Origin of the sequence: Rothia mucilaginosa (assembly GCF_001061665.1) — a bacterium.
Classification (GTDB): domain Bacteria; phylum Actinomycetota; class Actinomycetes; order Actinomycetales; family Micrococcaceae; genus Rothia; species Rothia mucilaginosa_A.
Genome location: NZ_JVSP01000002.1, coordinates 1 through 42,363, shown reverse-complemented (window position 1 = coordinate 42,363; position 42,363 = coordinate 1). Strand labels below are relative to the sequence as shown.

Genomic DNA, 42,363 nt, shown 5'->3' with positions numbered 1-42,363 from the left:
GGGCCGCCACGCATATTCTATATTGGCTATATAATCCCGTCAGGCATGTTAAGCCGGGGTGGATTCCGCATCCGCTGCTTCGGGAGCCACAGCGTCCAAAGGTTCAACGTTACGCGGCTTCGTGAAACGCTGCAACAGATACTGCATCGTGTAATTACCGAGCGCCACACCCGAGGCCATCGCCACCGCAATCGAGGCCGCCGTAATCATGTTCTGCATACCCAGAATCACGTCGGTCTCAACCGTCAGCAGGTACATGCCGCGGAAGAACGACAGACCCGGCAGCAGGAACGTAATTGCGGGAATCGAAAAGATGGCCTGCGGCACGTGCAGTCGGTACGCAAAATACGTACTCAACGCACCAATCACAACCGCCGCACACGCCGTCGGACCGCGACCCGTGCTCGGGCCGGCCAGAATATCATAGCTGTAATAAGCCGCCAGACCACAGGTGGTGATGAGCATCAGCCACCCAACCTTCACCAGCTTCGTCTGCAGGGTAATCGCGAAGGTCGCCGTCGCAATCAGGAAGAAAAACGACGCAACGAGCGGGGTCGTCGGTTGGAAGCGCAGCTGCTCAATATCCAGGGTCGGGCCATTGAAAATATTAATAGCACTCACAGCCGTCGCGATGCCGACCACCAGGCCCAAGAAGCTCATGCCCGTCGACACGAAGCGGCCCGCAGCCGTCACCGGGAAACCGTTAATCGCGTCCTGCACGGCACCCACCAGGCGGGGGGTTGGCAAAAACATAATCATGCCCGCTGCAACCACCAGGGGTGCCGAAATCGGTTCCCCCGGACGCTGCAGAATCGAACCATCGCCACCCAGCCAAATCGCCAGGAAGGTCATCAGGCCCGCGCTGGCTGCCATGCGGAAGAACGCCGGGATACCGATTGAGCTTAGCCACTGAATCAGCAAGTACACCGGAATAAAGATGATGGCCGCGCTCAGAGCCGTGGAGAAGCTCGCACCCAGCGCCGCGGTCAGCGTCGCGGCGCAGGCCAGGTTTGCCAGCCACACGACCAGCGGCGGGAAGGGCTTGGGTCGGTGCGTAATCTGGCTCAGCTTTAGGTCGGCAATCTCAAGGGTCATGCCGCCTCGCGTAATTTTGTAAATCAGGCCGTACACCTCGGAGAGCGCCTCATAGTTCTCCGTAGAAGAACGCACCACGCGCACAAGCGTGTGGGTAAAGCGCTCGTCCGCGTTCGCGTTGCGCTTGGCAATGCGGGACTCCATGTAGATATCCGGGTCCGAGGTGTAGTTGATGGTCACCGACTGGTTGGTAATATCAACGTCCACCGAATCCAGCCCGTACGCGGAAGAGACCGCGATGATGGCCGAGTCCACGTCCATAGCGTCGGCACCGTAGTGGAACATCGCCTCCGCCAAACGCAGGGTGAAGTTCAGGGTATCGCGGGCGTATTCCTTCTCGCGACGGAAGGCCTCACGGCGCTCGTGCTCCTGAGTACGAATGGTCGGCACGAACTGCCGCTGGGCGATGCGAGCGGCACCGCGCGGTGCGCCGGGAGCCGCCTCCTCGGTACGCACAAAAGAACGTAGGTGGCGCGTACCCCAGCGACCGCCGGTACCGCGGCCTCGCGCTCCTCGTACGTTCCGGCCCACGAGGGGCACGGCGGTCGTCGCCACCGAGACGGGGCCGGTCTTGGGCACCGCGGCAGAGGCCGTATCGAGGCCGTAACGCTGCGCGGCCTGGGAGTTCGGAACCTGAGGAATCATGCCGGTCATGGGAACCGGCTGGGAGGGGCGCGTCAGAGCCGCCTCAGTCACCACGTTGCTGGCAGTTACGGGATGCGCTTCGCCGCGGTATGCGTCCAGTTCATCCTCGGGGGTGAGGGACGGGTCAATGAGGGTACGGGCACCGTGGTCGAGCTCGGCAGGCTCCTCCTGCGGGGCGGATACCTCGTCCGGGACGGTAGGAATACCAACCTGCGCGGCTACGTCGTGCAGAACATCGCTCACGGCGTGCGCCTGCACGGTCCCCGTCTCTTCGGAGGTGTTCTGCTGCGCCAGAACGCGGCGCAGGCGCTCGTCAGCAACCTGATCGAGGGAGACCAGGGGAAACCCGCCCTTGCCTGCGACGTAACCCGCTGTGACCGCGGGGACGGCCTCTTCCGAGGCGCTATTCCGGGTGTTATCCGGCTCTCCCGGCTGAGCCTGCGCCTCGCCTGCATGCGACGCGTTCCGCGCTCCGGCTCGTACCTCCGAAGGCGCGGGAGTATTCCTCGATTCTGCCAATGTCCCCTCCCGTTTAGACAGTGCCCCTATAGTCTAACAAGGGAGCGACGCAAGGGGTACACCCTCGTGAGCAGGTCCCGAAATCAAATTCTCCATCCCTGCGCCCGGCCCGTTTTCTTCGGCTGTTCGCGGTCTGCCTCCCCTCGGTGAAGAACGCGGGCAACAAAATATCCCGCCACCTCAGTGACGGGATATTTACGCATTGTGTGCTCGTTTCCGCACCCGTGGGCGACGGAATACGGCAACCCGGCCGGGGCCGAGGTTAATTACTCAGCGTCGTGGTCGGTCTCGAGGATCTTAACCAGCGAGTCCAGAGCCTCTTCAGCACCCTCACCCTCAGCACGAAGAACGACAACATCGCCGTGCTTTGCGCCCAGGGACATCAGGGACAGGATGGATGCTGCATCCATAGCCTCATCGGCGGGCTCGCCCTTAGCTGCGATGGTGACCTCGACGGGGAGGTCGCCAGCTGCCTCAGCGAAAATTGCTGCCGGACGTGCGTGCAGGCCGACACGGCTTGCGATAGTGGCTTCGCGCTCTGCCATTATGTTTCTCCTTTGATTCAGGAACCGAAATAATCTCGGAACCTATTCTAGATGAACGGGGCGCGTTAGGACCCGCCCTTACCCTATAAATTGTACCGGTTAGCCCTGCGCTAACAAACATAAAAATGCCGGGTGCAGAAATAATCTCTGCACCCGGCATTGTAGGTGTGTCGGCTCATGGGCCGAGCGGTTCAGCGACCATCCGACGGTGAGGAAGCCGCGAACCCTAGCGACTCTTGATTAGAGGCCCAGCTCGTCCAGAATCGGCAGAGCCTTGCGTGCGCTCTCCTTCGCCTCGGCAGAGGAAATCTGCTGCAGGGCGATAGCGGCAATCTGCTGTGCCTTCTCCTTGGTGACGGACTTCAGCACGGCGGCCACGGCGGGGATAGCGCCGGCGTTCATGGACAGGGTATCAACGCCCAGACCAATCAGAACAACAGCCAGAGCCGGGTCGGCCGCAGCCTCACCACAGACGCTCACGTACTTCTTCTTGCCGGCGGTGACCGATGCACGCTGAGCACCCTCAACGGTCATCTTGATCATCTTCAGCACTGCGGGCTGCCAGGGGTTGTTCAGGTGAGCCAGATCGCCCAGCAGGCGGTCAGCCGCCATGGTGTACTGGGTCAGGTCGTTGGTACCGATGGACACGAAGTCCACCTCGCCCAGGATTGCCTCGGCGTTCATCACGGCTGCGGGGGTCTCAACCATCACACCGTGAACGGGCAGGCCAATCTCCTTGAGCATGTTCGCGAAGTTGCGAGCCTCGGAGGTGGTCGAAATCATCGGGGCCATAACCCAAATGTCGGCGTCGGAATCCTCCGAAGCGGCCTTGATAGCCTGCAGCTGGCGGGTCAGAACGCCCGGCACGGTCCAGTCGGTACGGAAACCGCGGACACCCAGTGCGGGGTTCTCCTCGGGGTTCACGTTCAGGAACGGCAGGGGCTTGTCGGCGCCGGCGTCCAGGGTACGAACCACGATGTGCTTGCCGGGGAATGCGTCAAACACGGACTTGTAGGTCTTAGCCTGAGTCTCGATGGAGGGCTCAGCGTCGTGGCCCAGGAAGCCGAACTCGGTGCGGAGCAGGCCAACACCCTCAGCCTTCAGGCTTGCAGCCTTTTCAGCGGACTTGCCGTCACCAACGTTTGCGTACAGCGGAACGCGAGTGCCGTCAGCCAGCACGCCCTGGCCGTCAAAGTCAGCGACGGGCTTACGGTTTGCGTACTTGATTGCTGCTTCGCGGTCAGCGTCGGTGGGCTCGGTGTCAACGATGCCTTCGTTGGAGTCCACGTAGACGATGGTGCCGTCAGCAATCTCGGTCACGCCCTTGGCCGCCACAATAGCGGGCAGGCCCAGGCCGCGAGCCAGAATAGCGGTGTGTGCCTGGGGGCCACCGTCAGAGGTAATCAGGGCGATAACCTTCTCGGGGTCCAGGGTTGCGGTGTCGGCCGGTGCCAGGTCGATCGCGGCCAGGATGAACGGCTCATCAGAAACGGGGATGCCGGGAGCCTGCTGACCGGTCAGCTCAGCAACAATGCGGGCACGAACGTCGTGGATGTCGGTCACGCGCTCAGCCATGTAGCCGCCCAGGGCAGCCATCTGGTCAGCGAAGGAGGTTGCCGCCTCCCAAATAGCGCGCTCGGGGGCCATCTCCTGGGTCTCGACCAGCTTGATAGCACTCTTGATGAGTGCACGGTCGGTAGCCATCTGAGAGGTGGACTTCAGAACAGCCTTACCGTCACGGCTAGCGTGCTCTGCACGAGCCAGCAGGTCTTCCTTAACGCGGACCGAAGCGTCCTTGATGCGCTGCGCTGCAGCCTCGGCGGTCTCACCGCTCAGACGCAGGCCGTCCTTGGGCTCTTCAATGGGCTTGGGCATCTGAAGAACCGGGCCAATCACGCGACCGGCGTAGACGCCGACGCCCTTGTAGGTAGTCATGGGATTCATATCCTATCTGTGGGTTCTCTACAGTGTAACGCGTTCTATTCGCGCTGTCCTCTGTAGTTGCGAGTCAATCAGAAGATGAGGTCTACGGTTTAGGCGGATGCCTTGGAACGGGCACCCATGGACTTCAGCACAACGTACACCAGAGCCGATAGCACGGTACCGGCCAGCACGGCCACGAAGAACATCAGCGGGTTCTGCGCCAGACCAATAATCCAGATACCGCCGTGCGGTGCCGGAGAGGCCACGTGAGCGCTCATCGAGATGGCACCGGCGAGGGCACCACCCACAATGGTTGAGGGGATGACACGGGCTGGATCAGCCGAGGCGAAGGGAATAGCACCCTCGGAGATGAAGGATGCACCCAGCAGCCAGGCGGCCTTGCCGTTCTCGCGCTCGGCCTCGCTGAAGAGCTTGGGGCGCAGGGTGGTGGCCAGGGCCATGGCCAGCGGCGGGACCATACCCGAGATGATGACGGCGGCCATGATTTCCTGGTTCACGGTCGCACCCGAGGACAGGCCGGCGGTTGCGAAGAGGTAAGCAGCCTTGTTGATGGGGCCACCCAGGTCAGAAGCCATCATGGCACCCAGGATCAGGCCCAGCAGCAGAGCGGAACCGCCAGACATGGAGGTCAGCCAATTCTGCAGGGTGGTCATAACCCAAGCCAGGGGCGCACCGAGCAGCAGGTACATTGCCAGGCCGGTCACCAGCGAAGTCACGAGCGGAGTGATGACCACGGGCATCATGGAACCCAACCAGCGGGGCAGCTTCAGGGTGCCCAGGGCGTACGCAATCAGACCGGCGAGGATACCGCCGACGATACCGCCGAGGAAGCCCGCGTTCACCGCAAGAGCCACCGAACCGGCAATGAAGCCCGGAGCAATACCGGGACGCTGAGCCAGACCGTACGCAATGTACGCGGCAAGAGCCGGAACCATCAGGCTCAGACCGAAACCACCGATGGTCTGCAGCACGGCACCCAGGTACAGGGTCCAGTGCACGTCACCCAGGTTGAACAGGGTTGCCGAACCCAGAATTGCCTTGGTGTCCACGTCGCCAAGGTTCGGCATGGTGATGGCCTCGAAGACGAAGCCGAGGGCCACCAGAATACCGCCGGCGGCGACGAACGGAATCATGTAGGAGATACCGGTCATCACGGCCTTGTAGATGCGCGAGCCCCAGGCACCCTCGGAAGCGCCGGCGCTGTCATCGGAGGTGGATGCGGCGGCGGCCACGCGGGCACCGTTCGGGTTCTCGGCCTCGGCCAAGGCCTCAGCGATCATTTCCTTCGGCTCGTCGATACCGCGCTTGACGGGGGACTCCACGAAGGGCTTACCGGCGAAGCGGTTGCGGTCACGCACGTTCACCGACACGGCAAAAATCACGGCGTCGGCGGCGTCAATATCGGACTGGCTCAGGGTTTCGTTGCCCGAGGAGCCCTGGGTCTCAACCTTCAGGTCGTAGCCGAGTTCCTCGGCGGCGTACTTGAGGGCGTCGGCGGCCATGTAGGTGTGGGCGATACCGGTGGGGCACGCGGTCACCGCGACAATCTTCTTCACGGCCGGCGCGCTTTCAGAAGCCTTCGGGGCTTCCTTCTCGGCAGCGGCGGGGGCGGCGTGCGCAGCCTCGGCGGGCTTAGCCTCCGCCTTCTTCTCGCCCACGCCCAGCGCACCGTTCACCAGGTCCACGACCTCATCGGCAGACGAAGCCTCACGCAGGGCGGCGGTGAAGCTCTTCTTCATGAGGGAGCGTGCCAGGGTCGACAGCAGCTTCAGGTGGGCCTGGTCGGCACCGTCGGGTGCAGCGATGAAGAAAATCAGGTCGGCGGGGCCGTCCTTAGCGCCGAACGAAACGGCGGGGTTGGGGCGTGCCATGGCCAGGGTCGGCTCGGTGACAGCGGCGCTGCGGCAGTGCGGGATGGCAATGCCGCCGGGAATACCGGTGTCGGTCTTGGACTCGCGAGCCTCGGCAGCCGCGTAGAGCTGCTCGAAGTCGGTCGCGCGGCCGGCCTTGACGACAGCTTCGGCAAGCTTGGCGATGACGTCGAATCGGGTGTCGCCGAGATTCTCGTCCAGTAGGACGAGATCCGCGGTGATCAGATCGGACATGTTCTCTCCTCGGGTTGGAGTGGAGGCGGGATGCTCCGGCGGGAACGCCCTCCTCCTGTGTTTTAAGTGTGTGCAGAGCCTTGGACAAATATTCTCAAATTAGAATATTTACGTCGGTGGTGCTTCGCTCCTCATCAGAGCTGAATCTGACGGACAGTAACCTTCTCGGGGGTGGTCTGATCCAGCGAGGGCATACGGGTACCGGGCAGGGCCGCTGCGGCAGAACCGTGGGCCACCGCCTGAACCAGGCAACCGGGCGCATCCGCACCGCGAGTGTGCGCAATCAAGAAGCCCGAGAGCGAAGAGTCACCGGCACCCACAGTGCTACGCACCTGAATCGGCTCGTGCACGGCGTGCCAGATACCTTCCTCGGTCACGAGCACCGCGCCGCCGCCGCCCAGGGTGGCCAACACGTACTCGATGCCGTCGCCAAGCAGCTTCTGAGCGGTGCGGGCGGTCAGCTCGGGGCTGGCCTCCAGCTCCTCCCAATTATCGCTACCGGTCAGCTGGGCTAGCTCCTCGGAGTTGGGCTTAATCAGCGTGGGCTTGTGCTCACCCGCAACGGTCGCAATCAGCGGCGCCTCAGAAGTATCAATAGCAATCTTGCCCGTGTAACCGGAGGCGCGTAGGGCCGCCACCAGCTCGGAGTAATAGGCGGGCTCCAGACCCGGCGGAAGAGAGCCAGCCAGGACCACCCATTCGGCTCCCTTGGAACGCTCAACCACCAGGGCGTCCAGCTTCTCGCGCAGCTGCGCATCAAAGTGGGTGCCGGGAGCATTCAGCTTGGTGGTGGTACCATCGGGGTCCACCACGGTGATGTTCGAGCGAATCGGCTCACCGGTCGGCAGGTTCGCAAACTCGACATCCACCGCAGACAGAGCGGTCAGCACCGGGTCGGTGGACTCGCCGGGCACAATAGCCACGGTCGGAACACCGGAAACCTGCAGCGCGCGAGAAATATTCACGCCCTTGCCGCCCGGATCCTGTACGGCACCGACAGCACGCTGCACGGCGCCGTGGGCCAGGGGCGCGCCGAGCTCAATCGTGCGGTCCAGGCTGGGGTTGGCGGTCAGAGTAATAATCATTAGGCAATCACAATCTCAACATTGGCGGCCTCGAGCGCCTGGCGAAGGGCGCCCTCGGGCTCGCGATCGGTAATGAGGGTGTCAATATCCTCAAATCCAGCGAAGCGGACCAGGGACTCCTGGCCAAACTTCGCGGAGTCACAGAGCAGGACCACGCGACGGGCGGACTTGCAGATTGCAGTCTTAACGATTGCCTCGTTCATGCCGGGAGTGGAGATGCCAAAGTGCGGCTCGATGCCGTTGGCACCGATAAACGCAATATCGGGGCGCATCGTGCCGAAGTGCTCGGCCGCGCGGGCGCCGACGGCGGCCCAGGTCATCTTACGCAGCTGACCGCCCACCAGCTCGAGGGTTACGCCCTCGGCCTCGGCGAGCTTAACTGCAATATGCAGTGCGTGGGTGATGATGATGCGGTCGTTGCCGGTCTTAAGGCTGAAGTTCTCGGCGCCGATGTGGTCGGCGAGAATCTCGATGGTGGAACCCGCGTCCAGCACGATGGAACCCGACTCAGAATCGCGTAGCATCTGGTACGCCTTGGTAGCGATGCGACGCTTCTCCGGGGTGTTCATGCCCTGGCGGGAGGAAATAGACGATTCCAGAGAGGTGGACTGCTCGATGGTCACCGCGCCACCGTGGACGCGGCGAAGCTTGCCGGCCTCTTCCAGGGCGGCAAGGTCACGGCGCACGGTCTCCATGGTCACATCGTATCGGCGCGCAAGGTCTGCGCCGTTCACGCGGCGTGCGGAGGCAACGAGCTTTGCAATTTCGGCACGGCGTTCTTCTGCGAACATAAATTCGGTGTTCTTTCGGTAGTGGGTAGGAAATCTGTGCGTATCTATGGCGTGTTCTCAGTGTGGGTACGTTCCCGCGGGAAGCAAACGCAGTGCGCCCCAGAACATCCATTATCATACTTGATTTTATGTGGGTTTTTGTGGGTAGGTCAATATAAACCACCGTATTCGCCGGAATATTACCCTGTGTTCCCTACAGAAACCACACCCTTTACCACCCCGTATGAGTGATTATGTCTGTTTGACTCGATGATACGTTGGGTTTTGTTCCGCGGACCACACATAACGCGGCCCACACGCATCGACCACCGGTGTCCACCGGTCGGGCGGCGGGCCGGTCCCTACGCCCGGCGCTCCCGGCGTTTGCGGAGCACCCGGTGCATCCAGAAAGCGCAGGCCGCTCCCAGCAGGGCACCCGTACCGTTCATGAGCACATCCACGAAATCCCCCGTGCGGTTAGGCATGAAGCTTTGAATCGTCTCGATGCACGCGCTCACCACGAACCCGGCGTACAGCACATGGCGTCGCGCAGACGGTCCCAGGAGCAGGGCGAAGAGGAAGCCTCCGGGCACAAACATGATGACGTTTGAGAGCTGCTCGATGCTGGAGTAGGTCACAAACTCGGGTAGCCAGCCGGCGGCGTGGCCCGCATCCAGCAGGGCTGCGAGGCGGCCACCCATCTCGTTGTCGTCCACGTGGACGGGGGCGAACACGATGCTCGCCACGACCAGGCAGTACAGTGCGGTAAGGGCCCAGAGGGCGCCGCGGAGCACGCGCATCCCCCGGGAGAGGGGACGCGCCGAGGACTCAGCTGCCCCCTCGGGCGCAACGGATGTCCCCTGCGCCGGACGCTCAAGGACTTCGCCCGCGGGGCGCGCGCTACCAGACAATGCGCCCCACCTCGTCGGTGTATCGTGAGGAGTCCCACGCGAAGAGGCCGGGGACGTCCACCATCAGCGGCTCGGCGTTCGGCACGGTTACGGTCCACTCCTCACCCGCGGCGGCGGAGAGCGCGCGGCGAATCAGGCTACCGTGGCTGACGGCGATAATCTTCTGTTCTCCGCCTCGCTCCGCGTAGTCCCGCACAATCTGGCGCAGCACGCGTACCGCGCGGATGTACAGGTCACGCTCGGATTCTACGTTCGGGTAGTAGCGCTCGGGGGCGCGGCGCTCGGGAGCGGGAATGTCCAGGCCCTCGCCGTCACCGTAAGCGCGCTCGACCAGCTCGGGGTAGGTCTTGTCCACCTGCAGGTCGAAGTGCTCGCCGACCAGCTGCGCGGTCTCGTGGGCGCGGGACAGCGGCGAAGACACCAGCACCGTAAAGTCCAGGCCCATCTCCGCCAGCTTCTTGCCGGTGGTGCGTGCCTGCTCGCGACCGGTGTCGTTGAGCGGAATGTCCGTGACGCCCTGCATGAGGTTCACCTTGTTCCAGTCGGTCTGGCCGTGACGAATCAGGGTGAGGGAGGTGTTCTCGGCGCCGGCGGGCAGGGGCTCAGCTCCCAGGTCGGGTTCGTTCTGATGCACGAGCAGGCGGTCGATGGTGCTGTCCAGGTACTGCAGGGGCACCTCGGTCAGGGAGGCGTTGACGGGAATCGGGTAGAAACCCTCCTCGGTGAGGCAGTCGGGGCGCTCCCCCAGCAGGGCGTTCATCATCAGCGCGATGAACATGCCGTGGGTTGCCACCAGCACGGTCTTGCCGTCGTACTCGCGGCGCACGCGGTTCAGGGCCGCCAGGCCGCGGGCGACGAATTCCTCCGTGGGTTCCACGCCGTACTCCTCACCGGATTCGCGGGAGGCGAGCACCAGCTCGCGAGTGGCGATTTGCCCCTCCAGCTCGCCGAAGGAGCGCTCCTGGAACCCGGCCACGGCACCCCGGTAGGGCACGTTCAGGCCTTCGGCCACAATCTCGGCGCTTTCGGCCGCGCGGCTCAGGGGCGAGGAGAGCACCAGGTCGACGACGGTGCCTTCGTCACGGGCCTGCTTCAGCGCGTCGATGGCGGTGCGCACCTGGTCGCGGCCGGTGTCGTTGAGGGGAATGTCGGTGCCGCCCTGGAAACGGTGGTCGATGTTCCAATCGGTCTGCCCGTGGCGCATAAGAATGATGCGGGTTCCGTGCGGTTCGGGCGCGACGGGGGTGATGATGGGGGTGTTCTGTGCGTCGGTCATCCTTCTAGTATCCCACTCGTCTCCGCGAGTTCAAGGGGTCGAAGCTACACCGCCTGCACGCCGCCCGCGGTGCCGACCTCATACCGGAGGACGAGGCGAATAGCTCCCTCCCGCGCCGCGTCGGCCCTTTTTCTCAGCGTATTCCCATATTTTTCAGCCCTCAGATGGAGGGCCGAGCCGCCGAGAAGCTGAGATGATAGACGGGTACTTCCGTTAGTTCATATCCGATGAAGGTTGCTATGACGCAGAATCCTCAACCCCAGAACCCGCAGTTCCAGGCTCCCACGTCCCAGAACCCGTACTCGATGACCCCTCCGCAGGCGGCGCAGCCTGCGGGCCAGTACTCCACCCAGCCGGGTCAGCCGAGCCAGGCGGGGTATTATCAGGGCCAGCCGGGTTACCCCGCTCAGGCACCCCAGATGCCCCAGCAGATGCAGCAGGCGCCCTTCGCGCCCGGTGCGATTATTTCTGCCCGCAACCTGCACAAGTCCTACGGCAATAACCCGGTTCTGCGTAACGTGAGCCTCGATATCTACCCCGGCGAATCCGTGGCGATTATGGGTCCTTCCGGTTCCGGTAAGACCACCCTGCTGCACGCGCTCTCGGGCATTATTAAGCTCGATGCCGGTTCCGTGCTGTTCAACTCCCCCACCGGTCAGGTGGCGGTGGAGTCCCTCAGCGAGCGCGAGCGCACCTCCCTGCGCGCTAGCTCTTTTGGTTTCGTGTTCCAGCAGGGTCTGCTGGTTCCCGAGCTGACCGCGGAGGAGAACGTCTCCCTCGCCGCGATGATTGCCGGTATTCCCCGCCAGCAGGCGCGCGCCATTTCTGCTGACCTGCTGAACCGCCTGGGTCTGGGCCAGATGCTGGATCGCCGCATGGGTGAGATGTCCGGTGGTCAGGCCCAGCGCGTGGCTATTGCCCGTTCGCAGGTGAACGGCGCCCCCGTGACCTTTGCGGATGAGCCGACCGGCGCGCTGGATTCGAAGACCGCGCGCGAGGTGATGGCGCTGCTGCTGACCATGATTCCGCAGCAGGGTAAGACTCTGCTGGTGGTCACCCACGATCCGAACGTGGCTGCCGCGTGCTCCCGCGTGGTGTATCTGCAGGACGGCCAGATCGTGAGCGATCAGCGCAATAGCCAGGGTGGCGTACCCGCGCAGAACGGCACCCAGAACCCTGACGCTCAGTCTCAGGCAGGTGCATAATGCAAATCTATGCTCTGCTCGCCAAGCGAACCCTATGGAGTTCGCAGGCGATTCTTCCCGTACTGGCTTTTGCGGCCTCATCGGCGCTGTTTTTGACGGTTGCCGGTGGTGTTCAGGCGCTGAGTACGTGGCTTGAGCACGCCAACGTTGACCACGAAATGATCAACCTGATGGGCATTCAGAAGCTCTACATGGGTTTGGCGTGGGTTGCCGCTCTGGTGCTGATTGTTCCGCTCTTTACCTTGGGCGCTTCGGCTGCTCGTTTGAGTGCCCGCCGCCGTGATGAGCGTCTGGCGTCCCTGCGTCTGATTGGCGCCTCCACAACCCTGATTGTGGGTCTGTCTGTTGCGGACGCGCTGGTGTACTCCCTTGTGGGTTTCATTATTGGTCTGCTTCTTTACCTGGTGCTGATTTTCCCGTTCGGCGCCCTGCACTTCATGAACGTTCCGCTGGGTGCTGAGAATATGCTTCTTCCGGTGAGCATGATTTTCTACTGCTTCCTGGGTTGTATGGTTCTGGCGGCTCTCAGCTCCCTCTTCGGTCTGGCGAAGGTCAGCATCAGCCCGCTGGGTGTGCGTACCCGCGCGAAGGCTGGTTCCGCCGGTTACATTGCTCTGGGTATCGGTGTTGTTCTGGTCATTGCCGTGATGATTCTGGCTTCGACCTCGAAGGGTTTTAGCATGTTCTCACCCTTCCAGGACGGCGGTGCCGATAGCGCGATTAAGAACCTAGCGATTTTCATTGCTCTGCCGGGTCTGCTGATGATGGTTGCTATCGACCTGATTGGTACCTTCCTGGTGTGGGCGTACGCAAAGATTCGTGTACGTATGACCCAGAAGGCGTCGGTTCTGCTGGGTTACCGTGCGGTGCTGGAGTCCCCGCGCGGGGCGTGGCGTCAGGTTTCGGGTGTGGCACTGTCGACCTTCCTGGTGACCTTCTTCGGCCCCATCCTGATTCTGGCGGGTGAGATGAACAAAACGGCGAAGGAGGTAGGCCCCGCCGCCGGCCCCTTCATGACCATCATGTCGGACATGTTCCAAGGTATGCTGCTCATGCTGTTCTTCTCGTACCTGCTGGTCACCCTCTCCGCGGTGCTGAACCAGAGCGCCGCCATTTACGAGCGTGGTTCGCTGTACTCTTCGCTGAATATGATGGGTACCCCCACGAGGCTGTTGCAGGCTTCACGTCTTACCGTAGTCTTCGGTCCGCTGGTGCTCATCAGCGTGATTTCTGCGCTGCTGGGTCTGCCGCTGACGGCGTTGATTGCGGCTCAGGGTCTTCCCGGTGAGGTTCTGGCGAAGATGTTCGGTATGACCTTCGGCGCTATTGCGCTGGGTCTGGTGCTGGTCTATGTGGGCCTGTTGGCGACCATTCCGTTTATGCGTCAGGTGACTCATAAGCCGGTGTCCGCTCTCTAAGCTGTACGGCTGCTACCCTCCCGTTGCGTTCTCCGGACGCGGCGGGAGGGTTTCTTGATGTGCGCGCTTGTACTGCGTTCTTTTGTATCCCCACCCGGCTTGTACCCTGTATGTTTTCTCACGCACCGAGCCGCCGCTTCCATAGCCTAAAACCCTGTGAGAGACTGACATTATGTTTGAACACACCGTACCCTCCGATTGGTTCCCCCGCTGCGCTATCTTCGACTGCGACGGCATCCTCCTCGACTCCGAGACCGTCTGGAACGATGTGCAGCGTAAGCTTTTCACCCGCTGGTCTGTTCCCTTCACCGAAGAGGTCGAGCACCGCCTCACCGGCCTGGCGGCAGCCGACGTTGCGCAGGAGCTTGCCCTGCTCTCCTACGAGGCGCAGAACGGCCAGAAGCCGGACACCGCCTCCGCAGAGTACGCCGAACACCATGAACGCGTGATGAAGGATCTGCTCACCACCGAGCACGAGGTCATCAGCTCCGGCGTGGACCTGATTGAGGGTGCGCAGAAGTTCCTGGGCTTCCTGAGCGAGCACATGCCGGTTGCGGTGGCGTCGAACTCCACCGCGAACATTCTGACCCTGAAAATGGAAAGCTACGGTTACGCCCCGCTGGTGCGCACCTGGGTCAGCAGTAACGACGTTCCGGCCGGTAAGCCCGCCCCGGACATGTACCTGGAGGCGGCACGTCGCCTCGGCTTTGAAGGTCACGAGGCGCTGGCATTCGAGGACTCCCCCGCGGGCGCGCAGGCGGCACGTGACGCCGGTACAAAGGTCATGATTTACGTTCCGGAAGGCACCGACCCGGCAAAGGCACCGGCCGGTTTTGGGCGCTTCGATTCGTTCAATGACCCGCAGCTCTGGGAGGCGGCACGCACCTGGATCGCCAAGCTTGAGGCGGCGCAGCAGTCTGAGGCATAGCAGTCTGAGGCGGCGCAGGGCTAAGCACGTACCGCAGACGCCTCACCACGCCACCGCCTCACCTAATAGGCAGCATCAAGAAAGACCCCCGGCCCGCTCGTCAAGAGCAGACCGGGGGTCTTCTATGCCTTATCAACTGCGCCTATAGCGGCACGAGCCTATCGGCGCATAACCTTCTTGGCCAGTGCATTACCGATGAACTGAACCAGCTGGACCAGGATGATAATAATCGCCACAACGGCCCAGGTGATCTCGTCGTTGAAGCGCTGGTAGCCGTCCACGATCGCGATCTTACCCAGGCCACCGGCGCCCACGTAACCGGCCATTGCAGACATATCCACCACGCCGATGACGAGGAAGGTGTAGCCCAGGATCAGCGGGCCGAGCGCCTCGGGAATCATCACGGTGAACAGGATGGTCAGCTTCGAGGCGCCCATAGCGCGGGCCGCCTCAATCACGCCGGGATCGATGGAGACCATGTTCTGCTCCACGATGCGGGCGATAGCGAACGCAGCGCCGAAGCTCATCGCAAAGACCGCGGCATTCACGCCCAGGCGGGTACCCACCACGGCGCTGGTCAGCGGGCCCAGGGCCGCAATCAGGATGATGAACGGAATCGGGCGAATGATGTTCACCAGAATGTTCAGGACCGTGTACACGAAGCGGTTCTGGAAGATATTACCGGCGCGGGTGGTGTACAGCAGGGCACCCACAATCAGGCCGACCAGACCGGCGCAGAGCATGGTGATGGACACCATGTAGAAGGTGTCGCCGATAGCCGGAATAAGCTTCTCGGGCAGAAACTCGCCCCAGTCGGTCTTCGAAGCGGCCAGCGGAAGAGTAGTAGCAAACATTTAGCGCACCTCCTGCACGCGGGCAACGGTCTTCAGTTCGGCAACGGCGGCATCAATACTGGTGATTTCGCCGAGGAGTTCCAGGGTGAGGGTACCGTAGGCTTTGCCCTGCAGGGTCTCGATACCGCCGCCCACGATGTTGAAACGGACGTTGCGGGCACCCAGGTAGGACAGCACCTTGCCGAGCTCCTGATTGCCCTCCACGATTTCGACGTTGACCAGGTAGCCTCGGTGCGATGCGCGCAGATCCTCCGCCTCCTGGCCGGTGGGGGCCAGCTTGACGGTGGTCGCCACGAAGAGCTTCGCCACATCGGTCTGCGGGTTAGAGAAGACGTCGTAGACGGTTCCTTCTTCCACCACGCGGCCGGACTCCATGACCGCCACGCGGTCGGCGATGCTGGCCACGACATCCATCTCGTGGGTGATGACCACGACGGTGATACCCAGGTCGCGGTTCACGCGCTTGAGAAGGGCGAGCACCTCATGGGTGGTTTCGGGGTCCAGGGCGCTGGTGGCTTCGTCAGCCAGCAGCAGCGAGGGGTTGGTCGCAAGCGCGCGGGCGATACCCACGCGCTGCTTCTGACCGCCCGAAAGCTGGTTCGGGTAGTGGTCGGCGCGGTCGCTCAGACCCACGAATTCCAGCATCTCCAGGGCGCGTTCGCGGCGCTTGGCCTTGGGCCAACCGGCCACCTTGAGGGGAAACTCAACGTTACCGAGCACGGTGCGGGAGTTCATGAGGTTGAACTGCTGGAAAATCATGCCGATGTTCGTGCGGGCCTCGCGCAGCTCGGAGTCGCGCTTGCCGGAGATTTCGAAATCGTCCACGATTAGCGTGCCGCTCGTGGTCTTTTCCAGGCCGTTGATGAGGCGCACCAGGGTGGACTTACCGGCACCGGAGTAGCCGATAATCGCGAAGATTTCACCGCGGTTGATGGTGAGGGAGACGTTGTCCACGGCGGGGACAGCCTTGGGGCCGTTACCGAAGACTTTGGACACGCCGTCCAGAATCACCATGGGCTGGGGGAGGCCTTCTACGACCTCTTCTAGCTGTTCACTCATAGTATTTGTATCCGTTAAATGTCGTGGTTGGGACGCCGAGGGACTTGGCGCCGGTACGCAAAGGACGGTAAGCCCTTCTAACCCGCATCGGGTGCCCGGGCTTACCGCCTTACGTGTGCCTACGAGAGGCGTGTTGTCAGGAGATTACTTCTTGGCGCGCAGCTTGGCCTCTTCATTGGCCAGGGACTGACGCAGCTCGTCGGTGCTCACGTTGACCTCAACGGCGGTGCCGCGGGTCTCTTCCTGAACAGCATCCATGACGGGCTTGGTGTGGAAGATTTCAACGATCTTCTTGTAGGTCTCGTCGTCAGCCTTGTCTTTCTGGGCGACGAAGAGGTTCACGTACTTGATGGCCGAGGGGTCGGTCTTGGGGTCGTCCTGAGCCAGTGCGTCCGCGGGCTTCAGGCCTGCGTCCTTGAGGAAGTCGTTGTTGACGACTGCGCCGTCAGCGGACTCCATGCCAACCACGGTCTGGGTTGCGTCGACGGGGGTGACCTTCACCTTGGAGTTAGCGGTGTCAACATCGTCGATGGTGGGGGCGTCTACGTCAGCGTTCTTGAAGGTGACCAGACCGTTGGTCTTCAGCAGCTTCAGCGCGCGTGCCTCGTTCACGGTGTCGTTCGGGATCACGATCTCGCCACCCTGGGGGATGTCGGCCAGCTTGGTGTGCTTCTTGGAGAACAGAGCCATCGGGTAGATGACGGTCGGGCCCACGATCTGCAGGTCCTTGTTGGCGCTGACGTTGTAGTTCGACAGGTAGGCGATGTGCTGGAAGCGGTTCATGTCAATGTCACCGGCGTCCAGAGCGGGGTTCGGCTCGGTGTAAGCGCTGAACTCCTTGAACTCGATGTCGATACCCTGCTTCTTAGCTTCTTCCTTCAGGGTCTTGTTGAACTTCTCGGAGCCAACCACACCGATGGTGACCTTCTTGGAGGCGGAGGAGTTCGAGGTGGAACCGCAAGCGGCCATGCTGAAAATCATGGGGACGACTGCAAGAGCAGCGGCAAACTTCTTCACGGCTATGAATCTTTCTGTTGAATGATGACGTGCTTCACCGGGTACGGGCATAGAGCGCCGACAAGCCGATGCGAATGATGATGGGACAATTACAGCACGCACAGGGGCGGCGGTGGAAGTTAAGGGTCAATCATGAGACACAGAACGTCAAGCTCGTCATATTTCGTCATATTTCGTCACACGATGATTATTTGCCAATTCCGCTCCCCCACCAGCCGTCTGTCTGCGTCAACGCAAAGCGCCGGCCCGGGCCTAAAACCCGAGTCGGCGCTTATCGTACCCGCCCGTTGTGGGCGGGCGGCAAACCAACCGACGCTACTGCTCAAAATCGCCCGAGGCAATCAGCTGCTCCCGCACCTTACGGCGCAGCACCTTGCCGAGCATCGAACGCGGCAGGTCGTCCACGACCACGATGCGGCGCGGCACCTTATAGCGAGTCACCTTCGAGTAGCAGTGTTCGCGCAGGGTGTGCTCCTCCACCACCCGGCCGGGGGCGGGAACCACCGCGGCCACGACCATCTCGCCGCCGCCGGGCAGCGGAATACCGACCACCGCCGCATCCGCAACCGTATCGTGCTGCTTGAGGGCGACCTCCACCTCGGTCGGGGAGACGTTGAAGCCGCCGGTGATAATGACCTCCTTGATACGGTCCACAATCTGGATGAAGAAGTCCTCGTCCAGGCGCACAATATCACCCGTGCGCAACCAGCCGTCGGGGGTGATGGTCTTCGCGGTCTCGTCTTCACGCTTCCAATAACCCATGAAGCGCTGGGGACCGCTGACCCACAGCTCACCCTCCTCGCCGAGAGGCACATCCGCACCCGTCTCCGGATCCACCACGCGAATATCAGTCGAGGGGAAGGGCACACCAATCGAGCCGGCGCGGCGGGTGTCGTTCAGCGGGTTGCAGGAGACCAGCGGGGCGCACTCGGTCAGGCCGTAGCCCTCCACCATGAAACCGCCGGAGGCTTCCTCCCACTCGGCCACCAGTTCGGGCGGCAGGTTCATCGCGCCCGACACCGCGTAGCGGATACCCTCCAGGGACACGCCGCGCTTCTTTGCCTCATCCATCAGACGACGGTACACGGGAGGCACGGCCGGCAGAATCGTCGGGCGGGTCTTCTTCATCGCCTTCAAAATCAGGTCCATGTCCACGGTCGGGAACAGCACCAGGCGGGCACGGCACAGCGACGCAATCGTCACGCCCAGGGTCATGCCGTACGCGTGGAAGAGCGGCAGGACCGAGTAAATCACCTCGTCATCGCCCGGGTTAATCCACGCCTCACCCATGCGGCCGTTCGACTCCAGGTTGCGGTGCGTGAGCATCACGCCCTTGGGCAGACCCGTCGTGCCGGAGGTGTACTGCAGCAGCGCAATATCGTGCGCGGTCGGGCGGCGATGCGCGGGATCAATGCGCTCGCTCTTGAGCAGCTGCGACCACGGCACCGTGCCCGGGGCCGGGCCCGTCAGCTTCTCACGCGAGGCACGCGCGCTCTTGACGGGTAGCTTCAGCGCGGTGCGCATGAGGCGCGGCATCGCCGAAATCAGGTTCACCGAATAAATGTGGGTGGGGCGGATATCGGCCGGCATCTCGGTCACGTGCGAGGCAATCTTGTCCCACACAATCGCGACCTTCGCGCCGTGATCCTCAAACATGTGGCGCAGCTCGGCCCCCGTGTACAGCGGGTTATGCTCCACCACAATCGCGCCCAGGCGCAAAATCGCATAGAACGCCGCAATATGCTGAGGGCAGTTCGGCAAAATCAGCGCCACACGGTCACCCGCCTGCACACCCGCAACGCGCAGACCCTCCGCAGCACGCTCAATCTGGTCCCCCAGCTCAGCGTAGGTCGTGGTCGCGCCAAAGAACTCCAGGGCGACCTTCTGCGGGACGCTACGCACCGCCTCATCGATAAGGTGGCTCAGAGAGGTTTCGGGCAGTTCAATATCGCGCGCGGTCCACGGGGTATAGTTCTTCAGCCAGGGGCGGTGCGCCAGGGGGTTCTCACCGGATTCGGTAGCGGGTGCGCCGAACACCGCGGCGCGCGCGGGGGCAGCGTCCCCCGTGTTCGTGTTCTTCTGAGCCTCAGTCATGATTTCGATTGTGCCCGCCGACGGCCCCTCGGCTCAACTTCCAGCGCCCTTCCAGGCCATCTTCACGGCAGGCTCCCAGCTAAGGGGGCCCGGCGCGGCCAGTTTCACGACACTCCCCCGGGTGCGCTCGGCGCAACTCTGGGATACTTAAACCATGAGTAAGCGACAGCAAGACATAACCGACGAGCAGTTCAAGCAGCTCCTTCGCGAAATTTCCAAGCGCTTCGCCATCGCCGGAGGAGTCGTCATTCTCATCGGTCTGGCCATCATCGCCCTAGTCTACCTTCTGGGAGGAGCCCACTAATGCACACCCCGCAGCGCCCCAACGGCGACATCTTCAACCGCATGGTCTCCGGCGCCGCCTACATGCCCGACGCCGAATGTGCCGCGCAGACTAAGCGCATCCACGCCGCCACCGTCCTCGCCGAAGAACACTACGCACGCGGCGAGCACGCCCAGGCAATGCACGTCTACCGCGAAAACCTCGGCCACCTGGGCGAGCACTCCCACATCCGCCCCGGTGCGCGCTTCGACTACGGCGTGAACACCTACATTGGCGACGGTTCCTTCTTCAACTTCGACTGCGTATTCCTGGACGTCTGCCCGATTCGCATCGGGTCCACCGTGCTCGTCGGCAACAACGTGCAGTTCCTCACCCCCACCCACCCGCTCAACCCCGTCGACCGCGCCGCGTACTGGGAGGGCGGCAAGCCCATCACCGTTGAAGACAACGTCTGGATCGGTGGCGGCGCCATCATCCTGGGCGGCGTGACCATCGGCAAGAACTCCGTTATCGGTGCGGGTACCGTCGTCACCAAGGACGTACCCGCAAACTCCGTCGTGGTCGGCAACCCCGGACGCGTGGTTCGCACCCTCGACGAGAACGAACGACCCGCACACCCCCACCCCTACTCCGCCGAATCCCTCGAAGAGGCCCGGGCCTTCCAGTCCGAGCACAGCGAGTAGGCTAAGACCCACCCAAAACGCGAGCCACCGCACACACCGGGTCGCCAGACGATCCCCGAACCCCGTTATCGGAAGCCATGAATACACAACACAACCAGCAGCCGGAGTCCCGCCCGGCGGCCAGCCAGCAGGCAAAGGGCAACGACAATTCCGCGCCCAGCGAGCAGGATCTGTGGGACGCGGCCTTCTCCTCCGACGACCCCACGGTCGTGCTGACCGCCGAGGACCTGCAGCAGGCCGCCTCGCGCCGCGCCGAGTCGCGAACCACCGACGGGGAGGCGACCCGCGCCTTCCCCAGCCTCATCCCGGCTCCCAGCCCGCAGGATGACGCGGACGCCTCGGACGGCGGGGAAAGCGCCTTCGGCTGGCTCAACACCCCCGGCTCAGGTAGCTCGGATGGCGGCGCATCCGCGGGTTCCGCGCCCGCGCAGAGCGCCGCATCTGCCCCGAGCGTGTCCGAACACCGCGGCGCGCAGACCGCCAACGACCGCGGAACGGCACCCAGCTTTAGCCCGCAGAACACCGCACCGCGCGCGCCGGAACAGCCCACCCAGCACGGGGGCTTCGCCGTCCCAGCGAGCCAACCCGCTCAGCCCATCCTCCAGCCCGGCGAACCGGTACTCACCGCCGCCACCGCCCTGCAGATGCAGAAGGAACGGTACTCCCGCATGCACGTGCTCCCGGGCCTGCTCGGCTGGCTCGTTGCCATCACCCTCATGGACGGCGGCCGCTGGGGCATCGGCGCCTGGCTCACCTCTACCGGGCAGGAGCAGTCCCTCGAGTACCACGCCGTCATCGGACGACTACTCTCCGGGGAATCCTCCGTAGTTCCCGTGGCGGTCGCCCTAAGCGTCCTCGTCTTTGTGGCCTACCTGGTCGGCGGATACGCCGCCGGACGCATGGCTCGATTCGCTGGCTCCAAGCAGGGTATTGCGGTGTGGCTGTGGCACCTCATGGGCCTCATTGTGGCTTCGCTGGCCACCTACCTGGCCCCGCAGGTCTTCCCGAACGGCACCGCCGCGTTCTCCATGCAGCGGCTCATGAACGGGGATACCTCCAACGGCCTGCTGGCGATTATGCTCATCCTGGCGCTCAGCTTCCTGGGAGCCCTCATAGGCGGCGCCTGCGGGCAAATCTACCATCGCCGCGTGGATAAGTACCCGAGCACCCGGGTGGAGCGCGAGGACGGCTAGCCTCCGAAGCACCGGACACCGCACCGATGCCGATACAAAACGCGAAGACCTCCGGCGCACGCTATGTGCGCCGGAGGTCTTCGCGTTGAACGGCTCTTCGGGGCCGTTTAGGTTATTGCCTAGTGATCCAGCAGCAGGGCCGGTTCCTCCAGGATGGCCGCCACATCGGCCATGAAGCGAGCCGAGAGATCGCCGTCCACCACGCGGTGGTCGAACGAGCCGCCCAGGGTCGTCACCCAGCGAGGAATCACTTCGCCGTCAACCACCCACGGCTTCTGCTTGATGGTACCGAAGGCCACGATCGCAACCTCACCCGGGTTGATAATCGGGGTACCGGTATCAATGCCCAGCGAACCGATATTCGTAATGGTCAGGGTGCCGTTCGCCATCTCTGCCGGCTGGGTCTTGCCTTCACGAGCGCGAGTGGTCAGGTTGTTCAGGGCAATCGCAAGCTCGCGCAGGGAAAGCTCCTGGGCATCCTTGATGTTCGGGACCATCAGGCCGCGCGGGGTGGCGGCCGCAATACCCAGATTCATGTAGTGCTTAATCTGGATCTCGCTGTCGGTCCAGGTCGCGTTGACCTGCGGGTTACGCTCAGCAGCCCAAATCACCGCGGCGGCAAGCACCAGCAGCGGGGTGACCTTCACGCCCTCAAAGTGGCGAGACTTCTTCAAGCGCTTCACGAACTCCATGGTGCGGGATGCATCCACGTCCACGAAAATCGACACGTGCGGGGCGCTGAAGGCCGAGGCGACCATGGCCTTCGCGGTGGCCTTGCGCACGCCGCGCACCGGGACGCGCTCGATGCGGTCGCCCGGGGTGATTGCACCCTGCCAGAAGGGCTGGCGGGCACCGCTGTGCTGCACGTCCTTGAGGTGGGCAACGTAGTTCATGAGGTCCTGCTTGGTCACCTGGCCGCGGGCACCGGTGGCAGTCACGTGGGCCAGGTCGACGCCGAGCTCCTTTGCGGCAAGACGCACCGGAGGCGGCGCGAGGGTCGGGCGGTGCGGAACCTGCTCGGGAGCCAAAGTCGGCGCGGGAGCCGCTGCGGGCTCGGGTGCCAGACGCTGCACCACCGAGTTCAGCGGGGTGTTCTCCACAAAGCGGGAGGCGCGCTCGGCCAGCTCGCTGAGCAGGCCCTGGTTGCGGTTTACCGGGTCGGAGGGGGTGTGCGCCACCGGTGCCTGGACTGTCGGCGCCGCGGGTGATGCGGGGGCGGCAGGTGCGGGCTGGGCCGCGGAGGCGGGACGCTTACGTGCGCGGCGCTTAACAGCGTCCGCCTTGGGTCCGGAGCCGACCAGCGCGGTGCCGGATTCGGTCTCCTGCTGGGGTGCCGCGGGAGCGGCCGGGGCTGCGCCGTCGCCACCGGAGATGCGGATGATGGGGGTACCCACCTCGACGGTCTCGCCCTCGGCGACCATCAATTCCTCGACGATGCCGGCGTAGGGCGAGGGCAGTTCGACAACGCTCTTGGCGGTCTCAATCTCGACCAGCACATCGTTGATGGCGACCTCGGTGCCGGTTGCGACCTTCCAGCTGAGGATTTCAGCCTCGGTCAGGCCTTCGCCCACGTCGGGAAGCGAAAAAATCTGGGACATATTTACCTCTCACTAGGGCATATACCCTACATGGAATATTATGGGCGGTCCTATCCGCCGCGAGCGTGCCGTCGGTTTCGGGCCGGCGACACACCTCAGAACGAAGCGTCAAGAAGCGGGGTGCACATACCAACCCCGAAACCGCACCTAGTAATCGAAAGCGCGATCAACCGCCTCCAGGATGCGGTCAATATCTGGCACGTACTCCTCCTCCACGCGGGAAACCGGGTACGGCATGTAGTAGCCACCCACGCGAATCACCGGCGCCTGCAGGCTGTAGAAGCAACGCTCCGTAATCGCGGCCGCCAGCTCACCACCCATACCGCCAAAGGTCGGCGCCTCATGTGCAATAATCAGGCGGCCAGTCTTCGCCACCGAGGCGGCCACGGTCGGCACATCCAGCGGAGAAATCGAGCGCAGATCAATCACCTCAATCGAGCGGCCATCCTCAACCGCGGCCTCCGCGGCTGCCAGGGCCACCGGAACCAGCGGACCGTACGCAACAATCGTGACATCGGTACCCTCGCGCACGACCTTGGCGCTAAACGAGTCGAAGGAGGTGTCGTTCAGGTCCACGTCCCCCTTGAGCCAGTAGCGGCGCTTGGGCTCAAAGATAATGACCGGATCCGGGCACTCAATCGCCTTGCGGGTCATCCAGTAGGCCTCGTGCGGGCTCGAGGGAGTCACGATGCGCAGGCCGGCGGTGTGGGCGAACAGCGCCTCGGGCGACTCGGAGTGGTGCTCCACCGAGCCAATCACGCCGCCGTAGGGAATACGAATCGTCACCGGCACGATGTACTGCTTATCGGTGCGGTTGTGAATCTTCGCAAGCTGGCTCGTGATTTGGTTGAAGGCGGGGAAAACGAAGCCGTCGAACTGAATCTCGGGAACGGGGCGGTACCCGCGTAGCGCCATGCCGATGGAGGTGCCGATAATGCCGGACTCCCCCAGCGGGCTATCCATGACGCGGCGGTTGCCGAAGCGGGCCTGCAAGCCCTCGGTCACGCGGTACACGCCGCCAAGCTTGCCGATATCCTCACCGAGCAGAACCACGGTGCGGTCAGCCTCGAGGGCATCCTCCAGGCCGCGAGTAATGGCCTTGGCGAGGGTCAAACGCTCAATGTTTTCGCTCATCTTTACTCCTCTTCAAAGCCTGCGTTGTAGGTGCGGTAGAATTCGCGGTCGTCCTCAACCTGCTGGTGTTCCTGGGCGTAGACGCGGTCGAAGAAGTGCTCAAAGTCGGCCACCTCGGCGGAAAGCACGGCGTCGCGCACGCCGGATGCGACCTTCTGAGCAGACTCGGCAACCTCCTCGAAGAAGGCATCGTCGGCGTAGCCCTGCTCGCGCAGGTACTTCTCGAGGCGAATCATGGGGTCGCGGTGCAGCGGCCCCTCAAGGTCGGCCTCGGTGCGGTACTTCGTGGGGTCGTCGGCGGTAGTGTGCGGGCCCAGGCGGTAGGTCTCGGCCTCGATGAGCACGGGGCCCTCGCCGGCACGAATCTTCTCCATGGCGTAACGGGTCACCGCGAGCACGCCCAGGATGTCATTGCCGTCCACGCGCAGGCCCTCGAAGCCGTAACCGGCGGCTCGGGTCGAAATCGGCACGCGCGACTGCACCTCGAAGGGAACCGAGATGGCCCAGCGGTTGTTCTGCACGAAGAAGAGCACCGGGGCATCGTAGGAGGCCGCGAAGACCATGGATTCGTGAACGTCGCCCTCGCTGGAGGAGCCGTCGCCGAAGTAGACCGCGACGGCGGGCTTCTGCGCGTCGGTTGCGGGGTCGGTGGCCTGGCCCTGGCCGGTGGGGCGCTTGCCGGTTTCAGCCTCGATATCGGCATCGAAGTTCAGGCCCATGGCGTAGCCGACGGCATGCAGGGTCTGGGCGGCCAGCACCTTGGTGTAGGTGTGGAAGTTGTGGGCCTTCATGTCCCAACCGTGGGTGGTGGTGCCGCGGAAGATGGTAATCAGATCGCGGAAATCCACACCGCGCGCCAGGGCGACGGCGTGCTCACGATAGGAGGGGAAGATGTAGTCGTTGGGGGCGTAGGCCAGTGCGGAGCCGACCTGCGCGGCCTCCTGGCCTCGGCTAGGAACCCACAGGGCGAGCTGGCCCTGGCGCTGCAGGGCGGTCGCCTCGTCGTCGAAGCGGCGGGTGGTGTACATGAGGCGGTAGGCCTCGCGCAGGGTATCACCATCGACGTCTTTGACGTATCGGCTGAAGGTGGGGTGTTCGTGGACGGTGCCGTTCTCATCCATGAGCTGGATGCGCTCGGGCACTCCCGGGTACTTGTCGTTCTCGTGCATCTAACCTCCACACGTGACGATGGCTTCGCCTGCGGGCTACCGGGGCCAAGCCTCATTCTCCACGAAAGGTGGAGGATTGAGAGGCTGATTTACGGCCGGTGCACCATCAGGACTGGGCATATATACCTACCAGTTTACTATTTCGGGCTCTCGGCAATAACGTGCACGCTCGGAACACGCCTGGAACACCGCGTATTGCGCCCCGTCATTCAGCATATGAGCAGGCGAAAACCGGCGGCGCTACCAATTGCGTTTATTGGCCAAAGGAACCCTCCTATATATTCGATAATCAGAATATATAGGAGGGTTCCTTCATCTTCATCCGCTCAGGACCGCTATACGATTCAAGCTTATCCAGCGATGTTGAGCGAGATTAGCCCTCCTGCGCGAAGAGCTCGCACAGGGACAGGAAACGGTCGTTTGCCTCGACCTCGCCAATGCTCACGCGCACGCCCTCGGACCCGAAGGCACGCACCGAGAGAGCATTCCGGTTCATGAGGTCAACGAAGTCACCGGTCCGCTCCCCCAGGGGCAGCCACACAAAGTTTGCGTAGGTGCCCGGGAACTCGTAGCCCAGTTCGCGTAGACGGGCCGTGACGCGCTCACGCTCGGCCACGATGTGCCTGACCCGCGCCATGACGGCCTCCTGGTGCTCGATGGAGGCGACGGCGGCCCGCTCGGCCAGGGCGGACACGGCAAAGGGGGTCGCTGCAACCCGCAGGTGGCGGGTAATCTGCGGATGCGAAATCGAGTAGCCCACGCGCAAACCCGCCAGGCCCTGCGCCTTGGAGAAAGTGCGCAGAATGATGACGTTCGGGTAGTCACGGTAGATATCCAGGCCGTTCAGCGGAGGCTCTTCCCCCTCCGGGATGGAAGAGGCCGCGCAGAACTCGAAGTAGGCCTCGTCGATGACCACGGGAACGGTAGCCGGCACCTTCGCGAGGAAGGAGCGAATCTGGCTCTCGGTCACTGCGGGACCGGTCGGGTTATTGGGGGTGCACACCAGAATCAGGCGGGTGCGGTCGGTGACGGCCGCGGCCATAGCGTCCAAGTCGTGCGCGCCGTCGGGCAGGTTGGGAACCTGCACGCTGCGAGCGCCCATGATGCCAACCAGAATGGGGTAAGCCTCGAAGGAACGCCACGCGTAGATGACCTCGTCCTGCACACCGTCGGCGTTAACGCCTGCGAAGGTTTTAATAATCTGGTTGAGCGCGCCGAGGCTGCCGGCGCCGGTCACGATATCCTCGGCGTCCACGCCCAGCTGCCCGGCGAGGGCGGTGCGCAGGGCGGTTGAGAGGGGGTCGGGATAGCGGTGCACCGCATCGAATTCGGCCAGCACGCGCGCCACCTCGGGCACGGGGCCCAGAGGGTTCTCGTTAGAGGAAAGCTTGTACCGGGTCAGGCCCTCGACGGGAGCGGGAGGCTTGCCCGCGGCGTAGCTGGGCAGGGTGTCGAAGACGGGGCGGACCGGGATGCTGGTGGGTTCTTCTGAGTGGCTCATAGCTTTAGTATGTGCCCGCGAGCGCCGCGGAGCCAGTGCCACCGGGGTGAAGACCAGCATGGGGACAGGACGAGCCATCCCCATGCCGGTCTCCGCCATCTCACCGGCCGGGCTCCCCACTAGGCAAATACCGGCTCCCGCTCAACGGTGACGGCGCGCCGAGGCTCCGGTGCGGGGTGTATCAACCCCGGGTCGGTCTCCTCGGGAGGAATCGGCGTGCGGAACCCCGGGTCGATGTCCTCGGCCGGCGCCACGGGCATGGGAACAGGCTTCAGCTCTGGTAGGTCGGGGGTAAGCGATTCCCCGCCATCGTAGTCCCCGCCCTGTCGGGGCCCGAGGAATGTGCCCGCAAACGCAGAACCAATTTTAGGGAGTGGCAGGTCATCGATGGTTGGCTGATTAATAACCTTTCCGATGTTTGCCTGTGAGCCTGCGGGCTCTGGTAGAAGGTCCGGCGGGAGCAAATCTGCAGGGGGTGGTGGACCCTCCGGCTCGACTCGAGCGGGCAATTTGATAGGGGCAGGCTCCGGGCCGCTCAGGTCCGCCGGCAAGTTGATGGCGGACGGAACATTCTGCGGGTCGTATCCCTGCAGGGGAGGTGTTTTGGGCGTCTGCGGTGCAGGCATCTCGGGCCAGGTCGGCTTCGGGCTCCCCGGCTCCTGCGACGGTTTAGGGCCCGGGTGAGGGAGACGCCGTTCGGCGCTCTCCCACGTATCTTGGGCTGCTTTTTGGATTCGTTCCCCCTTATCTTTGGCGTCCTGAACGCCCTTAACCATGCCACCTGTTCCATGTTCAATCGCTTCGTCTACACCCTTCTCGTCAAACCTAACCCCCGATTTGTAGGCCTGACGCGAGTAGATTCCGATACGTGAGATCGTTACGTCCCTTCGCTCAGCTAGGCTGTATCCGTCCGGCATAGCAGAACCCGAGGTAACCTTCTGCTCCCCCAGCACGTATTCCTTACCATCCATCGCCGCACGCATGCCACCAAAAACCGCGTTACTATGCCCCTCACGCTCTAGAGCTTCTCGGTATTTTTCGCCATCGTGTACAGGGTTCTGGATGGTAATTGCTGTATCACGGTCGTCAGGACGCCAGCCGCCCTCTTCCCGCCGTGCACTATCCGGAACAATATCGCCTTCGCCTTCCACATAGTCCACGGCGAAGTCTCGGCGTTTGGCGGGCAGACCTCGTAGCGGAGCACCTTGGGCGTAGATACCGACGATGTTGATTTCCTTGGCGACCTCGAAACTATTAGCCATGTTGTAGGCAATCATGGCTCCCTGGCTGAACCCTTCCAGGTACACGCGGGCCCCCTGCGGCGCGCCGGCATCACGCAAAGCCTGAAGAACCATCCGATAGGCGGGGTTCCTCGTGGTATCTTCACCTAACGTTTCACGCACAGCACCCGCAGGGTCCATGGGAGAGCCGCCCCAGGAGTCAAAGTTAGTCCCCGGAATACTCACCACGTACAGGGCGTAGGCGGGGTCACCCTCGTGGCCTTCTTCGTACATGACGGTGACCATCACGGCGCCGCGTTCGCCCTTCGTCGGGTCCTGCTGAGAACGCTCGAATTCCTGGTCCTGGGCTTTGGCAGCCGCCTGCAAACGTTCCGAGCTGGAGCCTACGGAAAGCTGATTTTTCTCTCCCCGGTGCGCCGCGACCCCGTACTCATCAGCCGAAGCGGTACGCACGTTGTGTGCCGTGCTGCCCACGTCCCGCCACGTATTCTCTCTCTTCAACGATAGGGTGGCCCTCCCGATGAATTTCTCAATGATTTTCGCGGGGATTCCGGTGATCCTGGACAGCCGTCCAGCCACTCGCCGGCGGGCAATCTCGGGGTTGAGTCGGGCGTCAAGATAGGCTGTCGCTCCGAAAAGTACCGCCGCGACGAGGGGTGAATAGGGCATCGCTATTGATGCGCTGTAGTACCCGAGCTCGGGCAGCGTCAGCCGGATAAGGTACCGGACCTCGTCGGGGTCGCCGGCGAGGGCGCCGCGGATGTGGGTTCGCACCGTCAGCCCGTCAGGAAGCTTACCGTCCTGGGCAATACCGAGCGATTCGAACCAGCCGGCTACCATGTTCTCGACCTGCAAGTAGGCGCTGTGGGCGAGGCGCACGGCCACCGCCGTGGCCATTAGCTCGGTGGCGCTTCGGCCCATTCCGGCGGCCAACATGGTGCACTGGCCGCTGGCCAGACGGGCGCGCGAGTTGACCCCAAGAAAGAGCATCGTCTCTGCGCCAATGCTCGAGATGGGCACCGGACGTTCAGCGCAGCGCTGGCTGGCGTAGGTGAGGGAATCGGCGATGGCGGGCATCTCTTCCAGTGTGACGGTGATGGTCGCCCCTGTGGGGGCCGAGCCGCTCCCCTCGATGGGAAGGGCGTACGTTGCGTTGGTCATGGGTTCTCCTAGATGGGTTTTCCTAGCGACGACTAGCGGTAAGCGGCGGTCTAATAGCCGGTTTGGCGGGTAACGAGCGCGTTGAGCCCCTCGGGGAGGCTGACGTGCATGAGGGAATCAAGCTCGTGTTGCGCGGACCCCGCGTGGCGGGCCACGAGATCCTCCAGTTTTCCGGGATCGAGAACATCGGCGGCGGTATCCGCGAGGGACCCGAGGAGGCTGTCGAGGGCACCGGCCGCGGCGGTAACAGCCTGGGCTTTGGCGGTCAGTTCGGCGGCGAGCTCTTCAGCGGCGGCGGCAATATCGACCGCTGCGTTCTCGGCAATCTGTGCCCTGTCTCGAATACTGTCGCGGTGCCTTTCGAGCTGTCTGCGGAAGGCGCGGCCCGCCTCCGAGGCCCAGTGCTCTGTTCCGAGCTCGCCGGTGCGCGCGTAGACCCCCTGTATCTCGTGGGCTTCGGCGCGCATGCGTGCGGAAAGCTCGGCACCCTTGGTGCGAGCCAGGGCGGCTGCCGCGAGGAGCGAGGCGGCGAACGCGCGTCCGGCCGCGGAGCCGATGCCCATATGGCCGGCGGCACGCAGAATATCCGCGGTGCTGGGCGGGTTGGGGGTTCCCGGAGGCGCAGATGGCGGTGTGGCATCGACGAAGGTGGGCACGGCGCGTCCTTTCGGAGGGGCCGGTTACGGATACCGGCTTAGCGGGTGGACTTTGGTTCCAGCCTATGGGCGGGCCGGCGTTGTTCCCCCGGCTTTTGACTTCTTGTGGATAGCGACCCCACAAAACGAAAAATCCGCACGGATTTGAGCTGCAGAACCCGCAAAATGCTTTATCCACAGCCTCCGTAGCCGTCATATTTCCGCGCAAAGATTGCCCCGAAACCACTCCGGAGCCGCTTCGGAGCCGAAAAAACGCCCGCCCGTTGGAGTCGGCGCGCCCGCGGCGGGCGCCGCCCGGACCATCCCCGACATCACCCGGACCGCAGTCTGAGCCTTCGCCCAAACCACTATCCAGAGCCCCCTCCGACCGCCCACCGCCCCGCACCCCGCCCGCATTTTCCGGCGATCCATGCGAAAATGGAGTTATGTCTCACACCAATAACACCATCCTGCCTTCTGGCCGTATCGATTTGGGCACCGGCGAACTCGCTCTGGGCCCCCTGGACGGACGCTACGCCTCCGTCACCGCACCCCTGACGAACTACCTTTCTGAGGCGGCGCTGAACCGTGACCGCATCCACGTTGAGGTCGAGTGGTTCATCTACCTGTGCGAGCACAAGGTGCTGCCGGGCCTGTCCCCGTTGAGCGAGGAGCAGAAGAAGGGCTTGCGCGCCATCGTGACCGATTTCAACGCCGAATCCGTGGCCGAGCTGGCCGAGATTGAGGCCGTGACCGTTCACGACGTAAAGGCCGTCGAGTACTACATCGGTCGCCGTCTGAAGGGTCTGGGCCTGGACCACCTGGTGCCGCTGGTTCACTTCGGCTGCACCTCCGAAGACATCAACAACCTCTCCTACGCCCTGGGCATCAAGGATGCCGTGCAGAACGTGTGGATCCCCGCAGCCGAGGAGCTGATTGAGGTTCTGCTGAACCTGGCCGAGGAGGGCCGCGAGGTTCCCATGCTCTCGCGCACCCACGGTCAGCCCGCAACCCCGACCACCCTGGGCAAGGAGATGGGCGTGCTCGCCTATCGCCTGAAGCGCCAGGTCAAGCATGTGAAGGCGACCGAGTTCCTCGGCAAGATCAATGGTGCGACCGGCACCTATGCCGCGCACTACGCCTCGGTGCCCACCGCCGATTGGCAGAAGATTTCTCGCGGTTTCGTTGAGCACCTGGGCCTGACCTGGAACCCGCTGACCACCCAGATTGAGTCGCACGACTGGCAGGCCGAGCTGTACTCGGATATCGCGCACTTCAACCGCGTGCTGCACAACCTCTGCACCGACGTGTGGAGCTACATTTCGATTGGTTTCTTCCGCCAGATTCCGGTGGCCGGTGCGACCGGTTCGTCCACCATGCCGCACAAGGTTAACCCGATTCGCTTCGAGAACGCGGAGGCTAACCTGGAGCTCTCCAACGCCCTGCTGGATTCGCTGGGCTCGACCCTGGTGACCTCCCGCTGGCAGCGCGACCTGACCGATTCCTCGGCTCAGCGCAACATCGGCGTGGCCTTCGGTCACTCGGTCCTGGCCATCTCGAACGTGGTGAAGGGCCTGAAGCGCCTGGACATCGCGGCCGACGTGATTTCTGCCGACCTGGATTCCAACTGGGAGGTTCTGGCCGAGGCAATCCAGATGGTGATGCGCGCGGAGGCTATCGCGGGCGTTCCCGGCATGGAGAACCCCTACGAGCGTCTGAAGGAGCTGACCCGCGGTCACCGCGTGGATGCGGCTCGCCTCAAGGAGTTTGTGGCAACCCTGGGCCTTTCCCCCGAGGCCGAGGAGCGTCTGTCGAACCTGACCCCGCACACCTACAACGGCATTGCGGCTCAGCTGCTTGATCACGCGAAGAACGCGTAGTCGGTAGCATCGGCTGAGCGCCGGCCTTAACGCTGAAGACCCCGGGTCCCTGAGTTCAGGGATCCGGGGTCTTCAGCGTGTTGGGGCTTTGCTATGTCTGCTAACCAGCGAGGGTTTTAGCGCTCGAGCATAGGGCGGTTTTCGGTCTCAGTGTCGTGGCCCTTGCCACGGGTGAAGACCTTTCCGGCAGCCTTACTAGCGACCTTGCCCGCACCCTTGAGAATCGAACCGGCCTTATCCACGAGCTGGCCTCGTTCGCCGCGGGTGCTCTCCGGGGACTCATCCTCTTCGGACTTTACGCGCGGCGCGCGCGGGGTAATCATGAGCTCCGTGGGGAAGTATGCCGGGGCGTCGCCGAAAGCGTTACGAGTGTTGCGCACGACATCCTTGCCGAGAGCCAGGTTTGCGCCGCCGCCGACCACAGCACCCACGCCGAAGGGCAGGGCACGGCCGAGTAGCGCGCCGGTCTGACGCGAGAGGAATCGACGGATGAACAGGTTGCGGATGGTGCGCTCGACGCTGAACATCTTGCCGCCGGAGGAATTGCCCAGCAGCATACCCCACTTATTGGATACGCCGCTTGCCTTACCGGTCTGCAGCAGCACGGTGTTCATGAGCTGCGAGCCCTCCTCGCCGAGCATGATGGCCATGACCATGGAGCGGGCGGTTTCGGGGTCGTGCACGTGCACGCCGTGCAGCTCGGCGACGGCCTGGGCGTAGAGGGCGGTGCGCTCCATGTAACCGCCCACGGCGAGCGCCGAGAGGCTCATGGAGGTAATGGTGCCGACGCCGGGCACGAATGCGGATGCGCCGGTCACGCCACCGATGGCGGTGATGTCGCGCAGGTAGGCGCGGTCGAGGCGCTTGTGAATCTGTGCGGGGGTTTCGTCGGGGTGCGCTTCGCGCAGCTTCTTGACGATGGACAGCGCGAGCGGTCGTTGCATGCGCAGTACGTTGTCGAGGGTGGTGGTTAGCGCGGGACGGGGGTTGCCGTCCTCATCGAATAGAGACTTCTTCGGGTCAATCATGTCTTTAGTAAAGCACGGTCGGGTGAATATTTCCTGAACGGGCGAGCCTTCCGGCGGGCTGGAAGAGCCTTGTTCACCGAGGGCTTGAGTTCACCGAGGGCTTGAGCGCGGTCGTCCAGCCGGCGGCGGCGGCGCTTCTGAAATCGCTTCCCATTTATTTGCGCCCTTTTTTAAACCGCGTAAAATTGTCCTAGATTACACACTATTCATTGTCTGCATAATGCGTGACCCGTTTCACGGCGATTCGGGTTGGGCTGTACCGCCGATACTTGCTTACGCTTCATGCTGTAAAGGATTACCATGACTTCTTCCGCCAGCACGCCCACGGCTGCGCGTTCTCCCCTGGCCACTCAGGGGCTGGGTGTCGCCTACGCGACCGGCGCGATTATTTCCGCGCAATTCGGTTCAGCCCTCGCGAAGCAGCTCATGGGTGATTTGGGGCCCTGGGGTGTGGTGGCGCTACGTCTGCTGACTTCCACCATCCTGCTGTACGTGTTCTTCCGCCCGAATATTCTCGCGTGGACGCGCGCGCAATGGACCGCGGTCATCGTGCTGGGCGTGGCCCTCACCGGCGCGAACGCCTTCTTCTACGTGGCGATTGAGCAGGTTCCGCTGGCGATTGCCGTGGCGATCGAGTTTATGGGCCCGCTGGTGTTGGCGACCGTTATGTCCCGCCGCAAGCTGGACCTGGTATGGATTGCCCTGTCCTTTAGCGGCATGGCGATTCTGACGGCCGAATCACAGGCCAAGCCTGAGGACTTTGCCCTGGTGGGCGTGTTCTTCGCGGTGCTGACGGCGATTTCGCGTGCCGCCTACATCCTGGCGACGGAGAAGGTGGGCGCGCTCATCCCGGGTATGGGCGGCATGGTGATGGGCAACGCCGTATCCACGCTGCTGGTGCTGCCGTTCCCGTTTATTCTGAGCGGCAATAACCTGTCGAAGGTGACTCAGGACGTTCACCTGCTGGCGATTGGTTGCCTGATGGGTCTGCTGGCTTCGGCCATTCCGGCTCTGGGCGAGGTCTCTTCCCTGCGCCTGTTGCCGGCGCACATCTACAGTGTGGTGCTTTCGCTGGAACCGGCGATTGCCGCGCTGGTGGGCGTCATTATGCTGGCCGAGCCGACGGATGCGGTTCGCTGGCTGGCCATCTCGCTGCTGGTGCTGGCGAGTATCGGCATCTCCATTTCGCACGCCCGCGCCCAAAAACGGGCCCAGGAGCGCGGTGATAGCGAGGAGATGGATCGCTACCTCCCCGGCGCGGTGGACGCGTACGCGGTGGATATCGCACAGATGGCGACCAGTTCCATTACGCTTCCATCGGCCGAGCAGATTAGGGCCGACCGCGAGGCGAAGGGCCTCTAGGTAGCCGTAGAGAGCCCAGCTGAATATTGCTCTGGAGAGCATGTCTCTTCTTTCTCGCACCCCCGGGTAGCACGTAGGATAGTATCTCGTGCCCGGGGGTGCACTGTTTAAGCTCGTACCCTGCCCCCGCCCATTCGAAAACCCGCACAAGCACCGCCGATTTACGAGGTACCCCGAGGAGAGCCATGCAGCATACCGCGCACCAACGCCCTGCCCTAGGCATCATGTTTGTTTTGATGTCCTGCTCGTCGCTACAGTTCGGCGCGGCCTTCGCGGTGACGCTCTTCCCGCTGTTTGGCGCGCTCGCCGTGAGCGTGAGCCGTCTGGCGATTGCTTCCATTGTGGTGGGTAGCACCGTGTGGCTGGCTGCTCGTTGGCGTGCCCGCCGCGGCGATATGATGCCTCCGGGCCCGCTGTCCTGGTCGAAGGAGCAGTGGCGTGCCGTGGTGATTTTCGGTTTAACGTTCGGCATGATGAACGGCTTCTTCTACTGCGCGATTGACCGTATCCCCATCGGCCTGGCGGTGGCGGTGGAGTTTTTGGGCCCGCTCGCGCTGGCGTCCCTACTGACCCGCAGGATGCGCGACGCGGTGTGGGTCCTCTGCGCTCTGGCGGGCATGCTGGTGCTCGGCTACGAGGCGGCGGTCGGTAGGGACACCGACTACCTGGGTCTGACGTTCGCGCTGATTGCCGGCGTGTTCTGGGCGCTGTATATTCGCTCCAGCGCAAAGGTTGGCGCCCTGGTTCCGGGTGCGAGCGGCCTGGCGGTGGCGATGCTGGTCGGCGCCGCGTTCATTGCCCCGGTGGCGGCGGTTGTTCCGGCATCCCAGCCGCTGTGGAATGCGGCTCAGGACCCGGTGCTACTCCTCATGATTTTCGGTACCGCGATGTTCGCCTCGGTGATCCCCTACAGCGCGGAGCTGATGGCCCTGCGCAACCTGCCGCAGCAGGTGTTTAGCGTGTTGATGAGCATGGAGCCCGCTATTGCGGCGATTGCCGGTTGGGCGCTGCTGAATCAGGAGACCGGCCCGATTCGTTGGGTGGCAATTTTCCTGCTGATGACCGCGAGTGTGGGTATTACGCTGACCACCACGAAGGGTAATTCCCACAAGCAGAAGGACGACGGCGAGGACCCCGTTCCCATGCCGCTGCCCGAATAGGCCCCGTTCACGGGTGACGGCCCGGGGTCGCCGGTGCACGGCATATAGAAAACCGTTGAGGCGGGTACCCGGTTGGTACCCGCCTCAACGGTTTAAATCTCGCGCCTAAGCCTCCAGGCTGTCCAGCAGGTCGCGCAGCTCGTCGGTGGTGAGCACCTCCGCCGGATGCGGTCCCATCGCGTACAGCAGGTCCTGGGTGTCCTCGTCCAGCTCGCGGGAGGTACCGATCAGTACGAGGTTGCCCTCGTTCTCGCCGCTAAGCATCGAGCTCTCGCACAGGCACCACACATAATCGAAGACTTCGAGCATGGCTGCCGCCTGCAGGCGGAAGAAGGGCAGGCCCGCATCGTCACCCACGTTGACCGCGACCAGGCCGCGCTCGCTCAGGGAATCCCTGAGCTCGCGGTAGAAGTCACGGTTCGCCAGGTGTGCGGGTGCATCCATGCCGGTGAAAATATCGAGGATAATCGCGTCGAAGCCGGTCACGCCCAGCAGTTCGGGCAGGTGGGCCAGCTGCTCGCGGGCATCGCCCACCACCAGCCGGCAGTCGGTGCCGGCGGGTAGCGGCAACCGGTCGGTCACGAATCCCATAAGCTCGGGTTCGATATCGACGGCAACCTGGCGGGAGCCGGGGCGGGTCGCCTGAATATAGCGCACGAGGGTCAGCGCCCCCGCACCCAGGTGCGCGGCGGTAATGGGCTCGCCAGCAGGGGCGAGCGCATCCACCGTGTTCGCGATGCGGCGCAGGTACTCGTAGAACACGTAGGAGGGGTCCGCGGTATCCACGTGGGACTGCTCGGCACCCCCAATTTCGAGAACGTAGCCGTGCTCGCTGAACCCGTCGGGCTGAATCTCGGCGCGCTGGCCGCCGGAGAGCTGAATGTGCGCCACTACTTCACGCCGGCTTCACGCTTGAAGGTGCTGACCAGCTCATCCACCGAGGAGGAGGAGTCCAGGCCCTCGATGACCTTATCGTTCACGGCGAAGGTGGGGGTTCCCTTCACGCCAATCTTGACGGCGTGCTCGTAGTCGCGCTGGATGGGCTTGACGGTGTCGGAGGCGAGTAGGACCTTGTCGAATTCTTCAACGTTCAGGCCCAGTTCCTTGGCGTAGTCGTTGAAGAGGGTGCGCAGCTTATCGCGCTCCTTGATGCCCTTCCAGTCGTTCTGGGTGGCGAAGAGCTTATCGGCCATTTCGAGGTGCTTGCCCTGTGCCTCTGCGGCCTGCACGGCCAGGGCGGCCGGCACGGCGTTGGCGTGCATGCTCAGGGGCATGTGGCGGGCGGTCACGTTCAGCACGCCGTCGAGCTTCTTGGCGGCCTCCTCGAACTTGGGTTCTGCCTTGGCGCAGTAGGGGCACTGGAAGTCGGTGTACAGGGTTGCGGTGCCTGCGCCGGGTACTTCGCGGTTGAGGCGGAAGCCGACGTAACCGTCATCCGCGGTAGCCGATGCGGAAGCGGTCTCCGAAGCCGAGCTCGAGGGAGTAGCGGAAGCGCTTGCGGTTGCGCTCGCCGATGCCGCGGCGGTGCTCTCCGAGGTGGCGCTCGCCGAACCGCTTGCCGAGCCGCTCGCGGAGGCGGTAGAGGAAGTCCGGGATGAGCCGCAGGCGCTCAGGCCCAGTGCGGCGGCGGGAAGCGCGCCGATGAGCAGGGCGCGGCGGGTAAAGGGTGAGGTCATGGTATTCCTCCTAAGAATCGGTGCCGGGGCGCACGGATAACGCTTAGGTTCATCTTATCCCGCCGGCGCGGCGGGTGCATGACGCGTCCGCGCGGGGCTCTTGCGCGGAGCCGCCGTAGCAACGTGATGATTCGCCTCTCCCCCGCCTTTTTGGTACTATTGCGGGGTATGCACTGTTCCGCGGAAAGCCCGTCTCAACGCGGCAGGTAGCGTATGTGCCTCTATAGCTCAGGGGTAGAGCATTTCCCTCGTAAAGAAAAGGTCGTGGGTTCGAATCCCACTGGGGGCTCCACATCCGCCGTAACAAGGCCGGTTTCCGGTGTGTTGCGGCGGTTTTTAGTATCGTCTTCGGCACGCGAGGCCCCGACCCCGTTCCGAGGCGTCCGACAGCTCGCTCTATCCCGGGAGGCCTCATGTCTTCGTCCCGCACCTCCGCCCGCAAGGGCTCCTCGCAGCGTGCCCCGTTCACCCCCACCGTGCGCTTCGCCATCGTCTACGTGCTGGCGCTCGTGATTTCGCTGGCGGTTTGGTTCTTCTACCGCGCCGTCTACGAGGACGACACCTCGTTCCTGGTGCCCATCGTGATTTCCCTGGCGACGTCCTACGTTGCCGCGCACGCCCTTACGGGCGGCCGTTCCCCGCGCAACTAGTCGCCAAGCCCGTCCGCCGGTCGGTGGCCGGAGCGTTAAACCAAAGGCCGCGCATCCGAGTCCCTCCGAGGGGTCGGATGCGCGGCCGTCGCTATAGGGCCGGCGCGTTACTTGGATGCGCGCTGGAAGTCGCTGTCGGTCTTGCCCCACAGGCCGTAAACCTTGGCGAGTTCCTTGACCTTCTTGGCGCGCAGGTAACGCGGCAGGTAGGAGCCGTCGCGGGGGCCGTCGATGGGCACGTCGAGCATCTGGTGGGCCTCTTCAATCTCAACCTCGCTGGGCGAGAAGGCCGCGTTAATGGTCTCTGCCTGGCGGATATCCAGGGTAATCTTGCCGGTCATGCCGTGGTCGTTCGCGAAGCCGCACGCCTTGGAGAGGTCAGCGCCGTATGCGCCGAGGGTCGGGCCGTCGATGGGGCCGGGCAGGCCGCCCAGAGTGGAGGCGATGACCAGCTGCGAACGCACGTAGGCCAGGGCCATGGGGGTTGCGGAGGAACCGGTGTCGCGGCGGTAGTCGCCCGCGCCGAAGGCCAGGCGGAAGGTACCGATGGCGCGAGCAATCTCGACCGAGTGGTGCACGCCCAGGGCCGATTCAATCAGCGCGATGATGGGGGTACCGGCGGGCAGCTCAGCTGAGGTACGGTCGATGTCGGTGGCGTGCTCGGCGGTGGCGAGCATGACGCCTCGCAGGCCCTTCACGTTCTTGAGGGCCTTGACGTCTTTCCACCAGTGCTCGGTGGTGATGGCGTTGATACGAACCCAGGCAACCACGCCGGAGTTCAGCATGCGGACGACCTTTTCGCGGGCTGCGTCCTTCTCTTCGGGCGGGCAACCGTCCTCGAGGTCAATAATGATGGAATCGGCCTCGGATTCGAAGGCCTGCTCAAAAACGTCTTCGGTGGCGTTGGCGCGAACGAGCAACCAGGAGCGGGAGAGGCTGGGGCGCAGCTGGCGCGCGCGCTCGTTCCTATGGAATTCAAACATGGTGTGTGACTTCTTCCGTCAATCGTTAATGCATTGGTTATGCCGTAGAGGGCCTGGACCGAGCTGCGATTCTCGATTGCGTACCATCGTCACCTCCATTGTGACTGAACCGCTTGCGGGGTGTCATGCACCTCTCTTTTAAGCGTATCGTGTGCCCGGTGGAGCATCAAACTGACGTACCACTAGGCCTCGACGAGTTCGGTCCGTCCCACGGGGATTCCGTCGTCGAAGGTCAGCTCGCCGGCCGCTTCCTTTTGGGCGCGGCGAATCAGACGTTCGGCCTCTTGCACGTGCTGCACCACGGTCTCAACGCGGCGGTGCACGCTCACCTGGCGGTCGCATCCGGTGGTGCACTCGCCGAAGCAGCGGGCCATGGCCAGGGCCTCGGCGCAGAGGGCCACGGCGTTGCCAGCCTTGGAGAGGGCGCGGTTGAGGTCGGAGTAGGTGCCGAATTGCGAGGCGGGGATATCGCCGTCGCTGGGGGCGAGGCGGTGGGCCTCCATGGCCACGGCACGCACCCGGGGGATGAGGTCGGCAAGCTCGTTGGCGTCCGGCACGATGAGTTCAATCATGGAGGCGGAGGACTCGGTGCCCGCCAGACGCTCGAGCACCTGGTGGAATCGGTCGATGCCGCGAATAAAGCGGTCGTGGGAGCGCCGCCAGATGCCCTTGCCGAGCTCGGCGTCGTCTCGGCGCGATTGCAGGTAGCTTTTGAGTCCCATGAGTCCTCCTCTACGTTAGGTGTGTGCCGTGAACGGTTATCGGGTGGGAGTCGCTCGCGGCCGGTGAGCGTCGGATGCGTGCATCACCTTCCGCGGCGAGCCACAAACCCACCTATACTTAGGTTACCCTAAATCTTCTTTTGGTGACGGTTCGTCAGGGAAATATGAGCATTTATGTCACGTTTCGCGGAGCACGACGGTAGGGTTCTCTCCGCGCCCCGCGACCCCCTCTAATCGACCCGCAGCACCACCTTGCCGCGGTGCAGACCGGAATCAAAGTACTCGTGCGCCTCGGCCGCGGCCTCCAGGGGGAATACCCGGTCAAGACCCACACCGATGCGACCCGACTCAACCAGCGGGAGGATCTGCTCGCGCACGCCGCGCAGAATTTCGGCCTTCTGGGCCTCGGGGCGGTTGCGCAGGCTCGTGGCGTGCACCGAGAGCCGGTGCGTGAGTGCGTACGCGAGGTCCAGCTCGGCCTTTCGTCCGCCCTGCAACCCGATGATGCACAGGTGCCCACCGTCGGCGAGGGTGTGCAGGTTATCCTCAAAGTACCGCCCGCCCACGACGTCCAGGATGTAGTCCGCGCCGCGCCCGCCGGTCTCCGACAGAACGACATCCCGGAACGAATGTTCCCGATACACGATGGGTTCAGCACCCAGCGAGCGCACGTACTCCGCTTTCTCTTCGGTCCCAACCGTGGCGAATACGCGGGTTCCCGCGGCCAGTGCCACCTGAATGGCGTGCACCCCGATGCCCCCGGTGCCACCGTGCACCAGCACCGTGGCGCTCTGCCCGTCCTCGCGCAGGTTCTCGGCGGGATCCATGCTCATGCCGCAGGTCAGTACCAGGTTGGAGTAGACCGTGGCGGCCACCTCGGGTAGCGCCGCGGCCTCTTCAAAGCTCAGGTTCTCGGGCTTCGGCAGCAGCAGGTCCACCGGAACCGTCACGTAGTCGGCGTACCCACCTCCGGGGAGCAGGGCCATCACGGGACGACCGCAGTTCTCAACGGATGCCCCCTCGCCGACGGCCTCGATTTCCCCGGCCACTTCCAGGCCGTAGATGGAGCTCGATCCGGGAGGGGGCGGGTAGAATCCGCGGCGTTGCAGGGCATCCGCACGGTTGATTCCGGCGGCGCGAACGCGGATGAGCACCTCACGCGAACGGGGAACGGGGGCGGGAATCTCGCTGACCCGAAGCACCTCGGGACCGCCGTGGTTTTCCTCAATAATTGCTCGCATGAGCCCTCCTCCTGAGCGGATGTGCCCTCATCGGCACTCGATTTACAGAAAGCATACATCGTGAGATAATCTCGTAGTGCCCTGCGGCACGGCGTTGAGATAAAATGCCGGTCTCTGGAGCGCAAGGATGGTTGTCCGAGCGGCCGAAGGAGCTGGTCTTGAAAACCAGTAGGCGGTAACCCCGTCTCAAGGGTTCAAATCCCTTACCATCCGCGTTTTAGCTTCTGCTCCACGTGTGGAGCGCGAAGAGCCCCGTTCCTCGTATTGAGGAGCGGGGCTCTTTGCATACGCCGTTTTGAGTCGCCGGGGACATCGTTAATTGATGTGCGACAAGGCGTTTGCAATCAAGATGAGGAGGAAGGCGATACCGATGAAAAAGCATAGCCCCAGCCCGTTAAGAACCAGCCCACCGGTGGCACGAGCACCGTGCCGTCTTGCCGAGATCCCCAGGCAGAGACCCAGGATGCTCAGCAACGGTGAAAAGATAACTACCTGCGTACCATTTTCTCCAAAACCTTGGACAATTAGCCAACCCCCTAGGAAGAAAGACAGGGGACCGAGGAAGCCAAAGAGTATGGAGAAGTTCGCCATTCCCTTACCGACCGCTTGATCTGCGGGCTCATCCGGAGAACCATCCGAAGAGTCATCCGGGGACTCGTTTGCGGATAGTAGCTGTTCGTCAGAAGCATCCGGGCTAGACTGTTCGCTGTCATCTTCCTGATAGAGCTTGGCGTATTCGGGGTTGTAATCGAAGGCTTCGTTGTTTTGAGGTAGCTGCGACATCGCATCCACAACCTTTCAATACCGGGTGTTACCTTCACCCTAGACCTTTCCATCAGAGGGAACAAGCATGTCAGGCTCCACCTGCCGAAACATACGGCATATACACAGAAAAGTCCTGCTCCTCACATTGAGGGGCAGGACTTTTCTGTATTTATCTCGAGGCTAGTTCCAGTACAGCATAAGAGCGTTCAGGATCCTCGACGGGCCTGCATCATTTAATCCGGACAAGGCGCTCAGAATCATTATGATGAGGGCGACGATAGCAAGGACAACGACTATACCCATCGCGCTGAGAATCATGCCCCCGATGGCGTGCTTACCGTGCCGTCGTGCCACGAATGCCTGCCGGAGACCTAAGATACTCAGGAATGGTGCGACGATGACCATGAGTATACCGATTTCAATGCCATAGGCAGACCACCAAAACCCTATGAAGAAAGATAGCAGGCCAAGGGCACCGAAAAGCAGGGAGAAGTTCGCTGCTCTTTCACCGGCTTGCGCCCTCCGCACATCGGAAGGGGGCTCGCTTGCACGTAGCAGCCTGTCGTCCATATCATCAGCGTCGGACTGTACGCTGTCATCTTCCTGGTAAAGCTTGGCGTATTCGGGGTTGTAATCGAAAGCTTCGTTATTTTGGGGTAGCTGCGACATCGCATCCACAACCTTTCAATACCGGGTGTTAAGTGCCTATCGGGTTGAGAGAGCATTTAGGCTCGACATCGAGCCGCTGTGATTAGTGGATGCCCGACAAAGCGTTCAGAATCAATATGATGAGGGCAACGAGAAGAAGGACAACGACTATACCCACCG

The 42,363-nt window shown here is 63.1% G+C and carries 36 protein-coding genes and 2 tRNA genes; 12 read left to right on the top strand and 26 right to left on the bottom strand.

All coding sequences use genetic code 11. The features are described from left to right. Positions 1-48: 48 nt before the first annotated feature. The 8 genes from ADJ95_RS00545 to ADJ95_RS00510 form a co-directional block, all read right to left on the bottom strand. Entirely contained in the window at positions 49-2,259 is a 2,211-nt protein-coding gene (locus ADJ95_RS00545) for a threonine/serine ThrE exporter family protein (protein ID WP_049331509.1), read from the bottom strand. A gap of 266 nt (positions 2,260-2,525) precedes the next feature. After that, entirely contained in the window at positions 2,526-2,804 is a 279-nt protein-coding gene (locus tag ADJ95_RS00540) for an HPr family phosphocarrier protein (RefSeq protein WP_005504506.1), read from the bottom strand. Positions 2,805-3,044: 240 nt separating this feature from the next. Beyond that, complete coding sequence (ptsP, locus tag ADJ95_RS00535) at positions 3,045-4,739, bottom strand: phosphoenolpyruvate--protein phosphotransferase (RefSeq protein ID WP_049331506.1); 1,695 nt, start codon at positions 4,737-4,739, stop codon at positions 3,045-3,047. Positions 4,740-4,837: 98 nt separating this feature from the next. Next, positions 4,838-6,853 carry a PTS fructose transporter subunit IIABC gene (locus ADJ95_RS00530; protein ID WP_049331504.1) on the bottom strand — a complete coding sequence of 672 codons (2,016 nt, stop codon included), beginning with the start codon at positions 6,851-6,853 and terminating at the stop codon, positions 4,838-4,840. A gap of 134 nt (positions 6,854-6,987) precedes the next feature. Next, positions 6,988-7,938, bottom strand: a complete 951-nt coding sequence (locus ADJ95_RS00525) for a 1-phosphofructokinase family hexose kinase (RefSeq protein ID WP_049331502.1) — start codon at positions 7,936-7,938, stop codon at positions 6,988-6,990. Next, on the bottom strand, positions 7,938-8,729 hold the full coding sequence (locus ADJ95_RS00520) for a DeoR/GlpR family DNA-binding transcription regulator (RefSeq protein ID WP_049331499.1): 792 nt from the start codon (positions 8,727-8,729) through the stop codon (positions 7,938-7,940). The genes ADJ95_RS00525 and ADJ95_RS00520 overlap by 1 nt, the downstream gene beginning before the upstream one ends. A 341-nt stretch (positions 8,730-9,070) precedes the next feature. Next, a complete protein-coding gene (locus tag ADJ95_RS00515; protein WP_239662739.1) occupies positions 9,071-9,619 on the bottom strand; it encodes a VanZ family protein in 549 nt (182 codons plus the stop codon). Next, a complete protein-coding gene (locus tag ADJ95_RS00510) occupies positions 9,609-10,895 on the bottom strand; it encodes a histidine phosphatase family protein (protein WP_049331497.1) in 1,287 nt (428 codons plus the stop codon). The genes ADJ95_RS00515 and ADJ95_RS00510 overlap by 11 nt, the downstream gene beginning before the upstream one ends. 239 nt (positions 10,896-11,134) lie before the next feature. Here ADJ95_RS00510 and ADJ95_RS00505 point away from each other — a divergent pair, with 239 nt between their 5' ends. From ADJ95_RS00505 to ADJ95_RS00495, 3 genes are all read left to right on the top strand, one after another. After that, a complete protein-coding gene (locus tag ADJ95_RS00505) occupies positions 11,135-12,100 on the top strand; it encodes an ABC transporter ATP-binding protein (RefSeq protein WP_049331495.1) in 966 nt (321 codons plus the stop codon). Further along, positions 12,100-13,518 (top strand): FtsX-like permease family protein, encoded by a 1,419-nt coding sequence (locus tag ADJ95_RS00500; RefSeq protein ID WP_049331492.1) that lies wholly within the window; start codon positions 12,100-12,102, stop codon positions 13,516-13,518. The genes ADJ95_RS00505 and ADJ95_RS00500 overlap by 1 nt, the downstream gene beginning before the upstream one ends. Before the next feature lie 172 nt (positions 13,519-13,690). Further along, the gene (locus ADJ95_RS00495; RefSeq protein ID WP_049331491.1) at positions 13,691-14,446 is read left to right on the top strand and encodes an HAD family hydrolase; all 756 of its coding nucleotides are present in this window, start codon (positions 13,691-13,693) and stop codon (positions 14,444-14,446) included. A gap of 158 nt (positions 14,447-14,604) precedes the next feature. Here ADJ95_RS00495 and ADJ95_RS00490 read toward each other — a convergent pair whose 3' ends face one another. The 4 genes from ADJ95_RS00490 to ADJ95_RS00475 form a co-directional block, all read right to left on the bottom strand. Beyond that, positions 14,605-15,300, bottom strand: coding sequence for a methionine ABC transporter permease (locus ADJ95_RS00490; RefSeq protein WP_005504487.1), 696 nt, complete (start codon positions 15,298-15,300; stop codon positions 14,605-14,607). After that, positions 15,301-16,359 carry a methionine ABC transporter ATP-binding protein gene (locus ADJ95_RS00485; RefSeq protein WP_049331488.1) on the bottom strand — a complete coding sequence of 353 codons (1,059 nt, stop codon included), beginning with the start codon at positions 16,357-16,359 and terminating at the stop codon, positions 15,301-15,303. 144 nt (positions 16,360-16,503) lie between these two features. Beyond that, positions 16,504-17,376 carry a MetQ/NlpA family ABC transporter substrate-binding protein gene (locus tag ADJ95_RS00480; protein ID WP_049331485.1) on the bottom strand — a complete coding sequence of 291 codons (873 nt, stop codon included), beginning with the start codon at positions 17,374-17,376 and terminating at the stop codon, positions 16,504-16,506. Positions 17,377-17,691: 315 nt separating this feature from the next. Then, complete coding sequence (locus tag ADJ95_RS00475; RefSeq protein WP_080974903.1) at positions 17,692-19,470, bottom strand: long-chain-fatty-acid--CoA ligase; 1,779 nt, start codon at positions 19,468-19,470, stop codon at positions 17,692-17,694. A gap of 154 nt (positions 19,471-19,624) precedes the next feature. Here ADJ95_RS00475 and ADJ95_RS09395 point away from each other — a divergent pair, with 154 nt between their 5' ends. The 3 genes from ADJ95_RS09395 to ADJ95_RS00465 all read left to right on the top strand — a co-directional run bounded on the left by ADJ95_RS09395 (position 19,625) and on the right by ADJ95_RS00465 (position 21,629). Further along, positions 19,625-19,774 carry a hypothetical protein gene (locus tag ADJ95_RS09395; RefSeq protein WP_168162477.1) on the top strand — a complete coding sequence of 50 codons (150 nt, stop codon included), beginning with the start codon at positions 19,625-19,627 and terminating at the stop codon, positions 19,772-19,774. Further along, on the top strand, positions 19,774-20,436 hold the full coding sequence (locus tag ADJ95_RS00470; RefSeq protein WP_049331483.1) for a sugar O-acetyltransferase: 663 nt from the start codon (positions 19,774-19,776) through the stop codon (positions 20,434-20,436). Before ADJ95_RS09395 ends, ADJ95_RS00470 begins: the two co-directional genes overlap by 1 nt. Before the next feature lie 77 nt (positions 20,437-20,513). Then, positions 20,514-21,629, top strand: a complete 1,116-nt coding sequence (locus ADJ95_RS00465) for a hypothetical protein (RefSeq protein WP_049331480.1) — start codon at positions 20,514-20,516, stop codon at positions 21,627-21,629. A gap of 119 nt (positions 21,630-21,748) precedes the next feature. Here ADJ95_RS00465 and ADJ95_RS00460 read toward each other — a convergent pair whose 3' ends face one another. From ADJ95_RS00460 to ADJ95_RS00435, 6 genes are all read right to left on the bottom strand, one after another. Then, positions 21,749-23,227: a dihydrolipoamide acetyltransferase family protein gene (locus tag ADJ95_RS00460; RefSeq protein ID WP_049331478.1), complete on the bottom strand. Its 1,479-nt coding sequence runs from the start codon at positions 23,225-23,227 to the stop codon at positions 21,749-21,751. Between the two features lie 147 nt (positions 23,228-23,374). Then, on the bottom strand, positions 23,375-24,361 hold the full coding sequence (locus ADJ95_RS00455; protein ID WP_049331476.1) for an alpha-ketoacid dehydrogenase subunit beta: 987 nt from the start codon (positions 24,359-24,361) through the stop codon (positions 23,375-23,377). 2 nt (positions 24,362-24,363) lie between these two features. Beyond that, positions 24,364-25,530, bottom strand: a complete 1,167-nt coding sequence (locus tag ADJ95_RS00450) for a thiamine pyrophosphate-dependent enzyme (protein ID WP_049331474.1) — start codon at positions 25,528-25,530, stop codon at positions 24,364-24,366. Positions 25,531-25,903: 373 nt separating this feature from the next. After that, positions 25,904-27,031 carry a histidinol-phosphate transaminase gene (locus tag ADJ95_RS00445; protein WP_049331471.1) on the bottom strand — a complete coding sequence of 376 codons (1,128 nt, stop codon included), beginning with the start codon at positions 27,029-27,031 and terminating at the stop codon, positions 25,904-25,906. A 119-nt stretch (positions 27,032-27,150) separates the two neighbouring features. After that, positions 27,151-29,433, bottom strand: a complete 2,283-nt coding sequence (locus ADJ95_RS00440) for a hypothetical protein (protein WP_053088795.1) — start codon at positions 29,431-29,433, stop codon at positions 27,151-27,153. A gap of 50 nt (positions 29,434-29,483) precedes the next feature. Next, complete coding sequence (locus ADJ95_RS00435) at positions 29,484-30,089, bottom strand: hypothetical protein (protein WP_049331468.1); 606 nt, start codon at positions 30,087-30,089, stop codon at positions 29,484-29,486. Between the two features lie 425 nt (positions 30,090-30,514). Between ADJ95_RS00435 and purB the strand changes: the two genes are divergently transcribed. Further along, positions 30,515-31,948: an adenylosuccinate lyase gene (purB, locus tag ADJ95_RS00425; RefSeq protein WP_049331463.1), complete on the top strand. Its 1,434-nt coding sequence runs from the start codon at positions 30,515-30,517 to the stop codon at positions 31,946-31,948. Positions 31,949-32,064: 116 nt separating this feature from the next. On the opposite strand, the gene ADJ95_RS00420 is transcribed toward purB, so the two are convergent. Beyond that, on the bottom strand, positions 32,065-32,976 hold the full coding sequence (locus ADJ95_RS00420; protein WP_049331461.1) for a hypothetical protein: 912 nt from the start codon (positions 32,974-32,976) through the stop codon (positions 32,065-32,067). Between the two features lie 300 nt (positions 32,977-33,276). On the opposite strand from ADJ95_RS00420, the gene ADJ95_RS00415 reads away from it, so the two are divergent. Together ADJ95_RS00415 and ADJ95_RS00410 are read left to right on the top strand one after the other, a co-directional pair. Further along, entirely contained in the window at positions 33,277-34,338 is a 1,062-nt protein-coding gene (locus ADJ95_RS00415; protein WP_049331459.1) for an EamA family transporter, read from the top strand. A gap of 224 nt (positions 34,339-34,562) precedes the next feature. Further along, entirely contained in the window at positions 34,563-35,498 is a 936-nt protein-coding gene (locus tag ADJ95_RS00410) for an EamA family transporter (RefSeq protein WP_239662738.1), read from the top strand. Between the two features lie 105 nt (positions 35,499-35,603). On the opposite strand, the gene ADJ95_RS00405 is transcribed toward ADJ95_RS00410, so the two are convergent. Both ADJ95_RS00405 and ADJ95_RS00400 read right to left on the bottom strand, forming a co-directional pair. Further along, positions 35,604-36,389 carry a spermidine synthase gene (locus tag ADJ95_RS00405; RefSeq protein ID WP_049331454.1) on the bottom strand — a complete coding sequence of 262 codons (786 nt, stop codon included), beginning with the start codon at positions 36,387-36,389 and terminating at the stop codon, positions 35,604-35,606. Beyond that, on the bottom strand, positions 36,389-37,174 hold the full coding sequence (locus ADJ95_RS00400) for a DsbA family protein (RefSeq protein WP_049331451.1): 786 nt from the start codon (positions 37,172-37,174) through the stop codon (positions 36,389-36,391). The genes ADJ95_RS00405 and ADJ95_RS00400 overlap by 1 nt, the downstream gene beginning before the upstream one ends. Positions 37,175-37,391: 217 nt before the next feature. On the opposite strand from ADJ95_RS00400, the gene ADJ95_RS00395 reads away from it, so the two are divergent. Together ADJ95_RS00395 and ADJ95_RS00390 are read left to right on the top strand one after the other, a co-directional pair. Next, positions 37,392-37,466: transfer RNA gene (locus ADJ95_RS00395), tRNA-Thr, on the top strand. A 121-nt stretch (positions 37,467-37,587) separates the two neighbouring features. Further along, positions 37,588-37,824: a hypothetical protein gene (locus ADJ95_RS00390; RefSeq protein ID WP_049331448.1), complete on the top strand. Its 237-nt coding sequence runs from the start codon at positions 37,588-37,590 to the stop codon at positions 37,822-37,824. A gap of 107 nt (positions 37,825-37,931) precedes the next feature. Here the strand turns inward: ADJ95_RS00390 and ADJ95_RS00385 are convergent, their stop codons facing one another. The 3 genes from ADJ95_RS00385 to ADJ95_RS00375 form a co-directional block, all read right to left on the bottom strand. Next, complete coding sequence (locus ADJ95_RS00385) at positions 37,932-38,807, bottom strand: HpcH/HpaI aldolase/citrate lyase family protein (protein ID WP_049331445.1); 876 nt, start codon at positions 38,805-38,807, stop codon at positions 37,932-37,934. Positions 38,808-38,989: 182 nt separating this feature from the next. Next, the gene (locus ADJ95_RS00380; protein WP_049331442.1) at positions 38,990-39,529 is read right to left on the bottom strand and encodes a hypothetical protein; all 540 of its coding nucleotides are present in this window, start codon (positions 39,527-39,529) and stop codon (positions 38,990-38,992) included. A 230-nt stretch (positions 39,530-39,759) separates the two neighbouring features. Continuing rightward, on the bottom strand, positions 39,760-40,770 hold the full coding sequence (locus tag ADJ95_RS00375; protein WP_049331439.1) for an NAD(P)H-quinone oxidoreductase: 1,011 nt from the start codon (positions 40,768-40,770) through the stop codon (positions 39,760-39,762). A 125-nt stretch (positions 40,771-40,895) separates the two neighbouring features. Here ADJ95_RS00375 and ADJ95_RS00370 point away from each other — a divergent pair. Then, a tRNA-Ser gene (locus ADJ95_RS00370) sits at positions 40,896-40,983 on the top strand. Positions 40,984-41,085: 102 nt separating this feature from the next. Here the strand turns inward: ADJ95_RS00370 and ADJ95_RS00365 are convergent. Further along, positions 41,086-41,553, bottom strand: coding sequence for a hypothetical protein (locus tag ADJ95_RS00365; RefSeq protein ID WP_152691674.1), 468 nt, complete (start codon positions 41,551-41,553; stop codon positions 41,086-41,088). A gap of 162 nt (positions 41,554-41,715) precedes the next feature. After that, complete coding sequence (locus ADJ95_RS00360; protein ID WP_141755738.1) at positions 41,716-42,204, bottom strand: hypothetical protein; 489 nt, start codon at positions 42,202-42,204, stop codon at positions 41,716-41,718. Between the last annotated feature and the right edge of the window lie 159 nt (positions 42,205-42,363).

Excerpts from the sequence above, each read along its gene's own strand:
- ADJ95_RS00540 (WP_005504506.1), bottom strand. The coding sequence starts at position 2,804 with ATGGCAGAGCGCGAAGCCACTATCGCAAGCCGTGTCGGCCTGCACGCA.
- ptsP (WP_049331506.1), bottom strand. The coding sequence starts at position 4,739 with ATGACTACCTACAAGGGCGTCGGCGTCTACGCCGGTCGCGTGATTGGC.
- ADJ95_RS00530 (WP_049331504.1), bottom strand. The coding sequence starts at position 6,853 with ATGTCCGATCTGATCACCGCGGATCTCGTCCTACTGGACGAGAATCTC.
- ADJ95_RS00525 (WP_049331502.1), bottom strand. The coding sequence starts at position 7,938 with ATGATTATTACTCTGACCGCCAACCCCAGCCTGGACCGCACGATTGAG.
- ADJ95_RS00520 (WP_049331499.1), bottom strand. The coding sequence starts at position 8,729 with ATGTTCGCAGAAGAACGCCGTGCCGAAATTGCAAAGCTCGTTGCCTCC.
- ADJ95_RS00510 (WP_049331497.1), bottom strand. The coding sequence starts at position 10,895 with ATGACCGACGCACAGAACACCCCCATCATCACCCCCGTCGCGCCCGAA.
- ADJ95_RS00505 (WP_049331495.1), top strand. The coding sequence starts at position 11,135 with ATGACGCAGAATCCTCAACCCCAGAACCCGCAGTTCCAGGCTCCCACG.
- ADJ95_RS00500 (WP_049331492.1), top strand. The coding sequence starts at position 12,100 with ATGCAAATCTATGCTCTGCTCGCCAAGCGAACCCTATGGAGTTCGCAG.
- ADJ95_RS00495 (WP_049331491.1), top strand. The coding sequence starts at position 13,691 with ATGTTTGAACACACCGTACCCTCCGATTGGTTCCCCCGCTGCGCTATC.
- ADJ95_RS00490 (WP_005504487.1), bottom strand. The coding sequence starts at position 15,300 with ATGTTTGCTACTACTCTTCCGCTGGCCGCTTCGAAGACCGACTGGGGC.
- ADJ95_RS00485 (WP_049331488.1), bottom strand. The coding sequence starts at position 16,359 with ATGAGTGAACAGCTAGAAGAGGTCGTAGAAGGCCTCCCCCAGCCCATG.
- ADJ95_RS00475 (WP_080974903.1), bottom strand. The coding sequence starts at position 19,470 with ATGACTGAGGCTCAGAAGAACACGAACACGGGGGACGCTGCCCCCGCG.
- ADJ95_RS09395 (WP_168162477.1), top strand. The coding sequence starts at position 19,625 with ATGAGTAAGCGACAGCAAGACATAACCGACGAGCAGTTCAAGCAGCTC.
- ADJ95_RS00470 (WP_049331483.1), top strand. The coding sequence starts at position 19,774 with ATGCACACCCCGCAGCGCCCCAACGGCGACATCTTCAACCGCATGGTC.
- ADJ95_RS00465 (WP_049331480.1), top strand. The coding sequence starts at position 20,514 with ATGAATACACAACACAACCAGCAGCCGGAGTCCCGCCCGGCGGCCAGC.
- ADJ95_RS00460 (WP_049331478.1), bottom strand. The coding sequence starts at position 23,227 with ATGTCCCAGATTTTTTCGCTTCCCGACGTGGGCGAAGGCCTGACCGAG.
- ADJ95_RS00455 (WP_049331476.1), bottom strand. The coding sequence starts at position 24,361 with ATGAGCGAAAACATTGAGCGTTTGACCCTCGCCAAGGCCATTACTCGC.
- ADJ95_RS00450 (WP_049331474.1), bottom strand. The coding sequence starts at position 25,530 with ATGCACGAGAACGACAAGTACCCGGGAGTGCCCGAGCGCATCCAGCTC.
- ADJ95_RS00445 (WP_049331471.1), bottom strand. The coding sequence starts at position 27,031 with ATGAGCCACTCAGAAGAACCCACCAGCATCCCGGTCCGCCCCGTCTTC.
- ADJ95_RS00440 (WP_053088795.1), bottom strand. The coding sequence starts at position 29,433 with ATGACCAACGCAACGTACGCCCTTCCCATCGAGGGGAGCGGCTCGGCC.
- purB (WP_049331463.1), top strand. The coding sequence starts at position 30,515 with ATGTCTCACACCAATAACACCATCCTGCCTTCTGGCCGTATCGATTTG.
- ADJ95_RS00420 (WP_049331461.1), bottom strand. The coding sequence starts at position 32,976 with ATGATTGACCCGAAGAAGTCTCTATTCGATGAGGACGGCAACCCCCGT.
- ADJ95_RS00415 (WP_049331459.1), top strand. The coding sequence starts at position 33,277 with ATGACTTCTTCCGCCAGCACGCCCACGGCTGCGCGTTCTCCCCTGGCC.
- ADJ95_RS00410 (WP_239662738.1), top strand. The coding sequence starts at position 34,563 with ATGTTTGTTTTGATGTCCTGCTCGTCGCTACAGTTCGGCGCGGCCTTC.
- ADJ95_RS00400 (WP_049331451.1), bottom strand. The coding sequence starts at position 37,174 with ATGACCTCACCCTTTACCCGCCGCGCCCTGCTCATCGGCGCGCTTCCC.
- ADJ95_RS00390 (WP_049331448.1), top strand. The coding sequence starts at position 37,588 with ATGTCTTCGTCCCGCACCTCCGCCCGCAAGGGCTCCTCGCAGCGTGCC.
- ADJ95_RS00385 (WP_049331445.1), bottom strand. The coding sequence starts at position 38,807 with ATGTTTGAATTCCATAGGAACGAGCGCGCGCGCCAGCTGCGCCCCAGC.
- ADJ95_RS00380 (WP_049331442.1), bottom strand. The coding sequence starts at position 39,529 with ATGGGACTCAAAAGCTACCTGCAATCGCGCCGAGACGACGCCGAGCTC.
- ADJ95_RS00375 (WP_049331439.1), bottom strand. The coding sequence starts at position 40,770 with ATGCGAGCAATTATTGAGGAAAACCACGGCGGTCCCGAGGTGCTTCGG.
- ADJ95_RS00365 (WP_152691674.1), bottom strand. The coding sequence starts at position 41,553 with ATGTCGCAGCTACCTCAAAACAACGAAGCCTTCGATTACAACCCCGAA.
- ADJ95_RS00360 (WP_141755738.1), bottom strand. The coding sequence starts at position 42,204 with ATGTCGCAGCTACCCCAAAATAACGAAGCTTTCGATTACAACCCCGAA.